Below are 50399 nucleotides of genomic sequence, written 5' to 3'. Positions count from 1 at the left end.
GGTTGCGTCAGCCGCCGCTGCGCCCCCGGGTCCCCTCATGCGCTACCCCGCCCGCAAGTCTGAGCCGGCCTTCACGGAGGGCATCGCCAAGGTCGGTGAGCTGGATATCGCCTACCGCTGCTACGGCGACGCCAATGACCCGCCGGTGCTGTTGGTTATGGGCTTCAACATGTCGCTGCTGGTCTGGCCGGAACCGTTTGTTCAGGCGCTCCTGGATCGTGGCCGCTATGTCATCGTGTTCGACAACCGTGATGTCGGCTTAAGCTCCCGGATTCACTCCGCGCTCGATCCACATCTGCCGATGCTGACCATGGCCCGCATGTCGGGGCTGCAGCTGCCTGTTCCCTACACGCTTGAGGACATGGCGCGCGACGCGGTGGGCGTGCTCGACTGGCTGAAGGTGCCCGCAGCACATGTCATCGGCGTGTCCATGGGCGGCATGATCGCGCAGGTGCTCGCGATCCATCACGCCGAACGCCTTACTGGCCTGGGGCTGGTGATGACCCATCCCGGCGCGGTCACCTACTCCATTCCGTCACCCAAGCTGGCCAGTCTGCTGCTGGATCAGCCGGGGGAAAGCTACGACAGTCAGCTGCAGTTCAATCTTAAGTTCTGGAACCTGGTTTGCGGGCCCGACTGCCATCCGCCGGAATCCGAGATTCGCCGCCTGACTGACGCCAACTGCCAACGAAGTCGCGAACCCCACGGACGCTATCGGCAGATAGCGGCGATCATCACGGCCCTCGACCGCAGCCCCTGGCTTCGGGAGCTCCGCATTCCTACGGCGGTGGTGCACGGCACGGACGATCCGCTGATCATTCCCCGCGGTGGCAAGACCCTGGCGCAGCTCATCCCCGGAGCGCGCCTCAAGCTGATCGCCGGCATGGGTCACATCCTGCCGCCGGAGCGCTGCGAGGAAATGGTGGCGTTTATGCTGGACACGCCGCACAACGCCAGCCCGGAGTCCACCGGGTGAACCCCGAGTACCGCAAAGCCATCTACGACGCGGTCCGATCGATTCCCCGCGGCCGCACCTGCGCGTACGGCGACGTCGCGCGGTTGGCCGGCCTGCCGGGGCGCGCCAGGCTGGTCGGTCGCGCGCTGCGGGAACTGCCCGAGGGGCTCAAGCTGCCCTGGTATCGAGTCATGCGGGCGGATCGCTCGCTTGCCTTCCCCCCGGGGTCCGACGACTTCGAGCGGCAGAGAGCGCTGCTGCTCGACGAGGGCGTGCTGCTCAAGCGCAATCGGGTACCGCAAAAGTACTTCGACTGGGAAAGCGATGCCGACTACGCGCTGTGGGGCCCACCGCCCGACTGAAACGCTGCCCAGGCTTCCGGCGTGTTGACGTTGACCAGCTCAGCAGGGTTGGGTGCTAGTCGTTTAACCCGCAGGCTCGCCAGTAGATCCGTCAAGCTCAGATCACTCGACGCAACCCGCTCGGCAACCGCGGGGGCGGAACCCGGCTCGTAGAGGGCACAGCATGGCTCCAGGAGCTCGCCGCTATTAGATTTCCGACGATACGCAACGGCGTCACAAGTGCCCTCGCGGGCGTCGATCAGCCGCGTCAACGTGGCCCGCTGAACCGCCGGCATGTCGACAGCCAGCAGGAGCCAGGCAGCCTCCGGGTCGAAGCGCTGCGCGGCATAGAGACCGCCCATCGGCCCGAGTCCAGGCTGCAGGTCGACGATATACGGCCAGGCGGTCTCCGCGTCGCGAGTACCGGATATCCACACCTCGTCGCAGACCTCACCCAGCACACCCGCTGCACGGTCCAGCAGCGTAACGCCGCCTAATGACAACAGCGCCTTGTCCTGGCCCATTCGCCGGCTCGCGCCGCCGCGGAGGACCAGTCCTTTGACCGGTACCCGGCTCATCGACCCGGCCTACTCGTGATTCTTTGCTGTCCGCAACCCATCGGCGTCCCGCTGGTCAAAAGGTATAATCGTTGCGATATCGTCCAACACCATCTGTCCATGAACCGCGTTTCCCAACTGTTATACCCCACGTTGCTGCTGCTGGCCGCGCTGACCGTGTCGCAGCTCTCGCTGGCCCAGAGCCCGTCCGCTGAAAACCCGCCCACGGTACCGGCACCGCTCGCCGTGCCCGCTGCTGACGCACTCATCGACGATGCAGCCTCCGCGGAAGAAGAAGACGCCCAGTGGATGGCCGTGTTTCTGGACGGCCAGCGCGCCGGCCACGTCAAGAATGTTCGCCGTGTTGAGAATGGTCAGGTCGAAACCAGCGAAGAGTTCCTGCTGCGCATTAACCGCGGCGGCGTCACCATCGAGGTGCTGAGCGAAGAAGGCTACCTCGAAACTACCGAAGGTGAGCCTCTGGGGTTCTATGCCAGCCAGCAGATCTCCGGGGCCCAGATGACCATCCAGGGCGAAATCAAAGACGGCCGCGCGTTTGTCACCACCGTTAGCGCCGGCAGCGTTCAGGACCAGGAGTTCGACTGGCCGGAGGACGCGGCGATGGCCGAGCGGGCTCGCCTGGAGGGGTTAGCGAAGGGATTCGAGCCAGGCACCTACTACGAACAGACGCTGTTTGTGCCCTCATCCCTGCAGTTTGTGCCCGCAACGACGCGCGTCGAGGACAATGAGCGAGTCGATCTGCTGGGCACCGAACAAGACCTCGTCCGGGTTGTGGAAACGGTGACGCTCGGCGCAACCCCCACGGTCATGACCGGCTGGGTGACCCCCGACTATGAGATCAAGAAGGCCCGCATGTCGATGATGGGCCTGACCTTTGAAGCCATCGCCTGCCCGGAAAGCTGCGCCACCGGCGACGTCGAGCCGGCTGACATCTTTGTTCAGGCGCTGGTGGAGGTGCCGGAGCGGCTCAGCTGGAAAGATCGGGAAACGCCCATTACCTTCGAATTTCGCGCCACCGATCCGGAGCAGCCGCTGACCTTCGCGGAATCCGATGAACAAGCCCTGGAGAGGCGGGATGACCTTTACCGAGTCACCGTGACGCCCCTTGCGCTGCCAACGCCCCCCGCTGCGAGTCCCGCCGAGGGCGGTGACACTACCGAGATGAGCGACTTCCGCGGCGCGACTCGCTGGCTGCAAATCGATGCACCCGAGATCCACGAACTCGTGCGCCAGACGCGGCTGGATGCCCAAACGCCCGCTGACCTGATGCAGCGCATGGAGCAGTTCGTCCGCGACTATGTCTTCGATAAAAACCTATCGGTCGGTTACGCAACGGCGCTTGAGGTTGCCCGCAACCGGAGCGGGGATTGCACCGAGCACGCGCTGCTGCTGGCCGCCATGGGCCGCGCGGCTGGCATACCCACACGCGTCGCCACCGGCCTGGCCTACGTCGAAGACTGGCTGGGCACGCAGAACGTGTTTGTTCCTCATGCCTGGACCCAGGCCTGGCTGGACGGTCGCTGGGTCAGCTTTGACGCGGCGCTCGGCAAATTTGACGCTGGGCATATCGCGCTGGCGTACGGCGACGGTGACCCGGCTGGCTTCTATGACGGCATTACGACTCTCGGCAACCTCGAAGTGGTGTCGGTCGCCAAGGCCGACTAAGTGAGCGCAGCTCCCCAAGCGGAACAAAAGGGCGGCGGAAGTGGCCCCACCTTTCGCTGTACGCCCCGCCTGCTGCTGCGCGACCAGCCGGATGCCATCGAGCTGGTCAGCAAAGCTGACTGGACCCTGGCCGGCCGAGCTGAGCTCAATCGACGCGGCCAGCTCGATCACCTGACCATCGTGCCAAAGGCGCGCAGGCAGGGCCTGGCAACCGAGTTTTTCCAATGCCTTGCGTCAGCGCAGCGTCAGGGCAGCCTGGACCCGAATCGCTTCGACGACCAGAAGATTGCAACGCTATGGCTGCAAAGCCTCGCCATGCACGCAGCGTCGGGAGCCCAGCCAGCGCAGGACCTCGCGGAATACCAGCAAAAACGCTCAGCGCAGTGGCTGTCAGACCTCGGCATCGACAGCGACTACGGCGAGCAGCGCGGGCTCGCGTTGGTCACCGAGCCTGCAGAGCTAGAGCTGGCCGGTGACGACTGTTTCTCCCGACCGCTATATCTGACGCCAGCAGCGGCTCATGCATGGCGGCAGCTCCGCAATGCAGCCGCTGAGGTCGGCGTCACGCTGCAGCCCGTGTCAGGATTTCGCAGCATCGACTATCAGGGCCGTCTGCTGAGCAAGAAGCTGGCTGAGGGTGCCGAGGATGCGCTGCGGGTCAGCGCGGCGCCCGGTTACAGCGAACATCACAGCGGCTGCGCCCTCGATATCACAACACCCGGCACAACCCCGCTCGAGACCGCGTTCGCGGAGACGGCCGCCTTTGGCTGGCTGGCCGCCCATGGGGCGGCATTTGGGTTTGTGATGTCTTATCCGGAAAACAATCCGCACGGGGTGGCGTTTGAGCCCTGGCACTGGTGCTTTCAGTCGGGTCAGCCGGAGGCCCAGGCCTAAGGAGTCCATGCTCGAGGCAAATGGCTCTCCCCTGCTTCTTACACATTACCTAGAAACACTCCACACGCTCATCGTCGAGCGGGCGACAGTGCGCTGGAAACCCGCGTATCCGCCAATAGCGCTCAAGACCCAGTTCGCGCATCACGCGATAGCGTTCCGGTGAGCTCAGATAATCCTCGTGGTAGCGATACCACCAGACGGTCTCGCCCCTCGTGCGTCGGCGTACGCGAATTTCTGAGTACCGTTTGTAGCTGTGCAGCCACTCGGCGAGCGTGGGCAAGGAGGGTCCGAGGCCGTAGCTGTCCGCCAGCATTTTGCGAAACCCCGCGTACCCTTTTTCGACATCGAAATCGCGATCGACGACCAAATCATCGACAAAAGCGGCGTCAAGGCCCGGGCCCGGTGTACGGCTACGAAGCTCTTCCAGCAGCTTCTGCTCCCCATTCGCCGCCAGCGCCAGAGCCAGCGGGTAGACGAGCGAGATGTGCCTTGCCTCGTCATCCAGCTCCAGAAAAGTATTGAGCGCCGGCTCAAGTTTGCCGGCATAGAAAAGCGTCCGGCCCAACCACATCTTTGCCACCGAGTCAGCCGGATCAAGCTCCAGCGCGCGGCGCAGATCACGCTCCGCATCATCAAAGAATCCCAGTTCCGCAAACTCCTGGCCGCGCCAGCTCCAGGGCACCGGGTCGTCAGGATCCAGCTCGATCGCGCGGCCATACTCATCGATGCTTCGAACATAGTCGGGCGCCCCCTCAAAGGTGGCGTTGGCGCCGAGCACCGCGCGAGCCAGCGCGAGATCCGGCCTCAGCGCCAGCGCACGGTTGGCTGCATCCACCGCAAGCGTGGCGTACGGACGATCTTCCAGTCCCCAGCCGGGCGACACCGAATACGCGGCCGCCAGTGCTTCCCACGCTCGGGAGAAGTCTGGGTCAAGGCGGACCGCCTCTTCGAACTTCGCCACGATGGCCTGCAGGTTTTCGGTTTGTCGCCGAGAGAAAAGATCACGGCCCTCAAGAAAAACCTCGTAGGCCAGCAGGTCGTCTGTGGCGGCAGCAGCGGCAAAACGCAGGGTGTCAGCGCTACCGATACCGATGCGCCCTCCGAGCTCCTCAACGACGGACGTTGCAATGTCATCCTGGATCGACAGCAGGTTCTCAACCGACAGCACCTGATCGAAGGTCCGGGACCAGAGCGTCCGGTCACTCGGTCCGTCAACCAGCCGAACGGTCACCCGAACGTTACCTCCCGCCTTGCGGACGCTCCCGTCCAGAAGGTGCCGAACCGCCAGTTCGCTGGCGATGGTCCGGGCGTCCAGATCAACGCGATTGCGGTAGCGAAACGAAGACGTTCGGGATGCAACCTTGAGCCGATCGACCCGGGCGAGCACGTTCAGGATCTCCTCCGCAACACCCTCGGAGAAAAACGCCTGATTTTTCTCCGCGCTCATGTCCGCAAAAGGCAGGATCGCAATCGATTGCGCTGCAGTATCGGTAACGGTCCGATCCGCCGAATTCGCAATCGCCGATGCGGGCGACGTCTCCTGGCGGTCGCTGCGGAACGCAAGCACCGCAGCCAGTGCAGCTACGCCGATCAATGCGACAACGGCTAGGCCTATGGCCGGGGATCGGCTGGGAGAGGAAGTGGTAGTAGCCGTAATCATGACCGGTGGAGCTTTGCCGTCCATCTTGGCTTTTATCGTGGCGACCAGCGCCTGAAACTCTGGCGCCTCCCGATCGCCGTTCCAGTCCTTTAGCGGCAGCGTTTGAAACTGTCGGAACCCAAGCTTAGGTCGCTCACCGTCAATCGAAATGGGCACCAGACACCCACGATCCCGCCCCTCGGTGGCCTCGTCAGCTACCCAGTTCGACTGAACAGAAGACTTAGACCAGGCGACCAGAACGGTCCGGGCCGCGTTGAGCTGGGCCTCGAGCTCCGCGGAGAAATCCAAGCCACCGGTGAGATTTCTGTCCCACCAGACGTCCAGACCCTCAGCCGTCAGCGCCGCTGCGAGCTGATCGATCCATCCCTGGTCCGGGCGAGCGTAGGAAATAAAAACGTCGGCCAAGCCAACTACCCTTCAACAAAGCAGCCAGATGGTAACTCAGGGGCTGACCCCAAGCGAGGTGACCCGACAGAGCAAGCAACCTGTCGCCGACATCGTTGGTGCCCGGCAAACGGCCTAGCTTTTGCGGGCCACGATATAGGGACGCTTGTCCGACTCCGACTTTTTGCTCCGATGACGCTCGACGGCCTCGATGGTAAAGCCGGCCGCCTCCAGTGCGTGACAAAGCTCACGTTCGGTAAAGAACAGCAGGCTAGGCGGCGCAAAACGGACCAGCCGCAGGACCGCTACCAGCACGCGAATCAGCCAGGTGGAATCCGCCAGGCAGGGCGTCTTGGAGATGAATCGACCACCCGGCGCGGTGAGGTGGTGAATGTGCTTCAGCGTGGCGTTGAGGTCTGAAACAAGATGGAGATAGTTGAAGCCGAGCACGGTAGTAAAAGTGTTGTCCGAGGCCGCCATCGACTCCGCGGTTCCCACCTGGAATTCCAGCCCCGGTGTTGGCTCGTCCTGAAGCCTTTGATTCGCCTGCGCGATCATGCCGGCAGCGATATCGGTTGCGAGATAGCGGCCCGCTGCGGTTGCAAGCCTGAGCGCCGTAATGCCCGTTCCGCACCCAAGCTCCAGGACCGAATCCTCTTCGGTTAGCAGCGAGCGCGTTCGCTCGAGCGTCCGCGCGTAGCCTTCCTCATCGCCGATTTTGGCCTTGGCGTAGCGGGACGACATCCGATCCCAGAAGGCGGCATCCTTTTGGCCGACAGTCGATGAGGGGTTTTGCGTATTCATATCAGCGTTCTAACCTCAGCTTCATACCGTGATGACTAGCGACAAACCCAAGCCGCTCATAAAAGGCGACCGCCTCCGGACGACGACGGTCGGTGGTGAGCTGCACCAGCACGCAACCCCGATCGCGCGACAGGTCAATCGCCTGTTTGATCAGCGCCTGGCCAACCCCCTGGCCGCGGAGACCCGGAGCAACCCGAACGCCTTCCAGCTGAGCCCGCCAGCCGCCGGCATAAGTCAGGCCCGGCAGAAAGCTGAGCTGGGCAAAGCCGGCGAGCGCGCCATCACTCTCTGCCACCAGCAGGTGATGGTTCGGGTCAGCCAGGATCGCATCTAACGCCTCCTCATGTGTCGCCCCAACCACCGCAGTTTCCCGGTCTGCCGCCACCGCGTCGTCCGCCAGGAGCGCAACCAGCGTCGGTAAATCTTGGGCGGCAGCACTGCGGAAATGAAGTTGGCGTGTGGCCACAAGCTCAGTGAAGCTGCTGGGGCGGCGCGTCGCCAGCAGCCTGGACGATCTCCTGCGGCAAACGCACGCTCGCTATCCCCAGCTGGCTGAACAGCGGCAGCAGCTGCTGGCGGATCAGCGGATAGAGCTGGCGCGTCAGCGACATGTGGTGCTGACTAAAAGTGTCGAAATCGATGGGTTCACCCTGGAGCTGCTGGTAGGAAGCGTTAAGCACACACTCCAGGGTAAATGCCGGCTTTGGGTCAGCATCCGCTTCAGCGGCTTTACGCATTCCGCGGCAATAGAGCCGCACCCCCACCTGATAGGCGGTCCTCTGAGCCTCAGCGACAGGGTCCGGCTTTCGTGCCAGTGCCGCGGGCGTCAGCTTCATTTCCACGTTGGCGTTGATCACGTCATCGGGACCAATCGACTGATGCAGCTCCGCGTGAATTTTGACGAGCTGGGTTTGGAACAGCGCAAAATGACTCAGAAGATTCATCGGGAAAGACAGCCTGGGCGCGATAGCCAGCTTGGCAAAACGCTATTTTACCGGGTTAGAGCTCCGTCGCGCGCCACAGATACCAGCTAGCCACGCTGCGCCACGGCCGCCAGACCTCACCGCGTTCGGTGAGCTGCGCCGGCGTTGGCAGCGAATCAATGCCGTCGACAATCGCCATACCCTTCTGCAGCCCCAGATCGTTGGGAGCCAGCACGTCCGGTCTTCCCAGCCAGGACATCAGCAGCATCTGAACCGTCCACTCACCAACCCCTTTCTGACTGGTGAGGGCCCCGATGATGTTGTCGTCGTCCATCTGATCCAGCTCTCCCCGGCCCGGCAGCTCGCCTTCCACCTGACTGCGAGCCAGTCCCCGGATGTAGTCACTTTTTCCTCGGGAAAGGCCAACAGACCGCAAACCTCGCATCTGCGCGCGCGCGACACGTCGGGCGTCGGGGGTGACACCGTCTCCGTACCTGGCGAGAAATCGGCCGTAGATGGTGCCGGCCGCTTTGCCCGAAAGCTGCTGATACGCGATGGCCCGCGCCAGCGCCTCAAAGGTGCTGGCGTAGAGCGCCTGCTGCATGGGGCGTGACCCGATGCGGTCCATCACCGCCGACAGCTTTGGGTCGGCCTGCCGCAGTGCGCGGCAGGCACGCTGCCAGCGCGACCGCGGCCAGTGTACGGTTTCAGTCAGGGCGTTGGTTCGAACCGAAGCTGAGACGCTGCGTCCGCCGCGGCCTGATCCGGATCAAGCTGCAGCGGCAGAAAGGCGTTGCCCAGCCACGGATAAAGCTGGTTGGCGTAGTTCGGATCACCCAGAACGCCGCTTTGACCACCGGGCACCACCTGCAGGGCCTGCGGGCCGCCGGGCGTCATGTTGCCCACGAACCGACGAGCGGGGCCTGAGCCAAACATGAAGCCGTTCAAGGTATCCGCCCGCACGTTGTGGGTTGAAGCATCCAGCACCTGGTAACCACCGGATCTCGGAATACCGTCTAAGCCCTCTACCGTACTCAGACCGTAGAGCCCATTCGGCAAGTTGAACGGCCCACCAAGCGGGTGATCGAGCACGATGCGATGGAGCTTGCCCCACCGGTAGTCCATGACGTCAGTCGAATTGGCAAAAGCCGGTGCGAACTCGTCGCTCGCCAGCAGATCCAGCGACTGACGAACCGTGGCCAGAATCAGAAAGTCTCTAGCAGACTCGGCATCCGGTGCGTCCGGGTTGGTGAAGAAGTTCAGACCCGAGGCGCCGATACCCTGGTTGGTGTCAAAGGTATCCAGCAGGTTTTTGAACGCGTTGAACGCGAGCGTACTGCTGGGCCGGTTGTTGCCCAGACCGACAGCGCTTAGCGTGGCGTCGATCGTATTCTGGATCATCAGACTGCGCCACTGGGCATACACGGTCGCCGCCACCGAGTTCATGATCTCCTGCTCGCTCGGCGCGCCGAGGGCAAACGGGTTGTCACCCGGGTCGTAACCCTCGGGGATACCAGTTGGAGAACTGAAGTCCCACTGCGTCAGGAGCGCCACCACTTCCTGCACCTGCGGATCGGCCGCCACGCCGGCCAGCACCGGCCAGGCGCTAGCATCTCCAGCATTCGCAAACGCCGTCAGGAGATGCGGCACAATCAGCTCGGCGTCGAGCATTTGGTTGTTACCCTGCCAGCTGACCACGTCAGCGGTATTGATCGGGTCTCCAGACGCCACGGCATCTTCGATGAGGCGATCGAGGCGTCCCTGCCGGTAGCTCGCGTACACGCTCTGGTTGAGGTAGTACAAACCGCCGCCGGGTCTCACCTGATTGAGCGTGTTGTTGTCCAACGTGGTGCCAACCGGATCGTTGTTGGCGTTCGCAAGAAAACCACTGGCCGGATTGATCGAGGTGGGCGTCTCGCTGATCGGCAAGATTTCACTGGGCGTAGATTGCCCGGGCTGCGGATTTTCCAGCGGGAGCCACTCGTGCATCAGCGCACCGGTACCGTCCCGGATGAAAAGCGGCGGAATGCCCCCGTCCGGCCCGTTGAGCAACTGAAGGTCCGAACGAATCGGTACCTCGGCCGGGGTGAAGTAGCCGATGTTGCCGAAGATATCGGCAGCACCAAAGTTCTGCGATCCAAAATCGAATTGTTGGACGGCCACCGCAAACTCATCGACGTCAGCCGCTTTCGCCATCGCCTGGAAGGCCTCAACCTCAAAGGTTGGGCCGGAGCCCGTGTACTGAAAACTGATGCCCTGGCCGCCGGACAGATCCAAGATCGGTCCGTTGTTGCGCCGCGGCACGATGAACGTAATGCCCCCGGCATCGACGCCCACGTTCAGGCGCTCCAGGTTATCCGGCTGACCGTCGAGCTGATTGGCAAAATAGCTCTGGACAATCCAGATAATTGGCTCTTCCTGGCCTTGGTAGATCGTGTGGGTCGGCAGGCCGAGCGTGTTGAAGCGCAGTGTCTCGAAAAAGAAATCGCCCTCGTCGATCGGGTTAACGGTCGAACCCCAGCACAGTGTCGAGTTACACCCCTGGGCAATCAGCGGCGCGCCGGTAAATGCAACGCCGGCAACGTTGAGCGGTTCATTGCCGTTGGCGTCACGCACGTTGATGTGAATGGGATAAAACACGGACGGCGTGTCCAGCGACAGGTGCGGATCGTTAGCGATAATCGGTGAGCCGGTGTCGGTCAGCGCACCGGAGATCATCCAGATGTTGCTGCCCTTTTCCTCAGGACCCTGCTCGAGAATGCGATTCATCACCGGATTACTCCGCATTTTCCCGAGGAGATTTTCGGCCAGGGTGAGCTGCTCCGGATCGATCTTTGGGAAAGTCTTGGAGGCCGAGAGCTGTTCTCGTTTTTGACCCAGCACTCCGATGGAGCTCAGAAAGTCCGGCAGCGTAACGCGCCCATCCGGCGGTGCCTGTCGGTGGGTGTCCTCAAAAAACAGTGCGGTGCCGTCGAACCCCACCGCGTCTCCCACCGCCTGGTAGGTGCCGATGGTGACCGTCAGATCGATTTCCCCGAGATCGGCGGACAGGTTGAAAGCCAGCAGTTTAGCGAAGGCCAGGCTATCCACCGGTACCCAGGGCTCAGCGGCGGTAAGCTCGAGCGCTCCGTATTCCGGCGGCAGGGGGTTACTGGCCAGCCAGGCGTTTACGCCGTTGGCGTAAGACCGAAGCTGCGCTCTGAGCGCCTGCGAGCTCGCGGCGTAAGTTTGCCAGGCGTCGCGTCGGAAGCCTAGCGTCCTCAGCTGGATGTCGGTGCCCAGCGCCGAGCTGCCTACCAGCTCCGAGACGGTGCCGCTCGCGAGCCGGCGATTGAAGTCCATCTGCCAGAAGCGGTCGCGGGCGTGGATGTAACCCTGTACAAAAGCGGCGTCGGTTTCGCTGCTGGCGGTGATGCTGGGTATGCCGGTGGCCGGGGTGAATACATCAACCGGCGCTGACAGACCCTGAACGTTGATCGTTTCTGTCGACTGCGCCTGCACCAGCATCGGCCATGAAAGGCTCAGCAGGATCCAACCTAACACTCGCTTCATATCTCAACCCCTGTTCAACAGTGAAATGCTGCGGTGATCACGACTTGCGCAGCCGGCGAGAGTATAACACTGGTGAAGATGCACCCACCGCCGAACGTAAGCAGGCACCGCTGAGCAGAACGGGCGTCAGCGAGAGGGCAAGAGCGCGTAGACGGCGAGCGCAATCCAGCTGAGGATCAGGATGCTGCCGCCAGCGGGCGCGAGGCGCGGTTCGGCCAACCCGAGGCTGGAGAGGTACAGCGCTCCGCAGAACAACACCAGGCCAAGAGCAAAGCCCGCCATCACCACGTGACGCAAGATCCCGTCGGTGGGTTTTAACGTCAGGCTCAGAGCGGCAAGCAGGACCACGTGAAGCAAGTGATACCGGTTGGCCAGGTCGTACTGGTCGGTCCGGACGACGTCGAACAGATGTGAGCCGAGCGCGCCCAAAATGACCCCGACTGCCCCGAGCAAGGCGCTCAGAGCCAGCCATGGATTTCGCTTCAGCCGGGCCTCGTTCAAGGCGCGAGGCGCAACCGGCGCCAGAGGCAATGCCCGATCACTCGGCGTCGTCCGCGTCGCTCCCGTCGTCCAGGGGCTTCAGGAGGTCTTCCAGGCTCTTGGTGAGGTTGCCGTGCTTATAAGAAGGGATCTCGAACACCCAGCCATCGGTCAGGGGCTTCAGCGCCTCAGCTTCTGCCTCAGCCGCCGCGACTGACTCTTCATATGCTGCCATGGCCGCTGCGTCCGCTGCCGCCTGCGCCGCCTGCGTGTCTTCGAAGCTGCCTGCCTCACCCGCTTCGGTGTCGGCTGCTTCGCCGTCAGAACCCTCAGCGTCGGCGGCCGGCACGCTGGGCTCCGGCTTGGACTGCGCAGCCAGCTCAGCGTCGAAGGCCACATCCAGCATCACGTAGTATTTGTCCTCGCGGTTGAAAGCGCGCGTGCTGACCCGCAGCCCGTCGAACGTTTCGTATTCGCCCTGCACGATTTCCAGACCCTGAAAGTTCTCCTGGCTCGCTGGCGCCACGTCCTCAAACCGAAGCCCGGCGATCGCGCTCGCAATGGAGTTGCCGGCGCTCGGCGACAGCACTTCGCGGTCATCCGGAAGGTTGTCGAGCCCGTAGTTCGGATCCTCGGGCCTCGCCTTCGATAGCTCAATCCGATCACCGCTGCTGTGCGCGAGGCTCGCGCGCCGCACGCGATTTGCGGGGATGTCCATAACGTCTTTCTTTAGCCAGTCGCGTGCGTTCGCGCTGAAGCGCAGGTCCCCGCTGGCCAGCCAGCTTTGGGCCTCGTCAGCAAAACGCACGTAGGTGCCCTGGCTCGCGTTTGCGCGTTTGCCGACAATCAGGTCGAAACCCTCGGGCCCGGCGACCGCCACCTTGAGATTCTGATCGTCGTCGTCACCTTCGGACACGTCGGAGACGCCAAGCTGAGCGTAGCGCTCTGGATTGGTGGTTTTACCCTCCAGCCGCTTGGCCTCGACCAGCGCCACCAGACGACGCCGGAGCTGCGACAGATCAGCTCGATAGCCGTCCCTTTCAGCCACGTGCCAAACGCCACCCTCGCGCTCGAGCGTGACCTGCTCATCACCGTCGGTCACGGTGACAGCCGTGATGTCATTGACGCGGTCCGCCAGACCTTCAATCAGCGGGCCGCCGCTTTGAACGGCCGTGACCGGCGCTTCCTGACCCGACAGCCAGACACCAATCCCGACAAAAACCGCCGCGGCAATCGCGAGCGGCAGCAGCAGATTCTTGTTCATCGATTGGCTTCCTCTCGACGGCGCGCCCGGCGCCAGGCGATGGTCAGCGCAAACAGCGTGACCAGCAGGGGCACCAGGCCGATGTTGATGACTTTGAGCCACGTACCCAGACTCTCGATATCCCCGCGCAGGTTACTTTGCACCTGCCGCAGCTCCTGGCGGATCCGCAGCCGTTCGTCCTGGAAACGGGCCAGTTCGGTCTGCTGCTCCGGCGTCAGAATCAGCGGATTGTTGTCGTCCCGCCCAGCCTGCAGCTCGGTGAGCTTGCGTTCGGTCTCCTGCAGCTGCTGTTCGAGCTGCTGTTCGGTGGCCTGATAGCGGGCCTCGGCCTGCCGCTGGAGCTCCTGAACCCGGGTAAAAGGACGCTGCGAGGTCGCACGACCACGGATGCTGATCAGGTCCGAGCTGCCCGTCAGGTTGTCGAGCGAGTTGATGATGAAGTCACCGTTGTTGGCGAACGCGCTGATCAGGCGCTGGCCCAGAAAAGACTGCGCCTGTGCCCACAGCCGGTCGCTGAGAATGTCGGTGTCCGCAACCACCAGGATGTCGTTGGGCTCGGTTGCGGCCGCCAGGTGCTCCGCTGTCGGCGGCGCCGCCGGTTCCTCACCCTCCACCGGTTCTGCCGGCGGTGCCCCGTCCGGGAAAGCCGAGCTGAAGGTGCCCCGCACGCGGGCCGCCAGGGTGTAGTTCTGACCGGTGGGCGCAAAGCCATCGAGCAGCGAGCTGGGGTCGGTCATAAACCGCACGCGATCGCTGCTCACACTCATGCTGTCCTCGGACGTTGTCAGAAGCGACTCGAATTCCACCTCCGCATCCGGTTTTTTGGCCAGGTGACCCGACTGGGAAACGTTGATGGTGGTCAGCTCGGCAAGCGTGACGTCATCACCGTTCATGCCGGCCGTGTCAATCGACAGGATGCCGACGTGTCGAACGGGACGCCGACCGGGCCCGGCGGACACCTGCAGCCCGTAGGTGCGATCGAGCACCACCTGCTTGGCGTCGTAGGCAACACCCCACGTCTCCAGCAGCTTGGAGAGATCCGAGGAGCGTTCCGCAAACATTGCCGCCTGTGGATTGGTCTGAGCGTCAGCCGGGATGTCCATCTCCGCCTGCGGGTCAACAAACACCGCCAGCTTGCCGCCGCGCAGCACAAACTGATCGATGGCGTAGGTTGTGGCGTCGGTCAGATCCTTGGGATGGACCACCGCCAGCACGTCGATCTCCGGATCGATGCTGTTGACGGTCGGCGCCACCTGTCGAACCTCAAACAGCTGTTCCGCCTGCTGCAGCACAATCCAGGGCTCGCGCATCTGGCGCGTGGCCGGATCGAAGCCGCGGTTGATCGGCAGCGTGCTCATCACGCCGATGACCGGCTTGCGGACCTGGTTCAGGTTGTAGATCAGCTTGGCGAGGTCGTATTCCAGAAACGCTTCTTTGTTGGGGTCAAAAAAGGCGACGGTCTCGCGACCCTCGACCGCGTTGGTGGCCACCAGGCCAAAGAAGAACGTATCCCCGGCGCTGTTGGCGGGGAAGCCGGTGAGACCGGCGGCGCTCGCCGCGTCCTCTGCTTCAGAAAACGGCAGCGGATCGATCACCTGCAGATTCAGGTTGCCGCCGGCGTAGCTGGCAAATTCGGTGAGCGTGTCGCGGACCCGACGGCTGTAGTCACGATACGGGGTCAGCCCCGGCACGTCTTTGCTGACGGAGTCAGAAAAGTACAGATACAGATTCAGCGGTTCGTCGATGCTGGCCAGGATATTGCGCGTGCCCTGGGAGACCGAATAGAGGTTGTTTTCGGTCAGGTCGAAGCGCGCGCCGCGGAACACCAGCGACACCACAAACAGCAGCGCCACAAACAGCACCGCGAGAATCAGCAGCGCGCCAGCGCCGTAATTACGTTTTGCCTGTTGTGACATGGTCAGTCAGCCTTTTTGAGATCGATCACAATGGCGTTGGCGGCCAGCCAGAACGCGATGACGAGAAGGAAAAACAGGATGTCGCGAAGGTCGAGCACACCCTTGGCGATGGCGTCGAAGTGCGTTGAGAAGCTCAGGCCGGCGAGTGCGTCCACCAGCGCTGCCGGTGCCCAGCCGCGGAAAAAGTCGATGACGCCCGACAAGCCGAACAGCAGAAACGCAAAGCACACCACAACGGTCAGGATAAACGCCACCACCTGGTTGCGGGTCGTGGCAGAGATGCACGACCCGATGGCCAGAAAGCCACCGGCCATGAGAAAGCTGCCGACATAACCTGCGAGGATCACGCCGTTGTCGGGCTCCCCCAGATAGTTGACGCTGATCCAGACGGGAAAGGTCAAGGCCAGGGCAAGACCACAGAAGGCCCAGGCCGCCAGGAACTTGCCGATCACCGCCTGCAGCATGCTCACCGGCAGCGTCAGCAGCAGCTCAATCGTGCCGCTTTTCCGCTCCTCCGCCCACAGACGCATCGATATCGCCGGCACGAGAAACAGGTATAGCCACGGGTGGAAGTTGAAGAACGGTCCGTAAAGATCGGCCTGACCGCTTTCGAACAACCGGCCAAAGCCCCAGCTAAACCATCCCATCAGCAGCAGGAAGATGACGATAAAAACGTAGGCAACGGGCGTGGCGAAGTAGCTCGCGATTTCCCGTCGAAAGATATTGAGCGTCTGGCTCATGAGTGTGCCCCCTGGCTGTCGCTTCCGCCTAGCGTGATCTGGCGGAACACTTCATCGAGCCGGCCTCGCTCGACCGTCAGCTCATCGACCGGCCATCCCTGCTCCTGAGCCAGCTTGGAGATCTCGCCAAAAGGCGCTGTGCCGCTCCTCGGAATGGCCACCAGTCGGCCTGAGTGACGCTCCACGTCGACGTGGGTCACGTTAGCCAGTCGGCTGATGTGTTCGACTGCGGCATCGAGTTCGCTGGTCGTCAGGCGCACCGCGTTGTGGTAGCGCGATTTAGCCTCAAGCTCCTGTGGCGTTGCGTCCGCTAGCAGCCGACCGCGCGCGATGATAATGGCCCGGTCACACACCGCCTCAACCTCTTCCAGAATGTGGGTCGAGACAATCACAATCTTGTCTTTCGCCAGTGCCCCGATCAGCTCCCGCACCTCGTGCTTCTGGTTCGGATCAAGTCCATCGGTCGGCTCGTCCAGGATCAGCACTTTGGGATCGTGCAGCAGCGCCTGCGCCAGGCCAACGCGGCGGCGGAAGCCCTTCGACAGCGTGTCGATCGACTGATGCAGCACGCGGCCAAGCTGGAGCTGGTCGATGACCTTCCCCTGGCGTTCGCGGCGCTGAGCGGCGTCGAGGCCCCGAATGTCCGCAATGAAGTCGAGAAACTGCTGGGGGGTCATCTCGCCATACCCTGGCGCCCCCTCCGGCAGGTATCCCATGCATCGCTTAGCCTCCAGCGGCTGGCTTTCGATATCGAAGCCACACACCGACACCGAGCCCGCAGTGGGCGTCAAAAACCCACAAATCATTTTCATGGTGGTGGACTTGCCGGCGCCATTGGGACCCAGGAAACCCAGCACTTGTCCCTCAGGAACCACAAAGGACAGGTCTCGAACGGCCGTGAGAGACCCAAAATCTTTTCTTAGATCTTTGATTTCAATCATCTTGTTAGTTCTTGCGACAGTGAGTCAGGCAGCGCCCCATGGCGCCCGCTTGCGGGGGCGCATTTTTATCGCAAACGGTCGGTATTTCAACCCCAACGCGCCTGCCCTCGCCCCGCCCGCGCTGTGACTACAGGCGCTGGAAAAAGTTCCCAGGAAGGGCCAGCGGAAAGTAAATGGGTCCAGAGATGGGGCCCGACGGTTGGGTTGGCCGGTAGCCGAGGCGGTCCTCGCGCCCTCGGCTAGCTCAGGAAAGCTCGGCCTGCGGCGTGTTAGTCCATGACAAACGTGAGACGGATCATCGCGGTTTGCGGCTCCACAACGCCCGACTTTGCTGGCGGCTCAAAGCGCCACTGCCGCGCTGCCCGGCGGGCGGCCGCATCAAACAGCTGGCGCGGCTTGGCGTCCACGACGTCAACATCGCTTACGCGGCCGTTGGGTCCGACAGTCAGCCGAAGGTCGACCCAGCCTTCCTGCTCTAGCCTTGCGGCTTCGCGGGGATACTCAGGAGGGACGGTCCGCGTGCGCACCAGCTTGAAGCTCGTGGCTGCCGCCACGGGTGCCGCGATGCTGCTGACGGTCGCCGGCCGGTCGATCGATACCATCGACGTTGTTGGATCGACTCGCGACTCGCGGGCCATCGCCGCTTGCTCGTCTTCGCCAACTGGGTCATCCGCGGGGGCGGTCGCAACGCTTTGGGGTTCGGGGGTCGACAACAACTCAGGCGCCGGCAGCTCTTCGGCTTTCCCGAAGGTGACCAGCGTTTCGATCTCAGGCTCAGTAGCGGGACTCTCAATCAGTTCGGACTCCGGATCAGCAGCCACTGGCTCGGCGATCGGGACCTCCAGGAGCGGGGTTTCTGGCGCCAAAGGCATTGATTCCAGCTCTGGCTCGGTGCTTAGGCTGAGCTCCGGGGTGGGAGGCTCGGTCTCCGTGGTCTCCGGCTCGGGCGCAAAACCCATCGGCCGGCCAAACAAGGCCTCGCGATCGATTTCGAAGGAAATATCCGGCGATTCGACCTCGGGCGGTGCTTCGATCCGCTCGGGCCGCTCGGAAGCTGATCGCCAGGACGGCGCCGTTTGGGCGTTAACGCTGGAGCAGAAGCCAAAAGCCAGTACAACGGCCGCGGCCAAGGCAGATTTCCTCACTGAACACACCCCCCGGTTGTGATCAAAATGGTTGCTAGGGACAGTTCATTTAACGCCGGCCACAGGCCAAATCTGTGAACTCCGTCACACTTGGCCCGCAGGCGTCAAAATGTTGACGTAAGCGGTTGATTTCCAATTCCCGTTTACAATTTTTGACAGAAGGTTACGAATTTCACTCGGCAAACCGCGTCGGAAAAAACTGCCGTTCCGGGTCACTACCCTGCGCCTTGCGGGTCACTTGGGCCGAATTCGTTCGGCGGACTCAAAAGCCCGTGTCCCTGTTTAGACGATGCCCAGCTCAAACGCCTTCAGCACGGCGCGCGTCCGGTCACGCACGCCCAGCTTGGACAAGATATTGGAAACGTGGTTTTTGACGGTACCCTCCGCCACACCCAACGAGTTGGCGATTTCCTTGTTGCTGTAGCCACCGGCCATCAGGCGAAGGATCTCCGTCTCCCGATCGGTCAGCGGATCAGGGCGATCGAGACTCGAAAATTCGGTGCGAATCCCGTCGAGCCCCTTCAGCAAACGTTCGGTCACCGCCGGGCGGACCAGCGTTCCGCCTTCGGCCACGGTGCGCACCGCGCCGACCAGCTCGTCCAACGATACGTCCTTCAGCAGATAGCCTTTGGCGCCAGCCTTAATGCCGGCGAGCACGAGGGTGTCGTCATCGAAGGTCGTCAGAATAATCGTGGGCGGCAGCTTGCCCGCTTTACCCAGATGATCCAGCACATCAAGGCCCGACATCTCGGGCATACGCATATCCAGCAGCACCACATCCGGCTGCAGCTCGGGAATCAGCTCACAAGCGGAGCGGCCATCGACCGCCTCGCCGACCACCTCGATTTCTTCAGCGAGCTCGAGCAGCGAGCGAACTCCCTGACGTACCAGCGTCTGGTCATCGACCAGGCACACTTTGATCATATGATTGCTTCCCTTGGTAACCATGCATTGAGGCTGAAGCCAGCCCCGGGTCCAGATTTTACGGACAGATTTCCGCCGAGCTGCCTTACCCGCTCGCCCATCCCCGTCAGGCCGTTTCCTTCGTTGACCCGCGGCGTGCCTCGACCATCGTCACGCGCAGTGATCGTCAGCCCCGAATCGTTTTGCGAAATCGAGAGCCACAGGTTCTCGGCATCCGCGTGTTTTACCGCGTTGGTGATAATTTCCTGAGCGCAGCGCAGCACCACCTGCGCACGCTGCGGGTCATCCACGTTTAGCTGTTCCGGGATGTCGAGGTGAATCGTCGGTTTCGGCACCCCCTCTGACAGTCGCATCAGCGCCTCGGTCAGATTGATGCTGTCGCCGCCGCGCATGGCGCCCACCACCTCCCGGACGTCGCTGAGCAGGAGTTTTGCGACGGTCTGGGCCTGCGTCACGTGATCAACCGCTTTGCCGGTCACGAGATGGCTGGCGACCTCAAGATTAAGACTCAGCGCCGTGAGGTGGTGCCCCACCAGATCATGGAGCTCGCGGGAGATTCGGACTCGCTCCGCGATCCGCGTGCTCTCCGCGAGCAGCGCCTGCGTCGCCCGCAGCTCCGAGTTGACCTTGCGCAGCTCGTCCCGTGCGTAGCTTTGGCGACGCGCCACCAGCGAAATCACAAAGGTGAAGCTCGAATAGCCCAGATAAAGGCCGCCGAGCAGCACAGCCTGCTCCATCGTGACGTCAGGGATCTGTCCCACAGTCCAAGCCAGCAGCAGGTTTTGGACCAGCAGCCAGGCCACGCCCCACGACAGCGGCAGCGCCCAGGGGAGCACGCCGGCCACCACAACGAGCAGAATGCCGCCGAGCCCCGAGCTGCTGACCCCGGAAATTTCCAGCGCCGAAACGCTCATCAACGCCAGCAAAAGCAGATGGAGCCGGGTTCGGGCGGGTCGTCGCTGGATCGAGTTCGAGAGGATCCAGTAGGCAACCCCGAAGGTCAGCTGAGCGATGCCCCACAGGAGGTAGCGCGCCCTGGGCATATCCCCACCACCGAGCTGAGGCGCCATCACCAGCGCGAAGCCAACACAGACCCAGGTAAACAGGCCGGCAAAGCGCAGGAGCTGATTGGTATTGAGGATGCGAGACACCTTTAACGCCGGATCAAATTAACGGTAAAGTTTACCAAACTCCCGCTCCGGCCGTGTCGACCGGCTTGGCCGCAGCCTGACGCGAGCGGTCCACCGATCGGGGTCGGCGCGCCATCCACCTCCGAGTCTACGAGGCACAACATTGGTCATCAGTATCCGCGACGTACGCCCCGACGAGCTTCCCTGGGTCCAACAAACCAACAACGACGCAACGCCGGCAGTCAACCACCTGAAGATTGAACGCCTTGAGCAGCTCTATGGCTATTCGGCGTTCGTGCGGATCGCCGAGCTCGACGGCACGCCGGCCGGGTTTCTGCTGGCAATGACGGCGGATAGCGACTACGACAGCGTCAACTATCGGTGGTTTCAGCAGCAGTACGAGCAGTTTGTGTATATCGACCGGGTCGTGATTGCGCCAGGTTTTCGCCGCAAGGGCGTCGGACGAGTGCTGTACGCTGACGTTCAGTCTTTCACGGAGCAAAACGCGCCGCTCCTGACTTGTGAGGTCAATCTAAAACCCAGTAATCCGGGATCAGTCCTGTTTCACTCGACCTATGGTTTTCATGAAGTGGGGCAGCAGGATACCGAGGACGGGGAAAAGCGCGTCAGCCTGCTCGCCATGCCCACCCCAGCATTTGAGTCGCTGGGTCGCAGTTAGTGGGCCGCCGTCAGGCGGCCTGCTGAGGGGCCCCGGCGCCTGCAATTTTGCCGGTTGCTTTGAGCAGCAAGCGCCGGAACAGCGAAAGCCGATCGACAAACAGGCGCCCGGCGAGATGGTCCATCTCGTGCTGTAGGCAAACGGCGGACATGCCCGACAGATGAGTCTCAAACGGCTGGCCAAACTGATCGACTGCACTCACGTCCACTTCGGTTGGGCGGACCACTCGAGCGACGACATCCGGAATCGACAGGCAGCTTTCCTCGATCATGCCGAGTACATCACGCCCGTGAATGACCGGGTTGATGAACACCTGCAGATCGCCGTGGTCTTCACTCAAATCCATCACCAAGACCTGGCGCAGGTCGCCCAGCTGCGGCGCGCACAGACCGATGCCGGTGGTGGTGTAAAGCGTATCGCGTAGATCTTCGATCAGAGACAGAACGCTGTCGTCAAATACGGTGACCGATTGAGCCACGCGGCGCAGCCTCGGGTCAGGGATTTCAAGGATGGGTCTCACTGCCATAGCTACGGTCCTGATGGAAGGCTGGTTTCAGAAAAAGACTGGCTCGCGCCGCCGACTCGCTGCACCAGGCGTCGGCGAAGCAACGGCGCAATGACAACAATCGTGGCCACAAGCAGACCGATCTCCAGCGCGGAAACAGCCATATAGCCGCCGGCTTCGGCCACGAATCCGAATACCTGGCGATCTGGGCCGAGCAGCAGGTTTGCCAGGTCTCGAACGGCGCCACTCAGCGCTATTCCACCACCGGCGGCGGACACCTGCACCGCTCCCCAGGCCCCTAGAGCGAGCCCGATCTGGCCTTTCGGTGCGCTAAACATTATGGCCGTCAGAGTCGCATGACCAAACAGTGCACCGCCGAAGCCAATCAGGAAATTGCCGACCAAAAAAACGCCCGGCATACCCAGCGATTGGGCGCCAATGACAAGAAGGCAAACTAGAAGACCGATGGTGGCGCCAGCGAATGCGAGGCGAAACGGATCAGTTCCGCTGCTCATAACGCGCGACGCATAGGCAAAACCCAGCAGACCACCAAAGGCCAGGAGCGCCAACAGCTTGGTCGTGGAAACGACATGCCCGCCCATTGGCTCAAGCAGAATGCTGGCCATGCCAAATGCCATGGTGCCGAGACCCACAATGATCAAACGTCGAACCGCCTGCGGTCCGCGGCAAAGCTGACCCCAGGAGTCGCGAAAGGTGGCAACCGGTGTCGCTGTGTCCCTGGCGTTGCCCACCGCCAAAGCCTCCTGCTTCCAGCTGGCGACGAGGTTCAACACAATGACAGCCATAGCAGCGCCCTGCAGGACCCGGACCAACTGATCCGGGGTGAGGTTTTCCAGAGTAGCGCCAAAGACCCACGCGCTGGCTATGATCCCTGCCAGCAGCATCACGTACATCAATCCCACCACGCGGGGCTGCATGCGCGTCGGCGTTAGATCGGTCGCCAGGGCCAGCCCGGTCGTATGTACCGTGTGGGCGCCAACGCCCATCATAAGGCAAGCCAAAGTGACTGAGACGAGCCCGATCCACTTCGGCGCGCTGGCGGCTGCCGCGTCGCCGGCCAGAACCAGCAGGGCAAACGGCATAAGCGCAACGCCGCAAAACTTCAGCAGCGTGCCGCCGAGGATGAAAGGCACCCGGCGCCAGCCCAGCGATGACCGGTGGCTATCAGACCGGTGACCGATGAGGACCTGCAAAGGTGCAAACAGCAGCGGCAGGGCCACCATCATGGTTGCGAGGGCGCTGGGCACGCCGAGCTCCGAGACCATGACGCGATTAAGCGTTCCGACCAGCAGCACCAGCGCCATGCCAACCGAAACCTGGAACAGGGAAAGTCGCAGCAGTCGGGACAGCGGCACCTCGCCGGGGGTGACGACCTTGGCGAACGGCGAAAGCCGCGGGTTCTCAGAGGCCCACGGTGCAATCAGCTTTTGGGCGAGGCTGCTCAAATGTTGACCTGTTGTTCCCTCTCTTGGCCCCTAATGCTTCAATGCCGCCCGGTTAAGAGGACCTCTCCGTCAGCACGGGGAAGTTCAATAACGACGATAGCGGTGTCTTGTTATTCGACAGGAGGGGCAAACCGAAGCTGCTTCGCCGGCTGGGCTTCGGCGTTGTCAGTGGTTTAAGTCCGATCATCGATGACAGGGGTGTCTTGCCGCGGCTTAGCAACGGCATGCCAAAGCTGGAGGTGCGACCGGGCTTTGGCGTGGTCAGGGGCTTTATCCCAATCACTGACGACAGAGGCGTCGGTTTGTTGCTCGACAATCCGAAGCCAATGGCGCCGGACAAAGAGAAATTGGAAAGCTCCCGCACATTAATTGAACGCTTGGAGCGGGCCAGAGCCGGGACACCCAGGAATTCAGATAGCGGTGACGGGTCATAGGCGTTGTACTCGCGGAGCATTTCGGTGCCCACCCCACCCGCCTTGGCTATCACGCGATTGGCCAGGTCTCCTCGACCAAACGGCGGCTCCATGACGAGCACGCTTTGTCCGTTGGCCAGCGCTTCCGCGCAGACCGCTCGATACATGGCGGGCAACACCCCCGCTCTCATCGCCCTGTCGAGCGGCGCCGATACACCACCTGACTCTGGTGACAGCATGGTGATGTCTTCAGCGAGAAACTCCACCTCTCTCAGCGAGGTGATTGCGCCCTGGGCGGCCTCTTCTGACTCAAAAAACCTAACGATGGTAAGCACGATCAATCTCCCAACGACAAACCATTGATGTCCCCAAAATCGCGGATTTTCCGATATTTTGGCGCCTGATTTCCCGACAAACCCGGGAAACACTCAGCAAAATTATCGGTGTCAACTCTTATTGTCAACGAAGCTTGGCAGCTAAGAATGTACACTTTCCGTTACAAATTGGAAACCGATTTCTTGCAGCCCACGATCGACCAATCCGAACCTTTTGCCCGACATCCGCAGACCCCTCGCGTTGGCCCGCGAACAATCATTACCCTGTAGGGGCCAAAGCAGCGTAGCCTTCGCTACCAGCGTTAACCGCCAAGCGTGACAACTTGCTCTGTATCGACGACATCCTTCCTGCCCACCTTCGGTCCCTTCTCGCGCCCCTGAGTCTCGAGCTGACCGTGGTCGGCCCGGGACAAACGATCCCCGGCTCGTATTGGGGCGAACCCGAAGCGGGCCTGATTGCCGGTGAGCTTTTCGTTCGGGGAGACACGCCGGTCCATTCCGCACTTCATGAGGCAGCTCATTTCATATGCATGACGCCCGAGCGGCGGACCGTGCTTTACACCGACGCGCAGGGCACCGACGACGAGGAGTCCGCCGTTTGCTATCTCCAGCTATGCCTCGCCGAGGCACTGCCCGGGGTTACCCAGGCACGCTTGATGGGCGATATGGACAGCTGGGGCTATAGCTTCCGGCTCGGCAGCACGCGCCGCTGGTTTAAGGACGACAGCCAGGATGCCCGGCAGTCGCTGCTTGCCTGGCGCCTGATCGACGATGAGAACCGGTTTCTGTTTAGCGTCCGCGGCGATGGGACATTCACCGCACCTGGCAAAGGCGGATAAAGGTCTCCCCACGCTCCTTAAAATCCGCAAACTGATCGAAGCTGGGCGCGCCCGGCGACAGCAGAATCACCCCACCCTCGTCACAGGACAAAAGCGCCAGCGCCACCGCCGCGGCAAGGTCTGAACAGCGCCGGTGCTTTTGCGAAGGGGCTAGCGACGCCAGCGTAGCCGACAGACGCTCGGCCCCCTCTCCCTGGACGATCACTTCCGTGACCGGCGCGGCTTCGAGCTCCCGCGCCAGCCCCGCCCAATCCTGCTGTCGCTCAAAGCCGCCCACAATGAGCACCAGCGGTTCTTCGCTAAAGCAGCGGATCGCGGCGATTGTGGCGTCCGGCGTGGTAGCGATGCTGTCGTTGATACAGCGGGGTCGTCGGACTGAAGGAACGGGCTGAAGTCGGTGGGGTAGCGGGTCAAAATTTCGAATCTCAGCGAGCGAGGCCTCGACGTCAGCGCCTGCCACCGCCGCTGCCGCCAGAGCAACCTCAAGATTGTCCAGATTGTGACGTCCCGGCAGTCGCCAGCCAGCGAGTTCACCGATCTTCTTTCCGGCCCTTCGCACCTCACTACCCCGGACCTGCCAGCTCGCGTCGCTGCCGGCCCACTCGGACACCCCCTGCCCTGCGAGTGCCGCCCTGGCGCTCTCGTGAGCGACGGTGCCGCGGCTCGCCATCGCCAGCAGACGCCGCTTGTCCCGGTGGTACTGGGCCAGGCTGCCGTGCCAGTCAAGATGGTCCGCCAGCAGATTGGTCAGCACCGCGATTTCCACCGACCCGGCAAGGTCGACGATCTGATACGACGACAGCTCCACCACAAACCAGCCGGGGAGTTTGTGCTGATCCTTCAGATCCAGAAAGCTGAGTAACGGCTGACCGATATTGCCCCCGAGACGCGCCGTGAGGCCAGCTGCGGTCAGCAGGTGAGTGACCAGACTGCTGGTTGTGCTTTTGCCCTTGGTGCCCGTGACCGCCAGGACCGGCGCGCCGGGGCCCTCGGCCAGCCATAGTTCAGTGCCGCTGCTAAAGCGAACGCCTGCCTGCCTTGCGGCCACCAGCTCGGGCCGATACACGCTGAACCCCGGCGAGCGGATCACCACGTCAAAATGTTCAAGCTCCAGCTCCGCCAGGGGTCCCCAGCGGGTGGCGGCTTCGACATGCGGATCGAGCGTCTTTTCATCCAGCAGGGTTAGCTGCTCATAACCAATTCGACTGCCGATCGCCGTCAGCGCCGCGCGACCTTCAACCCCGGCACCGAGGATCGCCACCTTCTTGCCGGCGAGGTCAGCGATTTTCACCCGGCAAGCCGCTGATCGATGAGGGCATGCTGGAATTCCGGCGGGACCGTGCCGACCGACACCTCTTCGTAAAAGCCCTCCAGCGAAGGCGCATCAGCCACCTCATCAGCCAGGGCTGCCACCACCGCTCGGTCGCGCCAGGATGGATCTGACGCCAGCGCCCTCATCAGCGCCGCGCTTTCCTCAACCTCGCCGACACATTCAAAGGGTTTGATCTCGTCCAATCCGCACAGCGCGCGGAAGCCGGCTTCCTGCAACGGATCGTCCAGCAGGTCGCCGCCGAAGATCGGAAGCAGCTCGTCAGGGCTCAGGTGAGGCGCCAGCGCCAGAAACACGAAGCGGCATTTGGGACAGTTGCGGCACCAGCGGCCTTCAACCGGTGAGCCGTCGAGATGGAAGTTTCGATTGCAGCTGGAAAAGTGCTGATGCCACGTGGCGAGGCTGGCGAAGCGCCGAGCGATGGCCACCTCCGATGCCCCCCGGAGCAGTGAAAAATAGCGAAAGCCCTGCAGCACCTCTCGTTCGACAGCCTCCTGGAAGCGCCGCTCGAAGGCCGCACTCTTGCTGTACTGATGGTTGACCTGCTCCCCATTGGCGAGTTCGAGATTCGCGGCGTCAGCGGAGCGCTCGTTCGACATGATCACCGTGTCGAAGCGGTACAGCACGCCGGCAACCAGCATGATACCCGCGAGCACCGCCGTGATCGGCACGTGGCCGTTGTAGGCGCCCGAGCGATTCAGTGCCAGCAGTTCGGGGTCAATCGTCCGACCGATCTGCAGGTGCCCCTGGCTGTAACCCTGAGTCTCCAGCAGCTCAGCCATGTCCTGGATCAGCGTGGAGCTGCCCACGGCAACGGTGCGGAACGCGATGCCCGCCCGATGCAGCGCGTCGCAGGTGACCAGCGAGTCCTTGCCGCCCCCGAGGGGCACCACAACGCCGGAGCCGGTGGGGCGAGAGACAGTGCCGGCGATGCCCAGTCCGGGCTCCGCTGCGGTCGCCGACTCAAACAGCGTGACCGGCGGCGGCGTCAGGCCGCTTCGAAAGGTCATCTCAGCCAGCCCGTGGCGATAGACCTCACCAAGCAGCACCCGGCCGAGAGGTCCTGGCTGAGCCTGCGAGAACGCCACCGATGGCGGCAGCGCCGCCTTAAAGTAACTGACGCCCGCCAGCCACTGCGCCAGCCTCAGCGCTGACTCGAGCGCGGCGCGGCACACGCCTGCGGGATCAGGTACACCCGGAAACCTTAGCCGTTCGATGAAATGGCGCTCGCCCAGCTCGTAGCCCAGCGTTGCCTCGCCGGTCTCGGCATCCCAGCGGCAGTCAGAAAACGTCAGGCGGTCAACGCTTGAGGGGTCGAAGGTTGTCATCGATCAACAGCAAGCCATCGTCGCCCCGATCTCCGTCAGTCCAGCAGGAGCTCGGCTGCGGGCGGGCGAAGGTTGTAGTTTGACGCCATCGCAGCGCTGTAGGCGCCAGCGTTGGCGATCAGCAGCACATCGCCGGCCTCGCTTGTCGGCAGCAGCCGATCCAGCCCCAGAATATCTCCGGTTTCACAGATGGGTCCAACCACGTTACAGACCTGGCCTGCCGGTTCGTGCAGCCGGCTAAGGTTCGCGATCTCGTGATAAGCACCGTAAAGGGCCGGACGGATCAGAGAGTTCATGCCGGTGGCGACGCCGACATACTGCACCTCGCCCTTGCCCTTGAGCTGGGTGACCCGCGCGAGCAGCACTCCCGCCTCGGCCACCAGGTATCGACCCGGCTCCAGCCAGATCTGAACGGGCCGCAGCAGCTGCTGCTTGAGTTCCGCCAGACCCTCGTCAAGCGCTACGAGGTCGAGCGCCGCATCGCCACTTTTGTCGGGGACGCCCAGCCCACCGCCGAGATCCAGCACCTGCACATCGGGAAAACGCTCGAGCCAGCGCGCCATGGTTTCCAGCGTTCGATGCCAGGCCCCCGCGTGCATCACGCCAGAACCGACGTGGGCATGCAGCCCCCGGATCGTGATGTTGTGGCGGTCTGCCAGGGCTACCAGCGCATCGTGATCTTCCTCCACGATGCCGAACTTCGAGTTGGCGCCGGCGGTGCGCACCAGCTTGTGATGACCCAGCCCCGACCCGGGATCCAGCCGGACAAACACGTTTTGGCCAGCGAACGCCTTCCCCCATTGCTCCAGCACGAACAGGTTGTCGACGGTGACGTTGACCCCGAGCTCGAACCCCTCGCGGTACTCCTCCCGGGGCGCAAAATTCGGCGTAAACAGCACCCGGTCCGGCGTCAGCCCCGGCACTTCTGCAAGCGCTCGCTTGACCTCCGCCAGCGACACGCACTCCATGCCAACGCCGCGGCTGCCCAGCTCCCGCAGCACCTCGGGATTGGAGTTTGCCTTCATCGCGTACAGCACCTGATCCACGTGCTTGAGCGACAGCAGCCGATCGGCCGCCTCGCGCAGGGCCGGGCGTGAATAGACGTAGGCGCAGCTGCGGCCCGCCATCAGGTCCAGCAGGCGATCGCGCGACGTCTCCCACCAGGGCGCCGGGCCGCCGTTGCTGGTCTCTCCGCGGTGCAGCTGTTCCCAGCTTTCGCCAAAGACGGTGTCGCCGCCAACCCCGCCGGGGATGAGCTGCTGGTGCAGCTGCATCACCAGCTTCTCAGCGTGCGCCTCGTCGACGACAAACGTTAGATTGAGGTCGTTAGCGGCCTGGCTCACCAGATAGATCCGGCGATGCTCAAACACCTCCAGCGCAGGCCCGAGCTTGTGCAAGATGGTGCGGATACCCATCCCCACCAGACTGACCGATGCACACTGGTCAATCACCTGAACCCGGCAGATCTGGCCCAGCTCCTCGACCAGCCGGTTCAGCGCCTCAGCGTCGACCAGGTGGGTAGTGAGGTCCAACGACACCGTGACGTTTGCCTCCGAGGTTGACACCAGATCAACGGAGAATCCGTGCGCGCGAAACAGGCCGAAGGCCTCGGCCAGGAAGCCCACCTGATGCCACATCGCAAACCCTTCCATCACAATCAGCGTCAGGCCGCTGCGGCTCACGATGCCTTTGACCTGGGCCCCGAAATCGCGGGCCTGCGGTGAGATGAGCGTCCCCTGATGTTCAGGCCGCGCGGTCCAGCAGATCTGCAGCGGAATCTCCGCCCGGCGCACCGGCTCGACCGACATCGGATGCAGCACCCGGGCGCCCATCGACGCCAGCTCCTGAGCCTCGCGATAGGACACGTAACGCAGCAGCCGTGCCCCGGGCAGCGCCCGCGGGTCACTGGAGAACATCCCGGGCACGTCGGTCCAGATCTGCAGCAGCTCAGCGCCGAGCAGCTCGGCCAGGCAGGCCGCGCTGGTGTCGGAACCGCCCCGGCCGAGAACGGCAGGCTGACCGTCAGGGAGCCGGGCGACAAACCCTTGAGTCAGGTGTACGTCACCCTCGTCGGCCAACCGCTCGGCGGTCTCCGGTGATGGGGTTGGGCGACAGCGGGCTGCCAGATGGTCGGCTGAAGGATTCGACCCAGACGGTGAGGTGGTGAGCAGCGTGCGCGCGTCCGTGTCTCGGGTATCGATGCCGCGATGTCGCAGCCAGGCGCCGCCGCAGGCGCAGGTCAGGTATTCACCGAGGCCAAGTATGCTGGCCTGAACCGCTGGATCGGTACCCCGGTCCGGGTTGGCTGCGAGTTTGCTCAGCTCCTCAAGCGCAGGATCGAGAGAAGCGGACACGCCCATCTCGTCAAGCAACGATCGGTAGGCGCTTTCGATCTCTTCGACCGCGTCTGCGCCCCGCTCGCCGGCGGCAATCTGTTGGAGCAGATCGGTTACGCCACGGATCGCGGATACCACGATCATCACCGACCGGCCTTCGGCCTGCTCACGCCGCACCTGCGCCTCGATGTTTTCCCAGGCGTCGCGGGACCGAACGCTGGTCCCGCCAAATTTCATTACAACCCAACGCGGCATTGGCGCAGCAACTCAATAGTCAAACCATTGCGCAACGTACCCGAGTACCCGCCCGTTGACTAGCGCCGGATGGCACCGGCAGGGTTGACCCGCAAAGCTGCCCCGGAAAAGCCATAAATCGAAAGTGCCCCGGGAAAGAAAAAAAGGCCGCCCCAGGGGAAGGGCGACCTCCGGTACCCGTCAGGCATGAGAGGCTGAAGATGCGATCGCTGGCGCGAAACGCGGCCCTAAGCAGCGGCGGTCAGCAGTGCCGCTGCATGTGGATAGGACAAAGCCGGGCCTGCGCTAGCGACTGACGGGGTTGACTGATACCTGCAGATCGATCACCGGCCCTGGATCGTTGTCGAGGCGCGTGGTGTAGACCTGCCCGTTGTACTCGTATTCCACCCGGTAGCCGGTGATTCGCTCTTCCCGGTAGTACTCGTTGGCGGTTCGGCAGCGCGTTTCCACCCGGCGATAGTCCCGGTGACGGTTGTGCTGCACGTCGTTTGCCACGCTGGCACCAACGATGGCACCCACTACGGTGAGCGCGTCGCGGCCGCGGCCTCCGCCGAACTGGCGACCCACGGCTCCGCCGACGATGCCGCCGAGCAGCCCGGGCGTGGCGCTGCGTCGCCCGCGATATCGCACCTGCTCGTCCCAGCAGACCTCACGCTGGGTTGGCACCTGCACCGACTCATAAATCGGCGTTGAGCTGATGACCTGACCCTGTGTTCGCTGATTCTGGGCGGATGCCGACGTTGTCGCCAGCAGCGCCAGGCCGGCCAGACCTACCAAAACGTTTGCGCTCATCAACTTTTTCACGGTGTGCTCCTTTGCAAGTGTGTGCTGGCGGCATGCCCCCAGCACTCGAAAGCTTAGCGTGGTCAATCTGAATCATTCCTGAACGGCGCCCCGCGGGGCGCGTCGGCCTGGGCCCAGTTCGGGCGGGAGCCGACCGCGGAAAACCATGGCTCTCCGGCGTTCAGTCAGTAGACCGACCAAACGCCTGTGAACTTTCAAAGTTCGGCTAAAGGACGAGGAAGTGAGCCAAGGTTTTGCCAGCGCCTGGCTGATCGGGCAAGATGAATTATCCGAGCGCCAGCAGGCGGTTGGAAAGCACTCTTCCAGAAGTCCACAGGGCTTTCCCGCCAGTTCGGACGGCAACGCCGGAGAAGGCGGCTGCCGGGAGGTCCGGCCCAAAAACCGCTACGCTACAGCGCTGGCCATCGGCACAACGCCACGACAACAAAAAGCGGGAGAGCAAAATGCCCCATTACACGACCGACGCCATCCGCAACCTGGCCTTGACGGGTCACAGTTCGGCTGGAAAAACCACGTTGATGGAGGCGCTGCTGGCGTCAGCCGGCGCGATCAGCAGCGCGGGCAGCGTGGAGCGGGGCTCGACGGTCGGCGATTTCGATCCGATGGAAAAGGAACACCAGCATTCGCTCGACACGGCACTGGGTCATCTCGACCACCAGGGGGTGCTGATCAACCTGCTCGACACCCCGGGCTATCCCGATTTCCGCGGACCGACGCTGTCTGCGCTGGCGGCAGCCGAAAGCGCGGTAGTTGTGGTCAACGCACAGTCAGGCATCGAGCTCAACACGCGCCGCATGATGCAGCGTGCCCAGGAGCGTGGTCTCTGCCGCATGATTGTTATCAATAAGATCGATGCTGACGGGATCGATCTCACCGAGCTGGTGCGGGAAATCCGCCGCACCTTCGGCGATATCTGCCTGCCGGTGAACCTTCCTTCCTCGAACGCCAGCCAGGTGCTCGACGTGTTTTTTCACACCGAGGGAGAGGCCGATATATTCAGCGTCGAGGCCGCCCATACCGAGATCACCGATCAGGTGGTCGAAATGGATGAAGATCTGATGGAGGTTTATCTCGACCAGGGGAGCGTCGAGCCGCGCCAGCTTCACGATGCGTTCGAAAAGGCCCTGCGCGAAGGACACCTCGTCCCCATCTGCTTTACCTCAGCGACCACGGGTGCCGGCATTCCTGAGCTCCTGGATTTTATGAAAAACCTCATGCCCAGTCCGCTCGAGGGCAACCCGCCGCCGTTTCTGCGCGGTGAGGGGGAAGACGCTGAAGCGGTGAGCGCCTCGCTGAAGGCGGCGGACCACATCCTGGCCCACGCCTTCAAGATCACCAACGATCCGTTTGTCGGCAAGCTCAGCATCCTGCGGGTTTACCAGGGGACGCTGACGCCAGGCGCACAGCTCTACGTGGGCGAAGCCCGCAAGGCGTTTAAGGTCGCGCACCTGTTTCGCGTACAGGGCAAGCAGCAGATCGAGGTGGATAAGGTTTACCCCGGCGACATCTGCGCGGTGGCGAAGGTGGAGGACATCGTTTACGACTCGGTCCTGCACGATTCTCACGACGAAGACCACTGGCATCTCAAGCCGCTGGATTTCCCGCAGCCGATGTTTGGGCTGGCGATCGAGGCGGCGACACGCGGCCAGGAGCAAAAGCTGTCGACGGCGCTGGCTCGGTTGAGTGAGGAAGACTCCTGTTTTCACGTCGAGCACTCCGCTGAACTCAACGAAACGGTGATTCGGGGGTTGGGCGATCTCCATCTGCGCATCATGCTCGAACGAATGGCGCAGCGTTTTAATGTGGAGGTGACCACCCGCCCACCCAAAATTGCCTACCGCGAAACGATCACCAAAGACGCGGAGGGACACTTCCGGCACAAGAAACAGTCGGGCGGCGCTGGCCAGTTCGGTGAAGTGTTTCTGCGCGTCGCGCCGCAGCCCCGGGGCGAAGGCTTTACCTTCGAAAACAAGGTGGTGGGCGGCGCGATTCCCACCAACCTGATTCCGGCGGTGGAAAAAGGGGTGCGTCAGATCCTGGACGAAGGCGCGATCGCGGGCTATCCCCTGCAGGACCTCAAGGCGACCGTTTACGACGGCCGATTCCACGCGGTGGACTCCAAGGAGATCGCTTTTGTGATCGCGGCACGCAAAGCGTTTATCGACGCTATCGAGCAGGCTTCGCCGCAGGTGCTCGAACCCGTGGTCGAGCTGTCGGTCAGCGCACCCGACAGCTACATGGGAGACATCGCCGGCGCGCTCGCCGGTAAGCGGGCGCGAATCAGCGGCACAGACGCCGCCGGCTCGGGTCAGGTGGTGGTCAGCGCCCAAGCGCCGCTGTCGGAGCTCAGCGACTTCCAAACGGAGCTGAAATCGTTGACGGGGGGGCGCGGGCGCTACAGCATGGAGCTCAGTCACTATGAGCCGGTGCCAGGGCAGATCCAGAAACGTCTCTGCGACGCCTTTGCGCCGAAGGAAGACGACTAGGCCAACCGGCGCTACCCCAAACACGGAACTGATAGATGGCTGAACCCCTGGTTCGCATGGTGAAGGTCCATAAGACCTACACCCGCACCGGCGGCGGTGCGCAGCGTCTGGACGGCTGGCTAAGCGCGCTGCTCGGCCGGCCCGGCAACGCGGACGGCACCCCTGCCCTGCATGAGATTTCATTGCACGTGGCGCGCGGGGAGTCGGTCGGGCTGATCGGCGACAACGGCGCCGGCAAGTCGACACTGCTCAAGATTTTGGCCGGCGTGCTGCGTCAAAGCAGCGGCCAGGTCAGCGTCAACGGCCGCGTCGCGGCTTTGCTGGAGCTGGGCGCCGGCTTCAATCAGGAATTTACCGGCCGGGAGAACCTCGCTCTCGGCGCCGCGCTGATGGGCGTCTCAGCCAATCAGCTGCGGCGGCGCCTCGATGACATCATCGCTTTTGCGGATCTCGGTGGGCATCTGGACCGGCCGCTGAAACACTATTCCTCCGGTATGGCGATGCGCCTCGGCTTCGCGCTGGCCACCACGCTGGAGCCCGACCTGCTGATTACCGACGAGGTGCTGGCGGTGGGCGATGAGTCGTTCCAGCGCAAATGTAACCGCTGGGTGGACGGTTACGTGGCCGGCGGCGGTACGCTCCTGCTGGTCTCGCACAGCATGGACCAGATCCGCCGACTATGCCGGCGAACGTATTGGCTCAAAGGCGGGAAGATTGAACAGCACGGCCACACCGATGAGGTGGTCGACGCCTATCTGCGCTATCACGAGCGGAAGGGCGTCCTCGAACCGGACGCGGACTACGCTGGCTCCCACTATCGCCTGACGCGGCTGGAGATCAATACCGATGACGGCGTCTTAACCAACCCCGAGTCGCTGATCATCGAAGCGGAGCTGCATTCCCCGGATGATCGGGCGCCGGTGGTGGCGCTGGGCCTTAAGGATCGCCACAACACCGCCATCTATGGACTCACCTCAGAAATGCACGGGGTCACGCCGCGCCGCCTGGGTCGACGACGCTTTGGTTTTACGCTCGCGCTGGATGTGAGTCAGCTGCTGCCGGGGCGCTACCAGGTGACCGGACACGCCATGGACCCAGAAGCGCTGCGACTGTTCGACACCGCGATTCGAGAGTTTGATCTGCCCGATGATGACTCAGCGGCAGGACTCGCCACGGACGATGCCGCTAGCGGGTTTGTGCGTCTTTGACCGGTCCCCAGTGCTCGGCGTGCTGCTGCCATAGCGCCAGCAGGTAATCCCGGTACAGCTCAACTTCCGGATCCTGCGTCAGCGCGTTGAGCTCAGCGAGAAACCGCTCCGGCGGATGCACGCCGTAAATCACGTCCAAGAGGCCGCCAAAAAGCTCGCCCCATTGCTGCGAGTACCGCACCTGGCGCTCCACCGCGGCCAGCCGGGACCGCTGCTCCGTGATTTGCTGCTCGCTCAAGTCTTTCCCGACGATCAGCTGAATCCAGGGGCTGGAGCTGTAGCAGGCAAGTTCTTGCAGGCCCGCGTGACGGGCGTAGAGCTGGAACTCATCGGGCGTGCAAAACTGGTTTCGGGCGACGTTCTTTCGCGCGGTCTGGTCGGAACGCGACCACTCGTCCACCTCGAAGCGCCAGCGTTTCCAGCCCATCGGATGATCGAGGTTCCAGGTCTCCAGATAGGCCAGCGCGCCGCTGGTCATCACCCGCCGCAGCTCGTTGAGATATAGAAACAGGTCTTCCTTATCCATGTGGCACAGCACGGCAACGGTATAGGCGCGCTCGAAGCTCGCGTCCTCAAGCATGTCGAGACTGGTCCGGTGGAGCTGTGACAGGCTCACCCCCTCCACACCTTCCAGCCGCTGCCTGGCCACCGACAGCATCATCGAGGAGATGTCGACGCCGTGCCAACCACGCACGTCAGCAGCCAGCTCGCGGCCGATTCGACCCACGCCACAGCCCAGCTCCAGCACGCGATGGTCTCCACTGAGGTCGAGTGCCGCCCGCACCTGGGCCGCGGTCCACCGACCCGTCAGCCGCACGATCGCCTCGCTGGCGCTGCCGTCAACCGCCGCCAATGCGCCAGAATCGGTGCTGGCCTGGGTGTTCCAAAAACTGCTGTAAGACTGAAAGTCCACGCGTGGGTCCAAAGCTAGAGGGCGCGGGATTATAACGTCTAGCGGACCCCGTGATAAGCAGCCTCCGCTCAGCCGACTGACGAGGCTGCCGCCGGGTCACCGGCACGGCGCCGTGACGCATTCTTACGAATACCCGGCCAACCGACTCTATGGTGCCAGGCGTCGGTTGCTTAACGTAAGTCCAGCGCTGCCGCCGGCGGCGCTCCCGCAACCCCAACAGAGGAAATAGGATGAACAGATGGATTTGGATTCTTGCGCTGCTGCTGAGCGGCAGTGTCCATGCCGGTGAACCGGTGGACGTCAATCGCGCCAGCGCCGAGGAAATCGCGCGGTCGCTCGACGGCGTGGGTTTGAGCAAAGCCGAGGCGATTGTCGCCTATCGAAAACTCAACGGCGCCTTTAAACATCGCGACGAGCTGGTCAAGGTGAAAGGCATTGGGCTGGCGACCGTTGAGCGCAACCGCGACTACATTCAGATTGGCGTGGCGAGTGCTCGCCAGAAACTGGCCGACGGCCGCAAGTCTGGCTGACCCAGCTCGCCCCTCAGGTCGCGCAGCCCGCCTGGCCAAGGATGGCCACCGGCTGTTCGCAGCAGGTCCGGATGGCGACCGGCAACGCCGGCACAGTGCCGGACCACTCGTGGGCGCCAGGGACGGCGCTCACGTTTTTAGCCAGCCAGCGAGAAGCTGCCGCAGCCGGTCCTGGGCGGCCTCGATGTTCGCCATGATTTCGGGCAGCGAGATCGGCGCGTCTCCAGCAAAGCCGGCGGCCCAGTTGGCCGTGACGGTGATGCAAACAAACGGCAGCTCCAGTTCCGCTGCCAGGGCGGCTTCAGGCATTCCGGTCATGCCCACAACGTGACAACCATCGCGTTCGAGTCGCCGAACCTCGGCGGCCGTTTCCAGTCGAGGCCCCTGGACGGCGGCATAAACGCAGTCGTCTGCGCGCGCCAGCAGGCCGGTCTCGTCGGCGGCGCGTAGGCTCGCACGGACCTCTGCGTCATACGGTTCGGTCATCTCAGCGTAAAGAGTGCTGAGCTCCAGCTCACCCGCGTAGGTATGGTCCCGCCCCCACGTGTAGTCAATGATCTGATCGGGCAACCCGAGTGATCCGGGCGGCAGGTCGCGAGCCATGGAACCGACAGAGTTGATGGCAACCACCGCACGAGGCATGAGCTGCGAACACGCGTGGATATTGGCGCGATAGTTAACCTGATGCGGAAGGTATTCGTGGTCCTGACCGTGGCGTGCCAAGAAGGCCACCTCCTGCCCGTGCCAGCGACCGCTGATCAGCGGCGCTGATGGATTCCCAAAAGGGGTATCCAGCTCCAGCTCGCGGCTGTCGGTAAGGCCAGGCCAGCGATAGACACCGGTTCCGCCGATCACCGCAACCGTCATGCGTTGAGCCCGTAAATCGCGTCAAGGTGACGCAGCCGCCCTCGATAGTCCATACCGCAGCCAAACACGTAAACATCCGGAACCGTCAGGCCGCAGACGTCCGCCTCGACCCCCGGCAGGCACCGGTCGTGCAGCTTTTGGACCAGCACGGCGGTACTGACATCCTGCGCGCCTGCTTCCCGGCAATGCCGAATCACGCCATCCAGCGTAAAGCCTTCGTCGAGGATGTCGTCCACAATCAGAACTCGCTCACCGGCGAGCTGCGTCCGCGGGGTTGCCAGCCACCGGAGCCGATCGCCGCCCTGCTCATCGTGGTAACGCGTGGCGTGGAGGTAGTCCATCCGTACGTCCATGGTCAGCCGCGAGATCAGCTCGGCCGCCGGCAGCATCGCGCCGTTCATGATCGTCAGCACCAGCAGCGAATCCGCCGAGGCGTAACGTTCGTTGAGCTCCTGCGCCATGGTGTCATAGGCCGCTGCAACCGCCTCGGCGCTGTGGATGATTTTGCTGCCTTCGGGCAGCAGGTGGTTCAGGTCAGGCAAGCTAGCTGCTCCTTGAGTTCTTGGTGCCGCGCACTGGCGGCGAGCGACGCCCATGCGGGTCGATTCGTCCGACCACGCAGTCGCTCCAGGCGATGGTGGTTGGTTGGCCAGTCCGGTAGGTCGGTCGCCATCACTTGCTGAACGTCGTCCGGTCGGCAAACCAGCAGCAGGTCGCAGCCGGCCTCCAGCGAGGCTTCAATGCGCTGACCAAACCCTCCCGCCTGATGCGCGGCTCGCATGCCCAGATCATCACTGATCACCACGCCGTCGAAGGCCAGGCGTGCGCGCAGCACATCCTGAATCCAGGCGCGGGAAAACCCGGCAGGCCTGGCACAGACCTCCGGATAGACGACGTGGGCGAGCATCAGACCCTCGATGCCGTCGGCAATAGCAGCGGCAAAAGGCCGCAGGTCCGTCGCCAGAAGCTCGTCGAGGCTGCGCGGATCGGTGGCGTCAGCGACATGCGTATCGGGCACCACCGTCCCGTGCCCGGGAAAGTGCTTGCCGCAGGCGGCCATGCCGGCCTCGCGCATCCCGGATCGATAGGCTTTTGCCAGCGTTTCGACAGCAAAGGTCTCCGCGTGAAAGGCGCGGTCGCCAATCACCTCGCTGCCAGCGTTCAGATCGAGCACGGGCGCCAAACTGAGGTCGACGCCCAAACTGAGAATCTCGGAGGCCATCAGCTCTCCATGCGCGCGGGCCAGCGCGGCGGCCTGCGACGGGTTTTGGTCGAACACCTGACCGAGTGATGCGAGCGGCGGCAGCGTGGCGAGCGGAGTCCCAAACCGCTGAACGCGCCCGCCTTCTTGATCGATCATCAGCAGGGCGTCCGGACAGCAGTCCCGGACGGCCTGAGCGAGCTGCGTCACCTGCTCCGGGCTCTGCCAATTCCGTTTAAAAAAGATGGCGCCGCCAACGCAGGGATGACTCAGCCACTGTCGCTCCTGATCGGTCAGCGTCAGCCCCACAAGCCCAATGATCAGATAACTCATGATCGCGTAAAAACCGCGATGGACTCGACATGCCCGGTGTGCGGAAACATGTCCATGATGCCGGCGCTGACGAGCTCATAACCTCGTCCAACCAGCTCGCCCGCGTCGCGAGCCAGGCTGCCGGGATGGCAGGATACGTAGACCAGGCGGGGCGCCGCGAGGGCATCGAGCAGAGGAAGAAGTTCAGCCGCCCCGCTGCGTGGCGGGTCCAGCAGCACCCGATCGTAGGACCCCTGGCCCCAGGCGGTTGCTGCATGATCTTCCCGGAGATCGGCCGCAAAAAACTCCGCGTTCTCGATCCGGTTCAAGCGCGCGTTGTGGCGGGCCAGCGCCACTAGAGACTCTTCCCCTTCCACGCCGACCGCGCTGCGGCACGCGGCCGCGATCGGCAGCGTAAAGTTACCCAGACCACAAAACAGGTCCAGTACCCGATGCTCCGAGCTCAGCGCCAGAGCATCGAGCGTGTGGCTCACCATCTGGCGGTTCATCTCCGCGTTCACTTGAACAAAATTGAGGGGGCTGAAGTCGAATCGCAGCGCATCTCCGTGCGCGTTGGTCTGATCCAGCGAGAACGTGAGAGAGGCCGGCGGTTCGCCGGCCACCAGAGGCTGAACCGTATCCGGCCCGCCCGACTGCAGCCAGATATGAGCGTCCAGTGATTCGCCCAGCGCGGCCAGCCGCTCGCGATCATCAGCAGTGAGTTCCTTCAGGTGGCGGACTACCAGCACCAGCTGGTCGTCGCCGGCCGCCACCTCAAGCTGAGGAATCTCGTCCGGAATGGAGAGGCCGCCGATGCAGTCGCTGATCTCCGCCAGGCGCATACCCACTTCGGGTATCAGCGTGTGGCATTCGGTCATATCGCAGACGTAGCGCCCCATGCGCTCGCGGAAACCCACCAGTACCCGGCCTTTGCCCGGCACGTTGCGGACGCTGAGCCGCGCTTTGCGGCGGTAGCCCCAGGAACCGCCGGCGAGCGGCGCCAGCCAGCGCTGCGGAGTGACCCCGCCGATGCGGCGCAGGTTTTCTTCCAGCACCCGCTGCTTGGCCTTCAGCTGAGCCTCCGGCGCCAGGTGCTGGAGCGCGCAGCCGCCGCAGCGTTCAAAATTTGGGCAGCGGGGCTCAGTGCGGCTGGCCGAGGGTTCCAGCACCTCCACCACCTGCCCCATGTCGAAGGCTTTCCGGCGCCCGGTGAGCCGGAAGCGCACCGATTCACCCGGCAGCGCGCCGTGAATAAAGACCGCTTTACCGTCGACCCGGGCGACGCCCCGGCCGTCGTGACTCAGGTCTTCGATCGTTGCGTTGAGGGGCTCAGCCGGCAGCCGATGGCGACGTCTTCCCACCGGCTATTTTTGCCGCCAGTTGCCCGCGCTGTCCTGGTAGTACCAGCCGCTCCGCGCGTTGCTGACCCATTGCTGGGCGAAGGTTTCGCGAATCTGTGCCTCCCAGCCGGGCTGGCCGTTGGCAATGGCAATCTCGCGATAAACGGCGTCGCGGTCGCGATTGTCCGCCGCCACGGCGGCGTTGAGCGCGCTGCGATCGCGCAGAGACACGCTGGACAGGTCACGAACCGCAACCCGCGCGTCGTTGGTCAACCCGATGGCGCCGCTGGCGAAGTGTTTCGAAAGGTCTTTGCTGAAGCGTGCGTTCATCCGCGACTGAATGGCACGGATTTCCGGTGTGTTGATATCGATGTTGACCTGCGCATGGGCCGGGGGAATCACCCAGTCCAGGATCGCCAGGGCCGCCGCCGGGAGGGCGGACGTTGCGCTTTTCGGGACCGGCACAAACGCATCTGCTTCACCCTCCGCATCGGGCGCCTCATCAGGGCCGATGACCTCGTCGATAAACCGGTCAGCCGCTTCCTGGGCCGCAGCCTCGGGAAAGTAGACGTTGATAGTCACGCAGGCAGCCAGGGCCATGAGCAGCGCCGTCATCATGCAATAGCTTACTGTTTTCAATGTCTTTTCCTGTCTAAAACTCAAATCATCAGCCAGCATACGATCTACCAACTGACTGTCTGCTGAATCGCTGGAGGCCTATTCTACGCTTGCGGGCCCGCTTTCTGTTGCCGCTTGAAGCCGTCGCACCAACTGCGGCCAGTCGACCCGGCGCGAAAACCCTTTGATGTCGATCCGCGGGATACCCGAGCCACGCACCAGGAAATAGCCGTTGCCGGCATCTCCGACCCCGCCCATGTCACAGGTATTGTTGCGCAGGACGCAGGTCAAGCCCAGCTGCTGGTAGCCAAAATCATCGAATATTTTGAGGACCGTTGAGCCCAGCGCTGCGGCGCCGCCGCCGATACTCGAGAGGTTGTCGACGGCACGCTGGCTGATCCGCCGCCGAACGCCGGCGTCTGGATCGGTATGCAGATCCAGATCGAACGCCACCGGGCGCCAGTTCAGGAGCCGGAGGCCGTCCACCGAGCCTCGCAGCACACCCTCGATCTTGCCGAACGAAAAAGCGCCGGTCATCTGCTCGAGGTCGATGTCCTGGATCTGAACGTTTGCGGAGAGCGTCGGGAGCACGCCAAACAGGCGCTCCAGCCGGAGCTGCTCCATCGTCACCGTGCCGCCAAAGACATCGACCACGACGTTACCCCCAACCTCGACCACCTGGTTGCGCAGCCGGACCTGCGGAATGGTGCCACCCAGCGTGCCGTTTAGCACCGGCCAGTCGAGCGCGCGGGTGATCTGATCCAGCGCTACAGGCTTGAGTTCGCCACGGAAATCCATGGCCACCTGGTCGGTCCCCAAGTCGTTGAGCGCTAGCTCGTCCACCTGAAGGCCGCCATCGAGGACCGGAAGGAACAGCGGATCTAGCAGGAGCACCTGTCGGCCGCCGGCAAAAAAGCGGCTGTCCGCAGCGCCGATCAGCAGCGTGTAGTAGCGCAGCGAGTCCCAGGAGAGGTTGGAGTCAGCGGAGTCGCCGGCCAACGAATAGTCAACAAAGCCCCTGAGGCGGCTGGCGCCAAAGTGTTCCTGATTGCTGATGAAGTCAACGGTCTCAAAGATCAACGACACGTGGCTCAAGGCTCCGTTCTCGACGCGCAAACCACCCAGAATCTCGCCGCTGGCCGCCACTTCTTCCAGACCAAAACTTTCGCCGGCCGCGGACAAAAACCGCGGATACGCCTCGGCCAGTCGAAACCGATCGACCTGCGCCGTCAGCAGCTCCACAGTCCCCTCCCCGGCCAGCCGGGCCTCGCCGCTGACGGTGACGCTGTCGCCATCGCTGATCTGCCAACGGTCGATCGATGTGGTCCCCGCGGAATTTCGACGACCGGCGACGGTGAGCTCAACGTCCGGCAGCTCGCTGAAGCTGACGTAGGCCGGATCCACCAGAAGCTCACCGCCTTCAATGACGGCCGAAGCCTCGAAGGTCATCCCTTTATCCTCGCCCGACTCGAATGTGAGTTCCCCGCGCAACTTAAGGCCAGCACCGGCGCGGCTTCCGTCAAGCGAATCGAAGCCCAGGTCCCCGACCGTCCAGCTGCCGTTGACGCGAAGCTTGGAACCCAGCGTTGCCGTCAGGTCGAACGCGACGTCACCGTTAAGCGCCGTGAGCCCGGCCGGCAGCGCCACCGGGAGCTGCGACAGCAGTTCATCGAGCCGCAGCCCGTTCGCGCGTGCCATCAGAGTCGGCTGCGTCCCAGTCTCAAACTCGACGGACACCTCGCCGCCCGCCAAAGGCAACGTCAGCGACGCCTGCAAGGCGCTGACCGCTTCGCGCGGAGGTCCGCTGGCGGATCCGTCGGCCGACACCGATGCTGATGCATTGCCGCCAGTCCCGAAGCTGGCATCCCACCGCCCCTGCACTGGCCGTTCGTCTAGCCGGAAAGTCAGCTCGCCCGCGACGCAGCCGCCAACATCCCTCGCCAGCGCCAGCTTGGCACAACGTAGGGAAATTTCTGACAAGGACGCGGGCATGTTGCTGATGCCCAGCGTGCCAATATTCACGGAGGATTCACCATTAGGAATCAGCTCCCAATCAATCTGTCGCGCCCGCCAGTCCGCACCAGCCAGCTCGGCGACGGAGCCGGAAAGGGTCAGCTGACCCAAGGCCATGCCGCTCTGAGACAGCAGCACGACGAGTGCTGCGGCCAGGCGGAGGAAGGGAAGACGCTCAGCGACAGACAAAGCGGAGTGGCGGGCGCATCGGACCATGAATGGATCGGACTATACTGGCAATCGCATCGCGAAACCGGGTAGGTAAACCATGCGGATATTGATAGCAGACGACAACGACATCAACCGAGACTTTCTCAAGGCTGCCCTCGGCGACCCCGGCATCCAGATCGAAGAGGCGATGAACGGTCGCCAAGCGCTCGACCATTTTCTGCAGCAACCGTTCGATCTGGTGCTGATGGATATCCGCATGCCCGAAATGGACGGCATCGAGGCCACCAAAGCCATCCGGCAGGCGGAGAGCCGCGCCGGGCGGACGCACGGCGCAAAAATCATTGGCTTGACCGCAGACCTGCAGCTGTCCACGACCACCAATCTCCAGCAGCAGGGTTTCGACAACTGCCTGGCGAAACCGATTAGCCGCGACACCGTGCGCCAGCTCCTGGCCAGCGACGTGGCGCCGGAGCCTACGATGGAGGAAAGCAGCGCGACGCCGGTAATGGATCGCGAAGCGGCGCTGGCCGCGGCGGGTGGCAACGTCGAGTTGCTCGATCGGTTGATGGGTATGCTGCAGCAGGAGCTAACGCGTTTCCTGCCGGAGATCCGCGAGGCCGTCGCGTCGAACGACTTTGCCGCAGCGCGCGCCCCCGTGCACAAGCTACGCGGCTCGGCCGGGTACACCGGCTGTCTGGAGCTCAAGGAAACGGCCGCCAAGCTCGAGCTGGCGCTCACCCGAGGCCAACCAGGCGAGATCACCCCGGCGCTCGATGAGCTGGCCAAGGCCGCTGACAACGTCCGTCAGCTTTAGTCAGGGCACCTGAGGAGGCGGTCAGCGCCTCGCTTCGTTCATCAGTCGCTTCATTTCCCGGATGGCCTCAGGGAGGCCGACAAAAACGGCCCGCGCCACGATCGCGTGGCCGATATTGAGCTCCTCAATCGGCTCCAGCGCCGCAATGGGGGTGACGTTGTGGTAGTGCAGACCATGGCCGGCGTTGACCACCAGCCCAAGCGACCGGCCGAGCTCCGACGCCACTGCGATCCGGGTGAGCTCCTGCTCCCGAGCCGCGCCGCTGGCTTCGGCGTAGGCGCCGGTGTGAAGCTCAACCACGGGCGCGCCCATCGACGCGGCCGCCCGAAGCTGGCTCTCTTCCGGGTCGATAAAAAGCGAAACGCGAATGCCGGCGTCCCGCAGCCGCTGGCAGGCATCAGCGACTGGCTGACCGATGCCGGCAGCGTCCAAGCCACCCTCGGTCGTAACCTCTTCGCGTCGTTCTGGCACCAGGCAGACGTCCTCAGGCTGGGCTTCGCAGGCGATCGACAGCATTTCATCAGTCACCGCACACTCGAGGTTGACGCGGGTCGTGACCGTGCGCATCAGCAGCTCCAAATCCCGATCCTGGATGTGCCGGCGATCCTCGCGAAGGTGGATGGTGATGAGGTCAGCGCCGGCTTGTTCCGCCAGTGCGGCAGCAAACACCGGGTCCGGGTAGTCCGTGCCCCGAGCCTGCCGCAGCGTCGCAACGTGATCGATATTGACCCCAAGACTAATCGGTCTCATGACTGAATCTCCGGTTGAATCATCTGTTGGTATAGCTGCCGCGAGCGCAGCGGCTTGGGGCCGAGGTAGTGTCGAAGCACCTCACCCAGCAGCTGCCGCGCCTCGCGCTGAACCGCTGCGTCTCCATCCTCGCCTCGTGCTAGGCAAAGCAGCGTTTCGCCGCGCACGGTCTCTGCTGAGATTTGAACCGTTTCCACGGGTCCTTCCTCAACCTCATAACGGTAGTGTTGTGTCGCCTGGACCGGCTCGCCCGTCACCGCATCGTGCGTCAACGCCACCGCGTAGCCCTGACTCGCCAGCAGCGCCAGCTCGAAACGTCGCAGGACCGGCGCTGCAGCCCCGGTGGCAAGCCCGACGAGCGTCTTGAGGTAACACCGAAACAGCGTTTCGTTGGGGTCGTCGCGCGCGGTGAGTCGCAGCAGCAGTTCATTCAGATAGAGCGCAATTAGCGCAGGTCGGCTGCCGACCGTCAGAATCGGCGGGCCCTCCGCCTCAAGCTGGCCGAGCGTCGCCAGCTGCCCTCGACCCGACAGGCTCACCTGAAGCGGTACGTAGGGCTGCAATAGCCCACCGCGATGGCGCCGGGATTTGCGCGCGCCGCGCGCAACCGCGCCGACACGACCCCGATCCCGAGTCAGCAGCTCGACCAGCAGCGACGCTTCCTCAAAATTGCGGCGGTGCAGAACAAATGCTGGGGTCAGAAGCCGATTCAATCCACGTAGCCCAGCTGCTGCAGCGAGCGTTCGTCGTCGGACCAGCCCTTTTTCACCTTGACCCACAGCTTCAGGTTCACCCGGCAGGCAAAGAACGCTTCAAGCGTCGCCCGCGCCGCGGTACCGATACCCTTGAGCGTCGCCCCACGCTGCCCGATCACAATGCCTTTTTGGCCCTCCCGCTCGACCCAGATCACGGCGGCGATATGCAGCACCGGACCCTCTCGCTGAAAGGCTTCAACTTCCACCGTCGACGCATAGGGCAGCTCTTGGTGCAGCCTTCGAGTCACCTGCTCCCGGATAAATTCGGTCGCGATGAACCGTTCACTCCGGTCGGTTAGCTCGTCCTCACCAAATACCGGCGGACCTTCCGGGACGGCTGCCAGCAAGCGCGCACGCAGCTCCTCCAGGCCTTTGCCTTTCTGTGCTGAAATCATGAGCAGCTCATCAGGATCAAACCGCTCGGCAAGCTCGGCGGACAGCGGCAGCAGCTTGGCTTTGTCGGTGACCAGATCGGTTTTGTTCAGCACGCAGAAAAGCTTGCCCTGCCGCTGCCGTAGCCCTTCACCGATTTTCAAATCCGCGTCGGTCACGCCACGCGCGTCCAGCAGCCACGCAACCACATCTACGCCCTGAGAGACCGCTTCGGCGACCCGATTGAGGTAACGGTTCATGGCCGACGCGCCGGCGGGTGCGGCGTGAAGCCCCGGGGTATCCACAAACACGAGCTGGCCATCTTCGTGATGGCTAACGCCCAGGATCTGATGACGCGTTGTTTGAGGTTTGTGAGCGGTGATGCTCAGCTTCTGGCCCAGCAATGCGTTGAGCAGCGTCGACTTACCCACGTTGGGTCGGCCGATCAGCGCCACGTAGCCGCAGCGATGAGTTGGGTTTTGGTCTGTATCAGTCACCCTCACCTGCCTCCAGATAGCTTAGCGCCATTGCGGCGGCCGTCTGTTCCGCCTTCCGGCGACTGCTGCCACTGGCCTCGAAGACTTGCGGGTCTCCATCGAGCACACAGCGCACCTGAAACACCTTCGCGTGATCGGCGCCCTCCGACCCGAGCAGCTGATACTCCGGAAGCGGTCTGCCCCGCTGCTGCAGGTGCTCCTGCAGCCGCGTCTTTGCGTCTTTGAGCGCCTCCGGTGCCGGCAGCGTAGCAAGACGGTTCTCAAACCAGCTCAGGACCACCTGGCGACAGGTCACGTAGCCCGCTTCCAGATAGATCGCACCGATGACGGCCTCCAGCGCGTCAGCCAGGATCGACTGGCGGCGCTGGCCACCGCTCTTTCGTTCACCCGGGCCGAGCAGCACGGCACCCATAAAGCCGAGTTCACCCGCCAAACGCGCCAGCGTCACGCCGCGGACCAGCCGCGCCCGCGCGCGGCTCAGGTCGCCTTCGGATGCGTTGGGAAACCGCTCGAAGAGTGCTTCGGAGATGATGGTGCTCAGCACCGAATCGCCGAGAAACTCGAGCCGCTCGTTGTTCGTTCGGCTGGCACTACGATGGGTCAGCGCCTGCGTCAGCAGGGCGGGATCCGAAAAGGTGAAACCTAGCTTAAGACCGCCGCCACCCGCCGCAGCCGGTCCGTTTTCACTAGCCTTTGAGGTCAACCGTCTCGTCAAATTTGGCGACAAAATCGAGGTTGCCGATCAGCGGCCGGCGGACTTCGTACCTCACGTTCAGTGTCGGGAGACCGCCTCGGGTGACCCGAATGTGGCTCTTGTTGACTGACTCGACGTAGCTCACATACATGCGCTTGATCAGCATTTCCTGGACCTGCCTCGGCTCCTGGCGGCTGACGCCTGGCTGTGACGCCACGCTCTTCATCGCCTGGACCACCGAAAAGTATTCCTGATAGACCGGGAACAGCTTGATTCCGATAAAGGCGAAAAAACCCAGGACGGTCAGCACGATGATCAGCCCGATCAGCGTAATGCCCCGCTGGCGCTTGGGTGAAGCAAGATCAATTGATTTCATAGAAATGCCTCCAAAGGGGCTAATATCTAAGGGAAAACCTTAGCATTATTTGATCACTGTTCCTATGCGATCAAAGCCGCTGGGACTTAAGTGCATCCAGATAAAAAAGGCCTTGCCCACCAGATTTCGGTCCGGCACAAAGCCCCAGTAGCGGCTGTCACGACTGTTGTCGCGGTTGTCACCCAGCACAAAATACTCGTCTTCGCCGACTTCCCATCGGTTGCTGCCAAAAGGCGGATTCAGCGCGGCGGGCGTCAGCAAAATGTTGTGCTCGCGGCCCGGCAGCTTTTCCAGCGCGTTTTGTTGGCGGATGCGCGAGGTCCCTTTCTCGGGCACATAGGTCCCGGTTATTTGGGTATCGACCAAAGTGCCGTTCAGGTAAAGGCGTTTGTTGCGGTATTCCACCACGTCGCCGGGAACGCCGACGATGCGCTTGATGTAGTCCTGGGCGGGGTTTTCAGGATAGCGGAACACCACCACGTCACCGCGCTCGGGCGAACCCAGCTCGATGACCTTGGTATCGATGACCGGCAACCGAATCCCGTAGGAAAACTTGTTGACCAGGATCAGGTCGCCGTCGAGCAGCGTTGGCATCATGGAATCGGAGGGAATCCGGAACGGCTCTGCGAGAAAAGACCGGATCACGAGCACGATCAGGATGACCGGAAAGAAGGACCGCGCATACTCGACCACCACCGGCTCTTTGGCCTCGCCGGCGGTTTCGTCAGTCCCACCGCCCGCCAGCGCAGCGCGGCGTTTCGGCGCCAGCAGCAGCGAGTCCAGCGCCCAGATTGCGCCCGTCACGCCCGTGAGGATCACCAGAATTGCGGCGAAATCAAAATGCATAGTCAAACCCCGTCATATCTTGTTATTGCGGGCAGCCCCGGCAGACTGGCGATGCGGCGTCAGGAACGGTCTTCGGCCCGCAAGACCGCCAGAAAAGCTTCCTGGGGAATCTCCACCCGGCCGACCTGCTTCATCCGTTTCTTGCCGGCTTTTTGTTTTTCCAGGAGCTTTCGCTTGCGCGAAACGTCGCCACCATAACACTTCGCGGTGACGTTTTTGCGTAGCGCTTTCACGTTTGTGCGGGCGACGACGTGGGCCCCGATGGCCGCCTGAATTGCGACCTCAAACATCTGTCGTGGTATCAGCGCTTTCATCGCCTCAGCAAGCTGGCGCCCCCGCCGCTGAGACTCGCTCTGGTGGACAATCACCGACAGCGCGTCCACCCGCTCCCCGTTGATCAGAATGTCGACCCGCACAAAAGGTCCCGCGTCAAAGCGCAGGAAGTCATAGTCAAACGAGGCATAGCCGCGGCTGACCGACTTCAGACGGTCAAAAAAGTCCAGCACCACCTCACTCAACGGCAGCTCATAGCTGATCGAAACCTGCGTCCCCATGTACTGGATCTGACGCTGAACGCCGCGCTTTTCTTCGCACAGGCCAATCACGCCTCCGACATAGTCAGGCGGGACCAGAATATTGCCCAGGATGATCGGCTCGCGAATCTCCTCGATCTTGTTTTGTGGCGGTAGCTGAGCCGGATTGTCGAGCTTTGTGACGTCGCCATCGGTGCCCACGATTTCGTAGATCACGGTGGGCGCCGTCGTGACGAGGTCGAGGTTGTACTCCCGTTCGAGACGCTCCTGAACGATCTCCATGTGCAGCATACCCAGGAAGCCGCAGCGGAATCCAAAACCCAGCGCCTCGCTGGTTTCCGGCTCAAACATGAGCGCCGTATCGTTGATCTGCAGCTTGTCCAGCGCTTCGCGCAGTCCGGCATAGTCATCCGAGCTGGTCGGGAACAGGCCCGCAAACACCCGTGGCTGAACCCGCTGGAAGCCGGGCAGCGGTTCCGCAGCCGGGGCCCGCTCATGCGTGATGGTGTCGCCCACCGGCGCACCATGGACATCTTTGACCGAAGCGCTCACAAAACCCACTTCGCCGGCCCTGAGGAAGTCGCGCACCTCGCGCTTGGGCGTGAAGATGCCCAGACCTTCTGCCTGGTAGGACTGGCCTGTGGACATCATGCGGATCTTGTCACCCTTGCGCAGCACCCCGTCTTTAACGCGGACCAGCGAGACCACGCCGAGATAGTTGTCGAACCATGAGTCGATAATCAGTGCCCGGAGTTCACCGTCGGGTTCGCCGGCCGGCGGGGGCACCTGCTGGACCAGCATCTCCAGCACCTCGGCGACGCCCTTCCCCGTCTTGGCGCTGACCTGCAGCGCATCGGTGGCATCGATGCCGATGACGTCCTCGATTTCCTGCGCAACTCGTTCGGGCTCCGCTGAGGGCAGGTCGATCTTGTTCAGAATCGGCAGCACCTCCAGCCCCTGCTCCACTGCCGTGTAGCAGTTCGCCACGCTCTGCGCCTCAACGCCGTGCGCGGCATCCACCACCAGCAACGCGCCTTCACAGGCCGCAAGCGATCGCGATACCTCATAGGAGAAGTCGACGTGGCCGGGGGTGTCGATGAAGTTCAGTAGATAGCTCTCACCGTCAGCAGCGGTGAAATTCAGCGACACCGACTGCGCCTTGATCGTAATGCCACGCTCCCGCTCAAGATCCATCGAGTCGAGCACCTGCTCAGCCATCTCGCGCTCCGACAGCCCGCCGCAGACCTGGATAAATCGGTCGGCCAGCGTCGACTTGCCGTGGTCGACATGAGCAATGATGGAAAAGTTTCGAATGTTCGCTTGCGCGGTCAAGTCAACAACCTCGTTGTGCCGGCCTGCCGGTTGCCGTCAGGACAGCAAAGGGGGCAGGCAACCCAGGAAGAACAGCCAAACGCGTCCTCAAGAAAAACAAAAGCCTCCGATCCAGGACCGAAGGCCGAATCCCCTATTTTACGCGCCGAGCGAGCTTACCGGCAAACGTCTGAGCGCGGCGTGATGAAAGTCCGGCGGGTTTACGCCGCTGTTGCGGCTCAGGGAACGTTGGCCCGCGCCGGCCCGAAACCCGGCTGCTGGGCTACGGAGCTCACCATCATCTCCAGGGTCGGGGGAGGCACCTCGCCGACCGCCGTCACCGCAAAGCCGCCCCGCATCTGCGAGAGAATATTCATGGCGCCGACGCGCGAGTAGCCTCGGGGCGCAGTCTGACCGGCACCGGCGGGCTCAACATACAAGGACACCACGGCCAGACCGTCGCTGAAGGTCAGATGGCTGAGCGGCCCCGCCCTGCGCTGTGCCAGCGGCTGAAAGCCGACCGGCAGCTCGGTGACGCGCCATCGCGGGGCCGAATCGGGCGGTGTGCTGGTTTTCAGGTCCGGCAGTGCGACCTCCACATAACCATCGCTCGTGATGTCCGGCAAAAGATCCTGATCGCTGATCACCGCCCCGATCTCAATATCGGTAAACAACACCTGCTCGATCGCCTTCCCCTGGCGGTTGATCAGGCTCGACTTGAGAAGCATGCCGGTATTTTTTTCCAGCCACAGCCGATAGCCAAAGCGGAAGTTGTCAGCAGCAGCGATCCGCACAACCTGAGCCTCGAGCTGCGCCACGCGGTCGGCGCCGTCCAACGACAGCTTGTAGCGCCCTTCCGACAGGCTGAATAGATCCGCCGGTATCACGGGGAAAAGCCGTTCAGCGATTCGGGTATCGATCAGAACAGAGCGGCGATCAGGAAAGATACAGCGGACGGAGTTGTTGTCTCGCAGGATCTCGCGAGGGCTGCCGTTGAGCGCCACGAGTCGTTCCCGCATGCCGGTCTCGTCCACGCGGTGATAGATCTTCAGTGAGTCGACCTGGTTGCGGCGCAGGTAGATCAGCGTGCCGCGATAGGTCAGGTTGCTGACCGCGCTCGCCATCTGGTCGAGCCAGCGCTTGGCGGCCAGCGCGCTGTCCTCGGCCGTAGCGAGCAGCGGCAGCAGGAGTGCCGTGAGCAGACAG

Annotated in this window: 46 protein-coding genes and 1 pseudogene (1 of these 47 only partly in view); 10 read left to right on the top strand and 37 right to left on the bottom strand. The window is 62.9% G+C overall.

Annotation, left to right across the window (positions count from 1 at the left end):
• Together AAF358_19745 and AAF358_19740 are read left to right on the top strand one after the other, a co-directional pair.
• Positions 1-976: alpha/beta hydrolase (locus AAF358_19745; GenBank protein MEM7707795.1), on the top strand; the 976-nt coding region annotated here is incomplete at its 5' end.
• The gene (locus AAF358_19740) at positions 973-1317 is read left to right on the top strand and encodes an MGMT family protein (protein MEM7707794.1); all 345 of its coding nucleotides are present in this window, start codon (positions 973-975) and stop codon (positions 1315-1317) included. The genes AAF358_19745 and AAF358_19740, both read left to right, overlap by 4 nt.
• Here the strand turns inward: AAF358_19740 and AAF358_19735 are convergent.
• Complete coding sequence (locus AAF358_19735; GenBank protein ID MEM7707793.1) at positions 1287-1874, bottom strand: molybdenum cofactor guanylyltransferase; 588 nt, start codon at positions 1872-1874, stop codon at positions 1287-1289. The genes AAF358_19740 and AAF358_19735 overlap by 31 nt on opposite strands.
• A 99-nt stretch (positions 1875-1973) precedes the next feature.
• Here AAF358_19735 and AAF358_19730 point away from each other — a divergent pair, with 99 nt between their 5' ends.
• Positions 1974-3539 (top strand): transglutaminase-like domain-containing protein, encoded by a 1566-nt coding sequence (locus AAF358_19730; GenBank protein ID MEM7707792.1) that lies wholly within the window; start codon positions 1974-1976, stop codon positions 3537-3539.
• Positions 3540-4433: a M15 family metallopeptidase gene (locus AAF358_19725; GenBank protein ID MEM7707791.1), complete on the top strand. Its 894-nt coding sequence runs from the start codon at positions 3540-3542 to the stop codon at positions 4431-4433. It begins immediately after the preceding gene.
• Positions 4434-4482: 49 nt separating this feature from the next.
• Here AAF358_19725 and AAF358_19720 read toward each other — a convergent pair whose 3' ends face one another.
• From AAF358_19720 to AAF358_19655, 14 genes are all read right to left on the bottom strand, one after another.
• Entirely contained in the window at positions 4483-6498 is a 2016-nt protein-coding gene (locus AAF358_19720) for a TIR domain-containing protein (protein MEM7707790.1), read from the bottom strand.
• A 114-nt stretch (positions 6499-6612) separates the two neighbouring features.
• On the bottom strand, positions 6613-7281 hold the full coding sequence (locus AAF358_19715) for a class I SAM-dependent methyltransferase (protein ID MEM7707789.1): 669 nt from the start codon (positions 7279-7281) through the stop codon (positions 6613-6615).
• Between the two features lies 1 nt (position 7282).
• On the bottom strand, positions 7283-7747 hold the full coding sequence (locus AAF358_19710) for a GNAT family N-acetyltransferase (protein MEM7707788.1): 465 nt from the start codon (positions 7745-7747) through the stop codon (positions 7283-7285).
• A 4-nt stretch (positions 7748-7751) separates the two neighbouring features.
• Positions 7752-8225 carry a hypothetical protein gene (locus AAF358_19705; GenBank protein MEM7707787.1) on the bottom strand — a complete coding sequence of 158 codons (474 nt, stop codon included), beginning with the start codon at positions 8223-8225 and terminating at the stop codon, positions 7752-7754.
• Between the two features lie 55 nt (positions 8226-8280).
• The gene (locus AAF358_19700; protein MEM7707786.1) at positions 8281-8832 is read right to left on the bottom strand and encodes a DNA-3-methyladenine glycosylase 2 family protein; all 552 of its coding nucleotides are present in this window, start codon (positions 8830-8832) and stop codon (positions 8281-8283) included.
• Positions 8833-8915: 83 nt separating this feature from the next.
• Entirely contained in the window at positions 8916-11756 is a 2841-nt protein-coding gene (locus AAF358_19695; GenBank protein ID MEM7707785.1) for a penicillin acylase family protein, read from the bottom strand.
• A gap of 126 nt (positions 11757-11882) precedes the next feature.
• A complete protein-coding gene (locus tag AAF358_19690) occupies positions 11883-12257 on the bottom strand; it encodes a DUF423 domain-containing protein (GenBank protein MEM7707784.1) in 375 nt (124 codons plus the stop codon).
• Positions 12258-12294: 37 nt separating this feature from the next.
• Complete coding sequence (locus tag AAF358_19685; GenBank protein ID MEM7707783.1) at positions 12295-13500, bottom strand: DUF4340 domain-containing protein; 1206 nt, start codon at positions 13498-13500, stop codon at positions 12295-12297.
• Complete coding sequence (locus tag AAF358_19680; protein ID MEM7707782.1) at positions 13497-15416, bottom strand: Gldg family protein; 1920 nt, start codon at positions 15414-15416, stop codon at positions 13497-13499. Before AAF358_19680 ends, AAF358_19685 begins: the two co-directional genes overlap by 4 nt.
• A gap of 2 nt (positions 15417-15418) precedes the next feature.
• Positions 15419-16156 (bottom strand): ABC transporter permease subunit, encoded by a 738-nt coding sequence (locus tag AAF358_19675; protein MEM7707781.1) that lies wholly within the window; start codon positions 16154-16156, stop codon positions 15419-15421.
• Positions 16153-17097 (bottom strand): ATP-binding cassette domain-containing protein, encoded by a 945-nt coding sequence (locus tag AAF358_19670; GenBank protein ID MEM7707780.1) that lies wholly within the window; start codon positions 17095-17097, stop codon positions 16153-16155. The genes AAF358_19675 and AAF358_19670 overlap by 4 nt, the downstream gene beginning before the upstream one ends.
• A 269-nt stretch (positions 17098-17366) precedes the next feature.
• Complete coding sequence (locus AAF358_19665; GenBank protein MEM7707779.1) at positions 17367-18227, bottom strand: TonB family protein; 861 nt, start codon at positions 18225-18227, stop codon at positions 17367-17369.
• 297 nt (positions 18228-18524) lie between these two features.
• Positions 18525-19166 carry a response regulator transcription factor gene (locus AAF358_19660; protein ID MEM7707778.1) on the bottom strand — a complete coding sequence of 214 codons (642 nt, stop codon included), beginning with the start codon at positions 19164-19166 and terminating at the stop codon, positions 18525-18527.
• Complete coding sequence (locus AAF358_19655; protein ID MEM7707777.1) at positions 19163-20317, bottom strand: sensor histidine kinase; 1155 nt, start codon at positions 20315-20317, stop codon at positions 19163-19165. The genes AAF358_19660 and AAF358_19655 overlap by 4 nt, the downstream gene beginning before the upstream one ends.
• Before the next feature lie 142 nt (positions 20318-20459).
• Between AAF358_19655 and AAF358_19650 the strand changes: the two genes are divergently transcribed.
• Positions 20460-20975, top strand: coding sequence for a GNAT family N-acetyltransferase (locus tag AAF358_19650; protein ID MEM7707776.1), 516 nt, complete (start codon positions 20460-20462; stop codon positions 20973-20975).
• Positions 20976-20985: 10 nt separating this feature from the next.
• Here AAF358_19650 and def read toward each other — a convergent pair whose 3' ends face one another.
• From def to AAF358_19635, 3 genes are read right to left on the bottom strand one after another with little or no spacing between them, the layout of a single operon-like run.
• On the bottom strand, positions 20986-21501 hold the full coding sequence (def, locus tag AAF358_19645; protein ID MEM7707775.1) for a peptide deformylase: 516 nt from the start codon (positions 21499-21501) through the stop codon (positions 20986-20988).
• 2 nt (positions 21502-21503) lie between these two features.
• Positions 21504-22946: an MFS transporter gene (locus AAF358_19640; GenBank protein ID MEM7707774.1), complete on the bottom strand. Its 1443-nt coding sequence runs from the start codon at positions 22944-22946 to the stop codon at positions 21504-21506.
• Positions 22947-22998: 52 nt separating this feature from the next.
• Positions 22999-23694, bottom strand: coding sequence for a hypothetical protein (locus tag AAF358_19635; GenBank protein MEM7707773.1), 696 nt, complete (start codon positions 23692-23694; stop codon positions 22999-23001).
• A 323-nt stretch (positions 23695-24017) separates the two neighbouring features.
• Here AAF358_19635 and AAF358_19630 point away from each other — a divergent pair, with 323 nt between their 5' ends.
• Positions 24018-24533, top strand: a complete 516-nt coding sequence (locus AAF358_19630; GenBank protein ID MEM7707772.1) for a hypothetical protein — start codon at positions 24018-24020, stop codon at positions 24531-24533.
• Here AAF358_19630 and murD read toward each other — a convergent pair.
• The 4 genes from murD to AAF358_19610 form a co-directional block, all read right to left on the bottom strand.
• Positions 24508-25824 (bottom strand): UDP-N-acetylmuramoyl-L-alanine--D-glutamate ligase, encoded by a 1317-nt coding sequence (murD, locus tag AAF358_19625; protein MEM7707771.1) that lies wholly within the window; start codon positions 25822-25824, stop codon positions 24508-24510. The two genes, AAF358_19630 and murD, sit on opposite strands and share 26 nt — an antisense overlap.
• Positions 25821-27191, bottom strand: a complete 1371-nt coding sequence (locus AAF358_19620) for an endonuclease domain-containing protein (GenBank protein ID MEM7707770.1) — start codon at positions 27189-27191, stop codon at positions 25821-25823. Before AAF358_19620 ends, murD begins: the two co-directional genes overlap by 4 nt.
• Positions 27192-27226: 35 nt before the next feature.
• Positions 27227-29782 (bottom strand): bifunctional aspartate kinase/diaminopimelate decarboxylase, encoded by a 2556-nt coding sequence (locus tag AAF358_19615; GenBank protein ID MEM7707769.1) that lies wholly within the window; start codon positions 29780-29782, stop codon positions 27227-27229.
• A 285-nt stretch (positions 29783-30067) separates the two neighbouring features.
• On the bottom strand, positions 30068-30586 hold the full coding sequence (locus AAF358_19610) for a glycine zipper 2TM domain-containing protein (GenBank protein ID MEM7707768.1): 519 nt from the start codon (positions 30584-30586) through the stop codon (positions 30068-30070).
• A 443-nt stretch (positions 30587-31029) separates the two neighbouring features.
• Here AAF358_19610 and fusA point away from each other — a divergent pair, with 443 nt between their 5' ends.
• Both fusA and AAF358_19600 read left to right on the top strand, forming a co-directional pair.
• Complete coding sequence (fusA, locus tag AAF358_19605; protein ID MEM7707767.1) at positions 31030-33072, top strand: elongation factor G; 2043 nt, start codon at positions 31030-31032, stop codon at positions 33070-33072.
• Positions 33073-33107: 35 nt separating this feature from the next.
• Positions 33108-34280, top strand: a complete 1173-nt coding sequence (locus AAF358_19600; GenBank protein ID MEM7707766.1) for a polysaccharide ABC transporter ATP-binding protein — start codon at positions 33108-33110, stop codon at positions 34278-34280.
• Here AAF358_19600 and AAF358_19595 read toward each other — a convergent pair.
• The gene (locus AAF358_19595) at positions 34258-35193 is read right to left on the bottom strand and encodes a class I SAM-dependent methyltransferase (protein MEM7707765.1); all 936 of its coding nucleotides are present in this window, start codon (positions 35191-35193) and stop codon (positions 34258-34260) included. The genes AAF358_19600 and AAF358_19595 overlap by 23 nt on opposite strands.
• Positions 35194-35423: 230 nt before the next feature.
• On the opposite strand from AAF358_19595, the pseudogene AAF358_19590 reads away from it, so the two are divergent.
• Positions 35424-35675, top strand: a pseudogene (locus AAF358_19590) (helix-hairpin-helix domain-containing protein).
• Between the two features lie 177 nt (positions 35676-35852).
• Here AAF358_19590 and AAF358_19585 read toward each other — a convergent pair.
• From AAF358_19585 to AAF358_19560, 6 genes are all read right to left on the bottom strand, one after another.
• Positions 35853-36590: an S-methyl-5'-thioinosine phosphorylase gene (locus AAF358_19585; GenBank protein ID MEM7707764.1), complete on the bottom strand. Its 738-nt coding sequence runs from the start codon at positions 36588-36590 to the stop codon at positions 35853-35855.
• On the bottom strand, positions 36587-37132 hold the full coding sequence (locus tag AAF358_19580; GenBank protein MEM7707763.1) for a hypoxanthine-guanine phosphoribosyltransferase: 546 nt from the start codon (positions 37130-37132) through the stop codon (positions 36587-36589). The genes AAF358_19585 and AAF358_19580 overlap by 4 nt, the downstream gene beginning before the upstream one ends.
• Positions 37120-38124 (bottom strand): beta-N-acetylhexosaminidase, encoded by a 1005-nt coding sequence (nagZ, locus tag AAF358_19575; protein ID MEM7707762.1) that lies wholly within the window; start codon positions 38122-38124, stop codon positions 37120-37122. The genes AAF358_19580 and nagZ overlap by 13 nt, the downstream gene beginning before the upstream one ends.
• Complete coding sequence (gene rlmD / locus AAF358_19570) at positions 38121-39464, bottom strand: 23S rRNA (uracil(1939)-C(5))-methyltransferase RlmD (GenBank protein ID MEM7707761.1); 1344 nt, start codon at positions 39462-39464, stop codon at positions 38121-38123. The genes nagZ and rlmD overlap by 4 nt, the downstream gene beginning before the upstream one ends.
• 3 nt (positions 39465-39467) lie before the next feature.
• Positions 39468-40082 carry a YdbL family protein gene (locus AAF358_19565; GenBank protein MEM7707760.1) on the bottom strand — a complete coding sequence of 205 codons (615 nt, stop codon included), beginning with the start codon at positions 40080-40082 and terminating at the stop codon, positions 39468-39470.
• 78 nt (positions 40083-40160) lie between these two features.
• Positions 40161-42212 (bottom strand): hypothetical protein, encoded by a 2052-nt coding sequence (locus tag AAF358_19560; GenBank protein ID MEM7707759.1) that lies wholly within the window; start codon positions 42210-42212, stop codon positions 40161-40163.
• 130 nt (positions 42213-42342) lie between these two features.
• On the opposite strand from AAF358_19560, the gene AAF358_19555 reads away from it, so the two are divergent.
• Positions 42343-43059, top strand: a complete 717-nt coding sequence (locus tag AAF358_19555; GenBank protein ID MEM7707758.1) for a response regulator — start codon at positions 42343-42345, stop codon at positions 43057-43059.
• 21 nt (positions 43060-43080) lie between these two features.
• Here AAF358_19555 and pdxJ read toward each other — a convergent pair whose 3' ends face one another.
• From pdxJ to AAF358_19515, 8 genes are all read right to left on the bottom strand, one after another.
• Positions 43081-43809 (bottom strand): pyridoxine 5'-phosphate synthase, encoded by a 729-nt coding sequence (gene pdxJ, locus AAF358_19550; GenBank protein MEM7707757.1) that lies wholly within the window; start codon positions 43807-43809, stop codon positions 43081-43083.
• Positions 43806-44522: a DNA repair protein RecO gene (gene recO, locus AAF358_19545; GenBank protein ID MEM7707756.1), complete on the bottom strand. Its 717-nt coding sequence runs from the start codon at positions 44520-44522 to the stop codon at positions 43806-43808. The genes pdxJ and recO overlap by 4 nt, the downstream gene beginning before the upstream one ends.
• Entirely contained in the window at positions 44519-45433 is a 915-nt protein-coding gene (era, locus tag AAF358_19540; protein ID MEM7707755.1) for a GTPase Era, read from the bottom strand. The genes recO and era overlap by 4 nt, the downstream gene beginning before the upstream one ends.
• Positions 45426-46136, bottom strand: a complete 711-nt coding sequence (rnc, locus tag AAF358_19535; protein MEM7707754.1) for a ribonuclease III — start codon at positions 46134-46136, stop codon at positions 45426-45428. Before rnc ends, era begins: the two co-directional genes overlap by 8 nt.
• Complete coding sequence (locus AAF358_19530) at positions 46120-46503, bottom strand: DUF4845 domain-containing protein (protein ID MEM7707753.1); 384 nt, start codon at positions 46501-46503, stop codon at positions 46120-46122. The genes rnc and AAF358_19530 overlap by 17 nt, the downstream gene beginning before the upstream one ends.
• Before the next feature lie 45 nt (positions 46504-46548).
• Positions 46549-47349: a signal peptidase I gene (gene lepB, locus AAF358_19525; protein MEM7707752.1), complete on the bottom strand. Its 801-nt coding sequence runs from the start codon at positions 47347-47349 to the stop codon at positions 46549-46551.
• A gap of 59 nt (positions 47350-47408) precedes the next feature.
• The gene (gene lepA / locus AAF358_19520; GenBank protein MEM7707751.1) at positions 47409-49214 is read right to left on the bottom strand and encodes a translation elongation factor 4; all 1806 of its coding nucleotides are present in this window, start codon (positions 49212-49214) and stop codon (positions 47409-47411) included.
• 218 nt (positions 49215-49432) lie between these two features.
• Positions 49433-50399, bottom strand: the 3' portion of a protein-coding gene (locus AAF358_19515; GenBank protein MEM7707750.1) for a MucB/RseB C-terminal domain-containing protein. The gene runs 41 nt beyond the window's last position; only the last 967 of its 1008 coding nucleotides appear in the window; its start codon lies beyond the right edge, outside the window — the gene reads right to left on this strand; it ends in the stop codon at positions 49433-49435.

It is taken from the genome of Pseudomonadota bacterium (assembly GCA_039033415.1).
GTDB lineage: Bacteria > Pseudomonadota > Gammaproteobacteria > Xanthomonadales > SZUA-38 > JANQOZ01.
The sequence above is the reverse complement of the archived record's forward strand: the minus strand, read 5'-3'. Positions and strand labels throughout refer to the sequence as shown.

Bases quoted from the DNA above. Each gene is read 5' to 3' on its own strand.
- AAF358_19555 (MEM7707758.1), top strand. From the start codon at position 42,343: ATGCGGATATTGATAGCAGACGACAACGACATCAACCGAGACTTTCTC.
- AAF358_19670 (MEM7707780.1), bottom strand. From the start codon at position 17,097: ATGATTGAAATCAAAGATCTAAGAAAAGATTTTGGGTCTCTCACGGCC.
- pdxJ (MEM7707757.1), bottom strand. From the start codon at position 43,809: ATGAGACCGATTAGTCTTGGGGTCAATATCGATCACGTTGCGACGCTG.
- AAF358_19695 (MEM7707785.1), bottom strand. From the start codon at position 11,756: ATGAAGCGAGTGTTAGGTTGGATCCTGCTGAGCCTTTCATGGCCGATG.
- AAF358_19675 (MEM7707781.1), bottom strand. From the start codon at position 16,156: ATGAGCCAGACGCTCAATATCTTTCGACGGGAAATCGCGAGCTACTTC.
- fusA (MEM7707767.1), top strand. From the start codon at position 31,030: ATGCCCCATTACACGACCGACGCCATCCGCAACCTGGCCTTGACGGGT.
- AAF358_19735 (MEM7707793.1), bottom strand. From the start codon at position 1,874: ATGAGCCGGGTACCGGTCAAAGGACTGGTCCTCCGCGGCGGCGCGAGC.
- AAF358_19660 (MEM7707778.1), bottom strand. From the start codon at position 19,166: ATGATCAAAGTGTGCCTGGTCGATGACCAGACGCTGGTACGTCAGGGA.
- AAF358_19705 (MEM7707787.1), bottom strand. From the start codon at position 8,225: ATGAATCTTCTGAGTCATTTTGCGCTGTTCCAAACCCAGCTCGTCAAA.
- AAF358_19530 (MEM7707753.1), bottom strand. From the start codon at position 46,503: ATGAAATCAATTGATCTTGCTTCACCCAAGCGCCAGCGGGGCATTACG.
- def (MEM7707775.1), bottom strand. From the start codon at position 21,501: ATGGCAGTGAGACCCATCCTTGAAATCCCTGACCCGAGGCTGCGCCGC.
- AAF358_19585 (MEM7707764.1), bottom strand. From the start codon at position 36,590: ATGACGGTTGCGGTGATCGGCGGAACCGGTGTCTATCGCTGGCCTGGC.
- AAF358_19700 (MEM7707786.1), bottom strand. From the start codon at position 8,832: ATGGACCGCATCGGGTCACGCCCCATGCAGCAGGCGCTCTACGCCAGC.
- AAF358_19615 (MEM7707769.1), bottom strand. From the start codon at position 29,782: ATGCCGCGTTGGGTTGTAATGAAATTTGGCGGGACCAGCGTTCGGTCC.
- nagZ (MEM7707762.1), bottom strand. From the start codon at position 38,124: ATGAGTTATCTGATCATTGGGCTTGTGGGGCTGACGCTGACCGATCAG.
- AAF358_19600 (MEM7707766.1), top strand. From the start codon at position 33,108: ATGGCTGAACCCCTGGTTCGCATGGTGAAGGTCCATAAGACCTACACC.
- AAF358_19715 (MEM7707789.1), bottom strand. From the start codon at position 7,281: ATGAATACGCAAAACCCCTCATCGACTGTCGGCCAAAAGGATGCCGCC.
- AAF358_19680 (MEM7707782.1), bottom strand. From the start codon at position 15,416: ATGTCACAACAGGCAAAACGTAATTACGGCGCTGGCGCGCTGCTGATT.
- AAF358_19620 (MEM7707770.1), bottom strand. From the start codon at position 27,191: ATGACAACCTTCGACCCCTCAAGCGTTGACCGCCTGACGTTTTCTGAC.
- lepB (MEM7707752.1), bottom strand. From the start codon at position 47,349: ATGCATTTTGATTTCGCCGCAATTCTGGTGATCCTCACGGGCGTGACG.
- AAF358_19685 (MEM7707783.1), bottom strand. From the start codon at position 13,500: ATGAACAAGAATCTGCTGCTGCCGCTCGCGATTGCCGCGGCGGTTTTT.
- AAF358_19730 (MEM7707792.1), top strand. From the start codon at position 1,974: ATGAACCGCGTTTCCCAACTGTTATACCCCACGTTGCTGCTGCTGGCC.